Origin of the sequence: Flavobacterium sp., assembly GCF_965657075.1 — a bacterium.
In the GTDB taxonomy this organism is placed as follows: domain Bacteria; phylum Bacteroidota; class Bacteroidia; order Flavobacteriales; family Flavobacteriaceae; genus Flavobacterium.
Map to the genome: position 1 here is coordinate 1 of NZ_CBFHMV010000011.1, position 57,671 is coordinate 57,671.

General features: G+C 31.8%; 52 protein-coding genes, 4 tRNA genes and 1 pseudogene (1 of these 57 running past the window's edge). 13 read left to right on the forward strand and 44 right to left on the reverse strand.

Annotated elements, in window-relative coordinates; genetic code table 11:
• The 3 genes from ACTF56_RS07945 to hisS all read right to left on the reverse strand — a co-directional run.
• The coding region (locus ACTF56_RS07945) for a transposase (RefSeq protein WP_438966428.1) at positions 1 to 272 on the reverse strand (272 nt) is incomplete at its 3' end.
• A 29-nt stretch (positions 273 to 301) separates the two neighbouring features.
• On the reverse strand, positions 302 to 1,279 hold the full coding sequence (locus ACTF56_RS07950) for a M14 family zinc carboxypeptidase (protein ID WP_438966366.1): 978 nt from the start codon (positions 1,277 to 1,279) through the stop codon (positions 302 to 304).
• 571 nt (positions 1,280 to 1,850) lie between these two features.
• Complete coding sequence (gene hisS, locus ACTF56_RS07955; RefSeq protein WP_438966367.1) at positions 1,851 to 3,221, reverse strand: histidine--tRNA ligase; 1,371 nt, start codon at positions 3,219 to 3,221, stop codon at positions 1,851 to 1,853.
• Between the two features lie 183 nt (positions 3,222 to 3,404).
• Here hisS and ACTF56_RS07960 point away from each other — a divergent pair, with 183 nt between their 5' ends.
• Positions 3,405 to 4,646, forward strand: a complete 1,242-nt coding sequence (locus ACTF56_RS07960; protein WP_438966368.1) for an ABC transporter permease — start codon at positions 3,405 to 3,407, stop codon at positions 4,644 to 4,646.
• Positions 4,647 to 4,736: 90 nt separating this feature from the next.
• Here ACTF56_RS07960 and ACTF56_RS07965 read toward each other — a convergent pair whose 3' ends face one another.
• The 3 genes from ACTF56_RS07965 to ACTF56_RS07975 form a co-directional block, all read right to left on the reverse strand.
• Positions 4,737 to 5,093, reverse strand: a complete 357-nt coding sequence (locus ACTF56_RS07965; RefSeq protein WP_438966369.1) for a four helix bundle protein — start codon at positions 5,091 to 5,093, stop codon at positions 4,737 to 4,739.
• 118 nt (positions 5,094 to 5,211) lie between these two features.
• Complete coding sequence (prmC, locus tag ACTF56_RS07970) at positions 5,212 to 6,066, reverse strand: peptide chain release factor N(5)-glutamine methyltransferase (protein WP_438966429.1); 855 nt, start codon at positions 6,064 to 6,066, stop codon at positions 5,212 to 5,214.
• A 32-nt stretch (positions 6,067 to 6,098) separates the two neighbouring features.
• Positions 6,099 to 6,575: a GNAT family N-acetyltransferase gene (locus ACTF56_RS07975; RefSeq protein WP_438966370.1), complete on the reverse strand. Its 477-nt coding sequence runs from the start codon at positions 6,573 to 6,575 to the stop codon at positions 6,099 to 6,101.
• Between the two features lie 38 nt (positions 6,576 to 6,613).
• Here ACTF56_RS07975 and ribD point away from each other — a divergent pair, with 38 nt between their 5' ends.
• From ribD to ACTF56_RS07995, 4 genes are read left to right on the forward strand one after another with little or no spacing between them, the layout of a single operon-like run.
• The gene (ribD, locus tag ACTF56_RS07980; RefSeq protein ID WP_438966371.1) at positions 6,614 to 7,657 is read left to right on the forward strand and encodes a bifunctional diaminohydroxyphosphoribosylaminopyrimidine deaminase/5-amino-6-(5-phosphoribosylamino)uracil reductase RibD; all 1,044 of its coding nucleotides are present in this window, start codon (positions 6,614 to 6,616) and stop codon (positions 7,655 to 7,657) included.
• Positions 7,650 to 8,258, forward strand: a complete 609-nt coding sequence (locus tag ACTF56_RS07985) for an HAD-IA family hydrolase (RefSeq protein WP_438966372.1) — start codon at positions 7,650 to 7,652, stop codon at positions 8,256 to 8,258. The genes ribD and ACTF56_RS07985 overlap by 8 nt, the downstream gene beginning before the upstream one ends.
• On the forward strand, positions 8,255 to 9,112 hold the full coding sequence (locus ACTF56_RS07990; protein ID WP_438966373.1) for an EamA family transporter: 858 nt from the start codon (positions 8,255 to 8,257) through the stop codon (positions 9,110 to 9,112). The genes ACTF56_RS07985 and ACTF56_RS07990 overlap by 4 nt, the downstream gene beginning before the upstream one ends.
• A gap of 2 nt (positions 9,113 to 9,114) precedes the next feature.
• Positions 9,115 to 9,738 (forward strand): IMPACT family protein, encoded by a 624-nt coding sequence (locus ACTF56_RS07995; RefSeq protein WP_438966374.1) that lies wholly within the window; start codon positions 9,115 to 9,117, stop codon positions 9,736 to 9,738.
• Here the strand turns inward: ACTF56_RS07995 and ACTF56_RS08000 are convergent.
• Complete coding sequence (locus ACTF56_RS08000) at positions 9,733 to 10,134, reverse strand: acyl-CoA thioesterase (protein ID WP_438966375.1); 402 nt, start codon at positions 10,132 to 10,134, stop codon at positions 9,733 to 9,735. The genes ACTF56_RS07995 and ACTF56_RS08000 overlap by 6 nt on opposite strands.
• Before the next feature lie 186 nt (positions 10,135 to 10,320).
• Here ACTF56_RS08000 and dnaA point away from each other — a divergent pair, with 186 nt between their 5' ends.
• The 3 genes from dnaA to ACTF56_RS08015 all read left to right on the forward strand — a co-directional run bounded on the left by dnaA (position 10,321) and on the right by ACTF56_RS08015 (position 13,178).
• Entirely contained in the window at positions 10,321 to 11,748 is a 1,428-nt protein-coding gene (gene dnaA / locus ACTF56_RS08005; RefSeq protein WP_438966376.1) for a chromosomal replication initiator protein DnaA, read from the forward strand.
• Entirely contained in the window at positions 11,749 to 12,201 is a 453-nt protein-coding gene (locus ACTF56_RS08010) for a low molecular weight protein-tyrosine-phosphatase (RefSeq protein ID WP_438966377.1), read from the forward strand.
• Positions 12,202 to 12,437: 236 nt separating this feature from the next.
• Positions 12,438 to 13,178: an SAM-dependent methyltransferase gene (locus ACTF56_RS08015; RefSeq protein ID WP_438966378.1), complete on the forward strand. Its 741-nt coding sequence runs from the start codon at positions 12,438 to 12,440 to the stop codon at positions 13,176 to 13,178.
• Here the strand turns inward: ACTF56_RS08015 and ACTF56_RS08020 are convergent.
• From ACTF56_RS08020 to ACTF56_RS08035, 4 genes are all read right to left on the reverse strand, one after another.
• Positions 13,175 to 13,822, reverse strand: a complete 648-nt coding sequence (locus ACTF56_RS08020) for a peptidoglycan-binding protein LysM (RefSeq protein WP_438966379.1) — start codon at positions 13,820 to 13,822, stop codon at positions 13,175 to 13,177. The genes ACTF56_RS08015 and ACTF56_RS08020 overlap by 4 nt on opposite strands.
• A gap of 97 nt (positions 13,823 to 13,919) precedes the next feature.
• Complete coding sequence (locus tag ACTF56_RS08025; protein ID WP_438966380.1) at positions 13,920 to 14,819, reverse strand: DUF2279 domain-containing protein; 900 nt, start codon at positions 14,817 to 14,819, stop codon at positions 13,920 to 13,922.
• Between the two features lie 93 nt (positions 14,820 to 14,912).
• Positions 14,913 to 15,956 (reverse strand): endolytic transglycosylase MltG, encoded by a 1,044-nt coding sequence (gene mltG / locus ACTF56_RS08030; protein ID WP_438966381.1) that lies wholly within the window; start codon positions 15,954 to 15,956, stop codon positions 14,913 to 14,915.
• Positions 15,957 to 15,966: 10 nt separating this feature from the next.
• Complete coding sequence (locus tag ACTF56_RS08035) at positions 15,967 to 16,494, reverse strand: GNAT family N-acetyltransferase (RefSeq protein ID WP_438966382.1); 528 nt, start codon at positions 16,492 to 16,494, stop codon at positions 15,967 to 15,969.
• Between the two features lie 420 nt (positions 16,495 to 16,914).
• Between ACTF56_RS08035 and ACTF56_RS08040 the strand changes: the two genes are divergently transcribed.
• On the forward strand, positions 16,915 to 17,124 hold the full coding sequence (locus ACTF56_RS08040) for a hypothetical protein (RefSeq protein ID WP_438966383.1): 210 nt from the start codon (positions 16,915 to 16,917) through the stop codon (positions 17,122 to 17,124).
• A gap of 428 nt (positions 17,125 to 17,552) precedes the next feature.
• Here ACTF56_RS08040 and dapF read toward each other — a convergent pair whose 3' ends face one another.
• On the reverse strand, positions 17,553 to 18,341 hold the full coding sequence (gene dapF / locus ACTF56_RS08045; protein WP_438966384.1) for a diaminopimelate epimerase: 789 nt from the start codon (positions 18,339 to 18,341) through the stop codon (positions 17,553 to 17,555).
• 152 nt (positions 18,342 to 18,493) lie between these two features.
• On the opposite strand from dapF, the gene ACTF56_RS08050 reads away from it, so the two are divergent.
• On the forward strand, positions 18,494 to 19,879 hold the full coding sequence (locus tag ACTF56_RS08050; RefSeq protein WP_438966385.1) for a Do family serine endopeptidase: 1,386 nt from the start codon (positions 18,494 to 18,496) through the stop codon (positions 19,877 to 19,879).
• A gap of 75 nt (positions 19,880 to 19,954) precedes the next feature.
• Here ACTF56_RS08050 and ACTF56_RS08055 read toward each other — a convergent pair whose 3' ends face one another.
• On the reverse strand, positions 19,955 to 20,593 hold the full coding sequence (locus ACTF56_RS08055; protein WP_438966386.1) for an acyloxyacyl hydrolase: 639 nt from the start codon (positions 20,591 to 20,593) through the stop codon (positions 19,955 to 19,957).
• Between the two features lie 146 nt (positions 20,594 to 20,739).
• Between ACTF56_RS08055 and ACTF56_RS08060 the strand changes: the two genes are divergently transcribed.
• Complete coding sequence (locus ACTF56_RS08060) at positions 20,740 to 22,188, forward strand: glyceraldehyde-3-phosphate dehydrogenase (RefSeq protein ID WP_438966387.1); 1,449 nt, start codon at positions 20,740 to 20,742, stop codon at positions 22,186 to 22,188.
• A 58-nt stretch (positions 22,189 to 22,246) separates the two neighbouring features.
• Here ACTF56_RS08060 and ACTF56_RS08065 read toward each other — a convergent pair whose 3' ends face one another.
• From ACTF56_RS08065 to ACTF56_RS08100, 8 genes and pseudogenes are all read right to left on the reverse strand, one after another.
• A complete protein-coding gene (locus ACTF56_RS08065; RefSeq protein WP_438966388.1) occupies positions 22,247 to 23,128 on the reverse strand; it encodes a hypothetical protein in 882 nt (293 codons plus the stop codon).
• Positions 23,129 to 23,193: 65 nt separating this feature from the next.
• A complete protein-coding gene (locus ACTF56_RS08070; protein WP_438966389.1) occupies positions 23,194 to 23,874 on the reverse strand; it encodes a Crp/Fnr family transcriptional regulator in 681 nt (226 codons plus the stop codon).
• A 97-nt stretch (positions 23,875 to 23,971) separates the two neighbouring features.
• Entirely contained in the window at positions 23,972 to 26,236 is a 2,265-nt protein-coding gene (locus ACTF56_RS08075; RefSeq protein WP_438966390.1) for an aconitate hydratase, read from the reverse strand.
• 251 nt (positions 26,237 to 26,487) lie between these two features.
• Positions 26,488 to 27,605: pseudogene (locus tag ACTF56_RS08080) on the reverse strand (acyltransferase family protein).
• 37 nt (positions 27,606 to 27,642) lie between these two features.
• The gene (locus tag ACTF56_RS08085) at positions 27,643 to 28,596 is read right to left on the reverse strand and encodes an AAA family ATPase (protein ID WP_438966391.1); all 954 of its coding nucleotides are present in this window, start codon (positions 28,594 to 28,596) and stop codon (positions 27,643 to 27,645) included.
• Between the two features lie 31 nt (positions 28,597 to 28,627).
• Positions 28,628 to 29,989: a peptidylprolyl isomerase gene (locus ACTF56_RS08090; RefSeq protein ID WP_438966392.1), complete on the reverse strand. Its 1,362-nt coding sequence runs from the start codon at positions 29,987 to 29,989 to the stop codon at positions 28,628 to 28,630.
• A complete protein-coding gene (locus ACTF56_RS08095) occupies positions 29,973 to 30,818 on the reverse strand; it encodes a hypothetical protein (protein ID WP_438966393.1) in 846 nt (281 codons plus the stop codon). Before ACTF56_RS08095 ends, ACTF56_RS08090 begins: the two co-directional genes overlap by 17 nt.
• Positions 30,819 to 32,786 carry a peptidylprolyl isomerase gene (locus tag ACTF56_RS08100; protein WP_438966394.1) on the reverse strand — a complete coding sequence of 656 codons (1,968 nt, stop codon included), beginning with the start codon at positions 32,784 to 32,786 and terminating at the stop codon, positions 30,819 to 30,821. It abuts the gene before it with no gap.
• Positions 32,787 to 33,012: 226 nt separating this feature from the next.
• On the opposite strand from ACTF56_RS08100, the gene ACTF56_RS08105 reads away from it, so the two are divergent.
• Positions 33,013 to 34,602 carry a peptide chain release factor 3 gene (locus ACTF56_RS08105; RefSeq protein ID WP_438966395.1) on the forward strand — a complete coding sequence of 530 codons (1,590 nt, stop codon included), beginning with the start codon at positions 33,013 to 33,015 and terminating at the stop codon, positions 34,600 to 34,602.
• A gap of 68 nt (positions 34,603 to 34,670) precedes the next feature.
• Positions 34,671 to 34,862 (forward strand): hypothetical protein, encoded by a 192-nt coding sequence (locus tag ACTF56_RS08110; RefSeq protein WP_438966396.1) that lies wholly within the window; start codon positions 34,671 to 34,673, stop codon positions 34,860 to 34,862.
• 83 nt (positions 34,863 to 34,945) lie between these two features.
• Here ACTF56_RS08110 and ACTF56_RS08115 read toward each other — a convergent pair whose 3' ends face one another.
• The 23 genes from ACTF56_RS08115 to ACTF56_RS08225 all read right to left on the reverse strand — a co-directional run.
• Entirely contained in the window at positions 34,946 to 36,226 is a 1,281-nt protein-coding gene (locus ACTF56_RS08115) for a T9SS sorting signal type C domain-containing protein (RefSeq protein WP_438966397.1), read from the reverse strand.
• An 80-nt stretch (positions 36,227 to 36,306) separates the two neighbouring features.
• Complete coding sequence (locus tag ACTF56_RS08120; protein WP_438966398.1) at positions 36,307 to 39,435, reverse strand: beta strand repeat-containing protein; 3,129 nt, start codon at positions 39,433 to 39,435, stop codon at positions 36,307 to 36,309.
• A gap of 256 nt (positions 39,436 to 39,691) precedes the next feature.
• Entirely contained in the window at positions 39,692 to 40,003 is a 312-nt protein-coding gene (locus tag ACTF56_RS08125) for a DUF3467 domain-containing protein (protein ID WP_338376191.1), read from the reverse strand.
• Between the two features lie 135 nt (positions 40,004 to 40,138).
• Positions 40,139 to 44,449, reverse strand: coding sequence for a DNA-directed RNA polymerase subunit beta' (gene rpoC / locus ACTF56_RS08130; RefSeq protein WP_438966399.1), 4,311 nt, complete (start codon positions 44,447 to 44,449; stop codon positions 40,139 to 40,141).
• A gap of 91 nt (positions 44,450 to 44,540) precedes the next feature.
• Positions 44,541 to 48,353 carry a DNA-directed RNA polymerase subunit beta gene (gene rpoB, locus ACTF56_RS08135; protein ID WP_438966400.1) on the reverse strand — a complete coding sequence of 1,271 codons (3,813 nt, stop codon included), beginning with the start codon at positions 48,351 to 48,353 and terminating at the stop codon, positions 44,541 to 44,543.
• 122 nt (positions 48,354 to 48,475) lie between these two features.
• Positions 48,476 to 48,844, reverse strand: coding sequence for a 50S ribosomal protein L7/L12 (gene rplL / locus ACTF56_RS08140; protein WP_438966401.1), 369 nt, complete (start codon positions 48,842 to 48,844; stop codon positions 48,476 to 48,478).
• Positions 48,845 to 48,895: 51 nt separating this feature from the next.
• Complete coding sequence (gene rplJ, locus ACTF56_RS08145) at positions 48,896 to 49,396, reverse strand: 50S ribosomal protein L10 (protein ID WP_438966402.1); 501 nt, start codon at positions 49,394 to 49,396, stop codon at positions 48,896 to 48,898.
• Between the two features lie 22 nt (positions 49,397 to 49,418).
• On the reverse strand, positions 49,419 to 50,108 hold the full coding sequence (gene rplA, locus ACTF56_RS08150; protein WP_438966403.1) for a 50S ribosomal protein L1: 690 nt from the start codon (positions 50,106 to 50,108) through the stop codon (positions 49,419 to 49,421).
• 18 nt (positions 50,109 to 50,126) lie between these two features.
• Entirely contained in the window at positions 50,127 to 50,564 is a 438-nt protein-coding gene (gene rplK, locus ACTF56_RS08155; protein WP_438966430.1) for a 50S ribosomal protein L11, read from the reverse strand.
• Between the two features lie 69 nt (positions 50,565 to 50,633).
• Positions 50,634 to 51,185, reverse strand: coding sequence for a transcription termination/antitermination protein NusG (gene nusG, locus ACTF56_RS08160; protein WP_438966404.1), 552 nt, complete (start codon positions 51,183 to 51,185; stop codon positions 50,634 to 50,636).
• Between the two features lie 9 nt (positions 51,186 to 51,194).
• Entirely contained in the window at positions 51,195 to 51,392 is a 198-nt protein-coding gene (gene secE, locus ACTF56_RS08165; RefSeq protein WP_438966405.1) for a preprotein translocase subunit SecE, read from the reverse strand.
• Between the two features lie 21 nt (positions 51,393 to 51,413).
• Positions 51,414 to 51,484, reverse strand: a tRNA-Trp gene (locus ACTF56_RS08170).
• A gap of 57 nt (positions 51,485 to 51,541) precedes the next feature.
• A complete protein-coding gene (gene tuf / locus ACTF56_RS08175; protein ID WP_438966406.1) occupies positions 51,542 to 52,729 on the reverse strand; it encodes an elongation factor Tu in 1,188 nt (395 codons plus the stop codon).
• A 59-nt stretch (positions 52,730 to 52,788) separates the two neighbouring features.
• Positions 52,789 to 52,860, reverse strand: a tRNA-Thr gene (locus tag ACTF56_RS08180).
• A gap of 68 nt (positions 52,861 to 52,928) precedes the next feature.
• Positions 52,929 to 53,009: transfer RNA gene (locus ACTF56_RS08185), tRNA-Tyr, on the reverse strand.
• 64 nt (positions 53,010 to 53,073) lie between these two features.
• A tRNA-Thr gene (locus ACTF56_RS08190) sits at positions 53,074 to 53,147 on the reverse strand.
• Positions 53,148 to 53,239: 92 nt separating this feature from the next.
• A complete protein-coding gene (hpf, locus tag ACTF56_RS08195) occupies positions 53,240 to 53,542 on the reverse strand; it encodes a ribosome hibernation-promoting factor, HPF/YfiA family (protein WP_438966407.1) in 303 nt (100 codons plus the stop codon).
• 24 nt (positions 53,543 to 53,566) lie between these two features.
• Positions 53,567 to 54,463 carry a tyrosine-type recombinase/integrase gene (locus ACTF56_RS08200; protein WP_438966408.1) on the reverse strand — a complete coding sequence of 299 codons (897 nt, stop codon included), beginning with the start codon at positions 54,461 to 54,463 and terminating at the stop codon, positions 53,567 to 53,569.
• A 68-nt stretch (positions 54,464 to 54,531) separates the two neighbouring features.
• Positions 54,532 to 54,726: a 30S ribosomal protein S21 gene (rpsU, locus tag ACTF56_RS08205; RefSeq protein WP_438966409.1), complete on the reverse strand. Its 195-nt coding sequence runs from the start codon at positions 54,724 to 54,726 to the stop codon at positions 54,532 to 54,534.
• A 199-nt stretch (positions 54,727 to 54,925) separates the two neighbouring features.
• Complete coding sequence (locus tag ACTF56_RS08210) at positions 54,926 to 56,095, reverse strand: acyl-CoA dehydrogenase family protein (RefSeq protein WP_438966410.1); 1,170 nt, start codon at positions 56,093 to 56,095, stop codon at positions 54,926 to 54,928.
• Between the two features lie 26 nt (positions 56,096 to 56,121).
• Complete coding sequence (locus ACTF56_RS08215; RefSeq protein ID WP_438966411.1) at positions 56,122 to 57,030, reverse strand: ComEA family DNA-binding protein; 909 nt, start codon at positions 57,028 to 57,030, stop codon at positions 56,122 to 56,124.
• Between the two features lie 11 nt (positions 57,031 to 57,041).
• Positions 57,042 to 57,203, reverse strand: a complete 162-nt coding sequence (locus ACTF56_RS08220) for a hypothetical protein (RefSeq protein ID WP_438966412.1) — start codon at positions 57,201 to 57,203, stop codon at positions 57,042 to 57,044.
• Positions 57,204 to 57,205: 2 nt separating this feature from the next.
• Positions 57,206 to 57,671 carry the end of a sodium-dependent transporter gene (locus tag ACTF56_RS08225; protein WP_438966413.1) on the reverse strand. 1,349 nt of this gene lie beyond the right edge of the window, so only the last 466 of its 1,815 coding nucleotides appear in the window; the start codon falls outside the window, past its right edge — the gene reads right to left on this strand; it ends in the stop codon at positions 57,206 to 57,208.

The window sequence follows — 57,671 nt, forward strand, 5'->3', positions numbered from 1 at the left end:
ATATCACGTTCTAGCTCTGCATCTTTCAACTTTTTCTCTAATTCGTGAATCTTTTCTTGCTCTGGTGTTAGCTTAAGATTTCCTTTTCCAGGAAAACTGCCGTCTCCAAATTCTTCATATTCTTTTCGCCATTTGTAAAGTAAGGTCACTTTTATTCCAAGTTCTCTAGCCAGTTCTGAAATATTAGCTCTTTCATTACTTAATTGGACTGCTTTAGTCTTAAAAGCTGGATCATAAATTTTCTCTCGCGTTTCATATGTTAAAAATAAAATTTTATTCTTAACTTTAACTGGAAGCTAAATTAGTATATCCAATCAATTCCTTCAAATGTATTAGCAGTACTTGAAGCTCCTGACGAAGTATTACAAACACCTAATCTTCTATTCTTTCTTTGCATTCCACCTCCATTTGGTGCAATTCTTTCATTCCATTCTAAGCCGTCAGGATTAAGTACAGGTATAAAATATAATTCACTATTATCGACAAGATTCTTGATAAATGGATCGTTTTCGTAATTTTCTAACAAATACCACATGTAATAAACCAAGTTCATCATACTAGCTACTTCTCTAGAATGAATCATTCCGTTGTACATAGTTTGTGGTTCTGCCTCATTAACATCAGGATTATCAGAAATCTTAACAAAATACACAGGAAGTCCTTGATGCGTTAATTGATTAGTTGGTGAAATATTTGCTTTTACTGAAATTAAATGAGGATACATTTGACGCATCTTATCTAATTCAGCATTTAACTGTGAATTTGTTAAACAACCTCCAAATGTACTTGGAATATTAAAATTTTGTGGCGTTTTAAAATCTATTTCTTGAGAGTCATTATGTTGGCCAATATTATTAACAACAATATTTCTAACCGATGACGAACGCAACATAGTGTTTTTTGACTTGTCCACTGCTAATTCACTTTGAACTCTTGCCATATCTTTCTGAGCTCTTTCTGAATAGTATTGAGTAAGATTTTCTACTACAACCGTGTAATTAATACCATTTGCCGTTAAGGAAGACAAATCATTTTCTGATAATTCCAATATAACTGAATCCATGTTATAGGTTGCACCACATTGCATATCCACGCCAGAATTAATTAATCTCTCAAAATAATTAGGTATGCTTTTAGAGATTTTTACTCGTTTGTAAATTGGAGGCTCAATAGCTTCCTCTAGGAGTGTAGGAGATACTTTTGTGAAAGGAATGTTTTGTCCAAAAGTCAAACCAATAACAAATAAGCACAGAAGTGCTATAAAGTAGGATTTTTTCATTTTAAGTATTTTAATTAATTTGGGTATCCAAAAGTAGAGAGAATTGTTAATAAGTAGGTAAGGGAAAACTGTAAAATCGACGAAAGTCGAATTACGTCGCTAAAGTGATTTTTTAAAAAGAAATACCAAAAGTTATTAACAATTAAGGCTATTATTAAGTAATTTAAAAGTAAAAGTTAAATTCTAAATTTATTTCCAAGGGTCTTACCTATATAATAAGCCAAAAAGATACCCAAAACCACAACAGTTATATTAGTGAAAATATAAAAGGTGTAAAAAAATGTATTCTCCTTAGTGAAGAAACAAAGTAAACTTGTTAAACAAATTTCATAATTATTGTTTTCAAACTGTGATAATAAAAAACTCAAAACAAATAACCCAAGAAGCACCACTACTAAGTAAATACTATTTTTAACCATAGGTTTTTTTCCAGTGGGTTTAAAAACATTACGTTCCTCTTTGGTTCGTTTATTGTTTTGCAACGACCAAACAACTTTTTTTGCTTCTTTGTCAATATCCATATTCAAATCAATTACAGGTCCTAAAATCAAATACAAAGATTAGCTTTTAATTATTTTAAGAGAGTAACTAATGTTGCAAGGTCTACTTTTTGTTGTTCACCAGTAGCTAAATTTTTCAGAGTAAATTCTTGGTGAGACATTTCTTCTTCACCCACTAAAATAGCAAAAGGAATTCCTCTTTTATCAGCATGTTGAAACTGTTTTCCAATTTTTGTATTGTCTGGATAAAGCTCTACTTTTAGGTTTTCAGCTCTTAATTTAGCAATCGCTTTCATACTATACAAAGCTTCTTTATCACCAAAATTAATGAACATGGCTTTTGAAGTTGCAGTAACCGTTTCAGGAAATAAGTTTAATTCTTCAATTACCAAAGCAATTCTATCTAAACCGAATGATATTCCAACACCACTCATGTTTTTTAAACCAAAAATTCCCGTTAAGTCATCATATCTTCCACCGCCTCCAATAGAACCCATAGCGACTTCTTTTGGTGCAGCGACTTCAAAAATGGCTCCTGTGTAGTAATTTAAACCTCTAGCTAAAGTTACATCTAAATCTAATGAAGCTGTTTGTAACCCTAATTCTTGAATTGTTTCACAAATGAATTGCAACTCCTCTACTCCTTTTTTTCCTTCATCCGATGTCGAAAGTAAGTTGGAAAGTTTTTCTATTTTTTCATTTATAGTTCCAGTGAAATTGAATAAAGGTTGGATTTTTTCGATAGCTTCTTCAGAAATTCCTTTTTCAAGCATTTCTTTTTTTACACCAACTTCTCCAATTTTATCTAACTTGTCTAAAGCTACTGTAAAATCAATTAATTTATCTGAAGCACCAATTACCTCAGCAATTCCCGATAAAATTTTACGGTTATTAATTTTGATTGTGGTTCCTTTTAATCCCAATTGACTAAAAACTGAATCGTATAATTGCACTAACTCTACTTCTTGCCATAACGAAGTCGAACCCACAACATCTGCATCACATTGGTAAAACTCTCTAAAACGTCCTTTTTGAGGTCTATCTGCTCTCCAAACGGGTTGGATTTGATATCTTTTGAAAGGAAACTCAATTTCGTTTTGGTGTTGTACTACGTATCTTGCAAAAGGTACAGTTAAGTCGTAACGAAGCGCTTTTTCTGAGATCTTTCCTGTTAATTGTTTGTAGTTTATAGTTTGTAATTCCTCAGCTGGAACTTTATACAAATAATCACCCGAATTCAAAATCTTAAAAATAAGTCGATCACCTTCTTCCCCATATTTTCCCATTAAGGTATCAGAATTTTCAAAAGAAGGAGTTTCAATAGGTTGAAATCCAAATTTTTCAAAATTAGATTTAATGATTGAAAATATGTAGTTTCTCTTAGCTACTTCAGCTGGAGAAAAATCTCTAGTTCCTTTTGGTATGCTTGGTTTTTTAGACATTTTTGTTTGATTTTCGGATATTCAGATTTTGGATTTTCAGGCAAAAGAAAAAACAAATTCTTTTTAAAATGCAAATATCGAATATAATACTCATTCACAAAAATTATAATGCTAATTACTAATCACTTTTTACTAATTACTTTTTTTTTGTAACAATTTTGAAACTCTATAGTCTAATATATCATGGTCGGATTATTTAAAGAAAACACAAAAATAGCACTTGATTCCATAAGAAGTCAAGCCTTAAGAACATCTTTAACAGTACTAATTATTGCTATAGGAATATGGGCTTTAGTTGGTGTATTAACTTTGGTAACTGCTTTAGAGAATACCATTTTAAGCAATTTTGCTTCTATGGGTTCTAATGCATTTTCCATATCACAATATGACTTTTCGTCTGAAATCAATCAAAATGATGTGGAACAAAAAGTAAATCCAATCATCAGTTATCCGCAAGCTAAAGCATTTGTGGAAGATTATAAATATCCATTTACCACAACTTCTTTGTCTTTTACTGCAGCTTCTGGTATTGAAGTAAAACATGACATTGACAAAACTGATCCAGAAATTAGCGTTTTAGGTGTAGACGAAAACTTTTGCACCAATAAAGGTTTAGAAGTGGTTAAAGGAAGGAATTTTAACAGCTTTGATATTGATAACAATAATTATGTTTGTGTTTTAGGTTCTGATTTTGAAAAAGGGCTTTTTGCCAATAGAAATCCGATTGATAAAGTCATTTCCATAAGAGGTGCCAAATTTAAAGTCATTGGAGTTTTAAAAGAAAAAGGTTCTACTTTTGGAAACAGTCAAGATTTGCGCGTTTTAATTCCCAATCAAGTGGCTCGTTCATTATTTTCTGCACCTAATATAAATTATGATTTAGATGTAAAAGTAAATAATGAACAATTATTAGATGCTGCTGTTGATGATGCAATTTTAACTTTAAGACAAATTAGAAAACTAAGTCCAGTTGAAAAAAACAATTTTGGTATTGAAAGAAGCGACGATTTAAGAAGAACTTTGTTAGATCAAGTAGATTTTTTAAGTATAATTGGATGGGTTATTGGATTATTGACCGTTTTTGGTTCTACAATAGCATTAACTAATATTATGCTGGTTTCTGTGAGTGAAAGAACCAGAGAAATTGGTATTAGAAAATCGTTAGGCGCTAGAAAAAGTACTATTGGGTGGCAATTTTTAACAGAAACTTTCGTAATCAGTCAATTAGGTGGATTATTAGGTTTAATATTAGGAATTTCAACCGGTTATTTAATAGCAGCCGTTTTAAATTTCAAATTTAGTACGCCTTGGTTGGCTATAATTGCAACTTTATTGACAACCATAATAGTTACCATTGTTTCCGGATTGATTCCAGCATTAAAAGCAGCAAAATTAGATCCTGTTGAGGCTTTGCGATATGAGTAATGAGGTACGAAATACAAAGTACGAAATACAAAGTACGAAATACGAAGCACTAAGTTCAAGGTACAAAATATTCAGTTTTATTTTAGGAGTTTACTTTTTTGAGTTTTGATTATTTCTTGTTGTTTTTATTGAAGCTACTATAATGGCTAAAATTTCATTTCCTTCTTTTAGTAGTGATTCAATTTCTGTTGTTAATTCTTGATTTTTATTGATTTCTAAAATTATTTCAAGAAAAAAATTACTTTCATCGGCTTCTTCCTCAACAATTTTTAATTTATTAATAAAATCGGCTGTTGATTTTGCACGCTGAGAAGCTCTATAATTTGCTCCTACTGAACTGGAACTTCTTATAAGCTGATTAACATAAGTATTAAATTCTCTTGAATGAGGTAACTTGGAACATAAAATAGCACAATCAATTGTAAACTTTTTTGTTCTTACTTTCATATCAATTCTCATATTTTTATTTTTAAGTAAATTATAGTAAATATAAATATCATACTTAATAATTCAAATACATTTCTTACTTCGTATTTGGTACTTCGTACTTCTTACCTCGTACCTCTTAGCTCGTACATTGTATCATTCTATCATTTCCATAAACATCTTTGATTAATTCAATGTTTTGAAAACCTAAACTTTCAAGCAGATCAACCGTTTCTTTTCCTAAGTATTGATTGATTTCAAAATACAGTTTTCCATTTTCAGAAAGATTTTTTTGAGCCAATTGAGCAATTTTTCTGTAGAAAATCAAAGGATCATTATCTTCTACAAACAAAGCCAAATGAGGTTCGTATTCTAATACATTTTTCTTGATTTCCTCTTTTTCTAAATTGCGAACATAAGGTGGATTGGAAACTATTATGTCAAATTGTTGTTTTAAATCTTCTGTTTCTAAAATACTTTGATGCAAAAATTCAACTTCAACTTTATTTATTTCAGCATTCATTTTAGCAGTTTCTAAAGCTTTTTCAGAAACATCTAAAGCAAAAATTTTTGCTTCTGGTAAATTCTTAACCAAACTTATAGCAATACAACCTGAACCTGTTCCTACGTCTAGAATTTTTAACTTTTTACTTTTAACTTTTGCCTTTTGCCTATTAATTATTAAGTCAACTAATTCTTCGGTTTCTGGTCTCGGAATTAAAGTATTTTCATTAACTAAAAAACGTAAACCATAAAATTCGGTTTCTCCTAAAATGTATTGAATTGGTTTTTCTTGTTTTAATTGTGCTATGATAGCATTCCATTTTTCAACTTCAATTGCGTTGATTGAAAAATTAGGTTCCAAAGCTAAATCGATTCGCTTTTTTTGGTGTAGAAATTCGGTTATGATATAAAAGAAACTTTCTATTTCTTGTAAATCAAAAATGGATTCTAATTCATTAATAATATGTAACTTATATTCTTTTAAAATCATCATTAACTATGCTTCTTACAACTATTTTTCCATTACAACTTCTTTGTCATCCAAACTTCACAACTGTTGTGACCAGTATTTCCCATTGGACCATCAATATTTTCAAAACCTAATCTTTTATAGAGTTTTTGAGCCGTTGTCATGAAAGATAAAGTTTCAATATAACACAATTCAAAATCTTGAGTCTTGGCAAATTCCAAACATTTTTCTATGATTTTTTCAGCAAAACCTGTTCCTCTTATTTCAGGAGCGAAATACATTTTTTGCAACTCACAAACAGCAGGCTCACCATTTTCTAAAGGTGCTATCCCGCAACCACCAACTACTTTTCCATCATTTTCAACGACATAATAAACCGAACGTGGCATTTGATAAACTTCATATAAAGTATCTAAAATTGGGTCAGCATAAGCAGTTCCAACTTTTGGAGCATCTAATTCGTGAAAAATAGCACGTATTACATTTGCTATTTGAGTATTATCTTCTTTTTTAATTTTTCTAATCAGCATAAAAATATTTTCTAAAACAAAAGTACTATTTTTGTGAGATGAACAAGCATGAAAAATACATAAATCGTTGCATTGAACTAGCCAAAAATGGTTTAGGAACTACTTATCCAAATCCATTGGTAGGAAGTGTTATTGTGTATAACGATAAAGTTATTGGCGAAGGTTGGCACAAAAAAGCAGGTGAATCTCATGCTGAAGTTAATGCGATAAATTCTGTTGAAGACAAATCCTTACTTTCCAAAGCTACTATTTATGTCAGCTTAGAGCCTTGCAGTCACTTTGGAAAAACGCCACCTTGTGCCGATTTAATAATTGCTCATAAAATTCCGTATGTCGTAATTGGAACTCTTGATCCTTTTGCGAAAGTGGCTGGAAATGGCATCAAAAAACTCATGGAAGCTGATGCAAATGTAACTGTTGGAATTTTAGAAGAGGAATGTCATGAACTGAACAAACGTTTTTTTACATTTCACAATAAAAAAAGACCATATATTATTTTGAAATGGGCAGAAACTGCTGATGGATTCATTGCTCCTTTAACCAAAGACGAACAAAAACCAGTATGGATTACTAACAAATACTCTAGGCAATTAGTACACAAATGGAGAACCGAAGAACAAGCCATTTTCGTTGGAACGCAAACTGTTTTAGACGATAATCCAAGTTTAAATGCTCGTGATTTCTCAGGAAATAATCCAATTCGAATTGTTTGGGATAAATCTGGAAAAATTGATACTCAATTTCATGTAAAAGATAACAGCATTAAAACTCTAATTTTAACTGAAAATAATAGATTTCAATCTACTGAAAACTGTATATATGAACTTTGTCAATTTGATGAAAATTTAATTGAAAACACTTTAAATATTTTAGTAAAACATCAAATTCAGTCTGTAATTATTGAAGGTGGAAGTAAAACCATACAAAGTTTTATTGATGAAAATTTATGGGATGAAGCCCTAATTTTTACTGGAAAAAATATTTTTGAAAACGGAACAAAAGCTCCTAAAATTAAAGGCAAAATAGTTGAATCAAAAACTAATTTGGATGATAAACTTGTAACCTTGAAAAATTATGATTGATACTATTATCTTTGATTTTGGTGACATCTTCATCAATTTAGATAAACCAAAAGTTGAAGAAGAATTAAGGAAAATTGGTTTAACCGAATGGAATGATGCATTAAAAGAATTAAATCACAAGTATGAAATTGGACATATTGTTGAAAATGAATTTTTAACAGGATTCCAAAAACAAATTCCAACTGTTGAAGTTGAGATAATTAAGAAAGCTTGGAATAGTATTTTAGCAGATTTTCCCGAATATAGATTAGAATTTTTAGAAACATTAACTACAAAATATAGATTGTTCCTATTGAGCAACACCGATTATACTCATATTGAAGAAGTCAAACGCAAAGTAGGTTTAGATTTTCATAATCATTTCATTGCTTGTTTTGAAAAAGTGTATTATTCTTTTGAAATGGGAATGAGAAAACCAGATGAGTCTATATATAAACACGTAATTGAAAAACACCAATTGAATCCCAAAAGAACTTTGTTTGTAGACGACAAAAAAGAAAATACAGAGGCTGCTAAAAAAACAGGTCTTTTAGTTTGGAATTTACAAGTCGGAAAAGAAGATGTGATTGAATTAGAAAAATTTATCCAAAACAACCTATGACAAATCTGATACTTGCCATCTTTTTTTCAAGTGTGCTTTATATTGTTTTTAAGTATTTTACTAGATTTAAAATCAACACTTTTCAAGCCATTGTCTTTAATTATTGTACTGCATTTACTGTTGGAATACTAATTTCAGAAGAAACGCTGGACTTCAATTCAATTTTAGATAAATCATGGATTTTAGGCAGTTTCTTGTTAGGTGGATTATTTATTTTAGTATTCAATATTTTAGGAAAAACTTCTCAAGAAAATGGCGTTTCTGTAGCTTCAGTTTCTAGCAAAATGTCGATGATTATCCCTATATTATTTGGTATATTCTTTTTTAAAGAAACCGTAACTTTTCAAAAAGTTATTGGAATTTGTTTAGCATTAATTGCTGTTTATTTCACTTCAAAAAAAGAAACTGGAACCATTGAAATTAAGAATTTCATATTACCCATTCTTTTGTTTTTCGGCGCTGGAATTATTGATACAAGCATGAATTACATGCAACATACCCATTTAAAAGAAAGTGAAGTTGCATTGTTTTCAGCCACTACATTTTTATCTGCGTTTCTATTTGGAGTTATCATTTCAATTCTCAAATTCATAAAAGGAAATCTTAAATGGGAAGGAAAAAATATCTTAGGAGGTATATGCTTAGGTATTCCAAACTATTTTTCACTGTATTTTTTAATTAAAGCGCTTCAAAATAAAAATTTAGAAAGTGCTACCATTTTTACCCTAATAAATATAGGTGTAATCTTGCTTTCAACTTTTTTTGGCATCCTATTATTCAAAGAAAAATTAATTAAACAAAATTATATTGGTATTGCCTTGGCTGTAATTGCTGTAATTTTAGTGACATTATAAAAATGAGCAAAGAATTAAAAGACATCTTTAAAACCATTTTACAACCTTCCGAGGAAACTTTATTCAAAGAAAAGAACAGCAAATTTTTTGGTTATGCTTATCCCATTTCAAATGAAGAAGAAGTAAAGGAAATTATCGAAACTTTAAAAAAGCAACATCATTCGGCACGACATTGGTGTTACGCTTATCAAACAGGTACAGAAAATATTTCTTACAGAGCGAATGATGATGGTGAACCTAATAACAGTGCTGGAATGCCTATTTATGGACAAATTCAATCGTTTGAATTGACCAATGTCTTAGTAGTGGTTGTTCGTTATTTTGGAGGAGTTAAATTAGGCGTTGGAGGTTTAATTAGTGCATATAAAACTACAGCTCAAATGGCATTAGAAGCATCTGAAATTATTGAAAAAACAATCAACATTCATTTTATGATTGCGTTTGATTATAAAAACATGAATAAAGTGATGCGAATTATCAAAGAAAAAAATCTAGAAATTGCAGCTCAAAAAATGGAAATGAGTTGCGAAATCGAAATAGTAACTCGAAAAAAAAATGCCGAACAAATATTCGACATTTTCAACAACATTTTTGAAATAAAAATCACTCCAAAAGAAGATTTATAGGTCTTTTATTTTGTCTAACACGTAAGAGGTTGGAATTGTGGGTCTTAAGGTTTTCATATCAACAAAAACCAGCATAGAATAGCCAGTTGTTAACAATTCTCTTTTGTCATTGTAAATTTCATAGTCAAATTCTATCTTCACAGAAGTCTGACTTTTAAAAATGGTTTTGATTGTTAAAAGGTCGTCGTAACGAGCGGGCTTCTTATAATTCATAGTCAAAGAAACTACTGGCAACATAATTCCGTTATCTTCCATCCATTTATAGGAAACCCCCATATTTCTCAGCCATTCCACACGACCCATTTCAAAATATTGTGCATAATTACCATGATAAACTACAGCCATTTGATCGGTTTCTGCATATCGTACTCTAACGCTAATTTCGTGTTCTTTCATAAATTTCATTATATAATTTTCTTACAACAAATATCGCAATACAACTATTTTTTTTAAAAATCAACCCCTGTTTTGTTTTTTTTATTAAATATTTGTTCACATATTTGTTCTCCCAAAAATAAAGATGTATTTTTACATTTATACACCTACAAAAATAAACAAAACAAACTAATTAATAAGAATTTTATGTCTAGAACTGCACAATCAGTATGGGATAACTGCCTAGCTTTTATTAAAGATAATATTCAAGATCAAGCATTCAAAACTTGGTTTGAACCGATAAAGGCAGTTGAACTAACCGATAATGCACTATATATTCAAGTTCCAAGTAAGTTTTTTTACGAGTGGTTGGAAGAGCATTATGTGAAATTGTTGAAGGTTGCTTTAACAAAAGAATTAGGACAATCTGCAAAGTTGTTATACAAAATTAAAATGGAAAACACTTACGGCAACAATACTCCATTCACTGAACAATTACCAAGTGCTCAAAGATCTAGCGTAAAACCACAAGAAGTCGATTATCCTGTTGTTAACAAAAGTGCTGAATTGAGAAATCCTTTCATCATTCCAGGGATTAGAAATCTTAAAATTGAATCGCAATTAAATCCAAATAATAATTTTGACAATTTTCTTGAAGGTGATTCCAACCGATTGGCAAGAAGTGCCGGTATGGCTGTTGCTAACAAACCAGGCGGGACATCATTCAATCCATTATTAATTTTTGGTGGTGTTGGTCTAGGAAAAACACACTTAGCCCATGCCATTGGTATAGAAATTAAAGATAAATATCCTGAAAAAACAGTTTTATACATTTCAGCAGAAATATTCACACAACAATATATTGATTCTGTTAAGAAAAACACACGTAACGATTTTATTCATTTTTATCAATTGATAGATGTGTTAATTATTGATGACGTTCAATTCTTATCAGGAAAATCAGGAACACAAGATGTATTTTTTCACATCTTTAACCATTTACACCAAAATGGAAAACAGGTAATTCTTACTTCTGACAAAGCTCCTATTGACATGCAAGACATTGAACAACGTTTATTGTCTCGTTTCAAATGGGGATTATCTGCTGAATTACATCAACCAGATTACGAAACAAGAATTTCAATATTAAACAACATATTGTACAGAGATGGTGTAGAAATGCCACAAGAAATCATTGAATATGTTGCTAAAAATATAAAATCAAACGTTAGAGAATTAGAAGGTGCTATCATCTCTTTAATAGCACAATCTTCTTTCAACAAACGTGAAATTACTATTGAACTAGCCAAACAAATTGTAGAAAAATTTGTTAAAAACGTCAAACGTGAAATTTCTATTGATTTCATTCAAAAAGTAGTTTCAGATTATTTCCAATTAGATTTAGATACATTACAATCTAAAACCAGAAAACGACATGTAGTACAAGCACGTCAATTAGCTATGTTCTTTGCCAAAAAGTACACTAAAAACTCCTTAGCAAATATTGGCTCTCAAATTGGAGATAGAGATCACGCTACCGTTTTACATGCTTGTAAAACCGTTGATAACTTGGTAACTACAGACAAACAATTCAAAAAGTTTGTAGACGACATCAATAAAAAGCTTACTTTGTAAATGAGTCATAAAGTACTTATGGTTTGCCTGGGAAACATTTGCCGTTCTCCTTTAGCACATGGTATTTTAGAATCAAAAGTCCACCACTCTATTTTTGTAGACAGTGCAGGAACTGCTGGTTATCACATAGGTGAATTACCAGACAAGCGCTCTATTGCTGTAGCCAAAAATCACGGAATAGATATTTCCAAACAGCGATGTCGTCAATTTACGAAGAATGATTTTACTACTTTTGATACCATCTATGTTATGGATCAATCTAATTTTGATAATGTAATCAAATTAGCTCCTAACGAAAAATCAAAACAAAAAGTAAAACTGATTTTAAACGAAATTCATCCCAACAAAAACCTTGAAGTTCCTGATCCCTATTATGGAGGAACAAGCGGTTTTGAAGAAGTTTTTAACATGCTAGACAAAGCTTGTGAGGTTATAGCTGCAAAAATGAAATAGCCTTATCAAAAAATTTATTTTTAAAGGTTTAAATAAATATTAAGTCTTAATATTTTACACATGATGATTTCAAAAGTATATAATACCAATACATCTAACCATTGCACTTTATAGATACTTAATAAATATAACATACATAATTAAAGGTTGTGGTAACTTCCGTAATTAGAAAAATAGAAATATATCAAAAAACAAACTCATATTATTTACTTTTGTAAAAAATCAATTGCATTACCATGAAACCCATTTCACTTTTAGGCAAACTCTATTTAATTCCATGTACTCTTTCAAATCCTGGAGAAACTACTGTAGTTCCAGAAGACGTATTGCCTCAAAGTATAAAAAGAGCTATAGATTTTATAGATTACTATATTGTTGAAAATGAAAAAACAGCCAGAAGATTTATTAAAAGTATTCACCCAGAAAAAAAACAACCCAGTTTAAATTTGGCCACTTTAAATAAACACACACAAGTAGAAGACTATCATGAAATGATTAAACCCTTGTTAAATGGAAACAATATGGGCTTAATGAGTGAGTCAGGTTGTCCTGGCGTTGCTGATCCTGGTGCCGTTATTGTAAAACTGGCTCATGAAAAAGGAATTCAAGTGGTACCTTTGGTTGGTCCCAGTTCTATTTTATTAGCCGTTATGGCTAGCGGAATGAATGGACAAAGTTTTGCCTTCAACGGTTATTTGCCTATTGATAAAAATGAAAAAAAAGCCGCTATAAAAAACTTAGAACGTTTGTCTTTTGAAAAAAATCAAACGCAACTCTTCATAGAAACTCCTTACAGAAACAATAAAATTTTAGAAGATATACTACAAGCCTTACAACCTAATACGCATTTATGTGTTGCTTGTGATATTACATTGCCCACCGAATTTATAAAAACAAAAACGGTAAAAGAATGGCAAAAAAATAAGGTCGATTTACACAACCGACCTTGTATTTTTATTATTCATAAATCCCATTAATTGTACTGACTGGCTTTGGCATTGGCATTGGCTTTAATACTGGAAATATCGTAAGAAGCATAATTGGAAATATAACTTCTCAAAGAAGTGCCAAATCCATCTTTAAAACCTCTTTTACCGTTACTTCTTAGGTATTTTTTTACCGAACCTGCTCCACCAAGATGTGCTGCAGCCAACAAACCCGATTCCGTTATTTCAACGCCATTAATTACACGGCCAGAATATTGTTCAATTTCTTTTCTAAGCTCCCATTTGTTTTTGGCAATTAAGGCTTTAAAGGCTTTGTCTTGTAATTTAGGATTGTTTATAAATTCCTGATAATCAAATATTCCTACAGCTCTTAAGGTACTTTTACCAAATTGGTATTTTCCCATATATCCGTAGGGATTAACTAAGGTAGTAATTCCTCTCGACTCTTTAAAAGCAATGGCTTGTTTGAATCCGATAAATGTTTTTCCAACATAAGGAACTGAAGATTTTTTTGCAATTTCATTAGTTTCGCCTTCCTCAGGAACATGATAATTAATTACTTCATTTTCTTCTAAATGAAATCCTTCTACTCTATCCGGTTCAAAACTACTAAATCCTACAAATGCAAAAGTTAACGATAAGAATGAACCAAAAAATAATATAAATTTCTTCATAAATTGATTTTAACACAAGTATGAAATACTGGTGTAAATTTCGGGTGCAAATATACAAAAAATATTATATATTTGATTTACAGTATGTTAAAATTTGTTAATAGTAGAAAGCATAGGCTCTAAGCTTGGTTTTTGGTCCAAATTCAAGCGTTGGAGCAGGGACTTTTAGGCTATTAAAGACCGAAAAAAATGTCTTTAAAACGTTAGAATTGGTCTTAATTTTGGTCAAATCAACATCTAACGAAAGATAAAACTGTCGGTAAGGGCTTTGAATGATGTTATTTTCCAAAGCAACAGCATTTGTAGCATACACCATACCAGTAGCGCCATAACCTACAGCAAGATTCAACCATTTAGGAACAGACTCCAATTTTGTAAAAGAATGCAGATTAAAAGACAACCAATAATTTTGACCGTTGTAATCTTTAAAAACTTGTTCCAGTGGGGTGGCACCTAAGGTTGAAGGTCGTAAAGCAGGAAATTGGGTTTTATGAAAAGAAAATTTTGGTACTATACGCTGTTCATTCCATAAAAGTTCTTGAGATACGTACAAAGCAGTTCCTGAAACATTGGCTAAAACATCTCCTGAGGAAGCGCCCCATTCTTGGGAAAAACCATCAAAAACCTCAACTACTGATAAAAAGCCTAAACCTAACGTTGCGCCATAAATCAATTGTTCTTTTTGAGAAGCTCCAGACCAACGAAGGGATTCCGCACCAAATCTTCCTATTTGATAGGAGGAGTACACATGTCCCAATTTGTCCATTTGCAACCAATTGTCGTTATCGTTTACAAAATGGAAACTTGATTGTTTGTAATCTTTGTACCAAAGTTGATTTAAACCCACTAAGGCTGTTCCTAAAGCAACTGCTTCTGAAATATACAAAGAGGTTCGCCGGGATGTATTTAAAGTGTCTGACGGCTTAAGAAAACCAATATCATTGGAAGGTTGTGCTAAAGTACTACCACTAATAAATAAAAAACAAAGCAGCTTCAATAGCCCCGATTGGAATGGCATCCTCCCAACTCGTTTGGGAGATAGAATGGAAAGCGGGAATAAGGATGGTAAAAAGGCACCGACCATTCGCTTCTATCTATTGATTCCTAAACCGTTAACCCAATTGGCATATTTTTTAGCATTTACCTGATGGGCAGCGTAGTTGGAAGCAAAGTCGTGATATCCTAACTTTTCAACACTGGCACAAAAATAAATATAATCGTGTTGTTCCGCATTCAGCACGGCATCAATAGCGGAAATATCTGGCATTGCAATTGGTCCTGGAGGCAATCCTAAATTGATGTAAGTATTATACGGAGAAATTGTACCTTGCGTGTCTTTACTGTAAACTCGTTTGATGACTTGATCAAAATCACCGGATTGTTTTTTCATGGCAAAAATCACTGTTGGATCGGCTTGCAAAGGCATGTTTAAAGCCAAACGGTTCAAATAAACCCCAGCAATTGTTGGTCTTTCGCTCACTTTAGCTGTTTCTTTATGAACAATAGAGGCTAAAACAGCAACTTGAACAGGAGTTAAATTTTTATCCAAAGCTTTTGAAGTGCGTTCTACATTCCAAAACTTTTTATAGGCTGTTGCCATTTTCTCGGCAATTTTTTTGGGCGTAGTATTCCAATAAAACTCATAAGTGTTTGGGATAAACATCGCTAAGATGGTTTCTTCATCAAAACCATTTTCTTGTAAGAACTTTGGATCTGTAAAGGCTTTGATTAGTTCTTCCTCATTCGGCTCTACTTGAGTTGCTAATCGTTGTGCCAATTTTTGAAGTGTTTCTTGATTGTTAAACGCTAATTTTACAGGAACATTAAGTCGCAAAGCCCTAACAATATCAAAAGAAGTCATGTCTTTTTTTAGAAGAAACTTACCAGCTTTTACATTGGTGGTGTAGTCTCTTTTTTCGGCAACAAATTGAAATTTATCCATATCTTTCACCAATGGAGCTAAAATTTCTTTGGCTTGTTCGTAGGTACTGTTGGTAGGTACATATACGTAGACTTCTTTCTGATTAAAAGTAGTATTGGCAGTAAAGGCATTGTTATAAATATAGAAAGTAATAATACCTCCAAAAACAACTCCAAGAATTGCTACTATTGAAATGATTTTTTTTAAGTTCAAAATTGAAAAATTAAGTATTAATTAATTGATACAAGGCTTCGTCCTGAAATATTCCGTTGACCTTATTCCACTGTTTTTTTATTCCTATTTTTTGAAAGCCAAATTTAGTAAAAAGAGCGCAACTAATTGCGTTGGCGGTACCAATATTAGCATACAATTGATTTAATTGTAAATGCGTAAAAGCATACTTTATTAAAAGAGACAAAGCTTCTGAACCTAGCCCATTGGATCTGTTTTCAGATTGTTGAATGATTATACCTATTCCAGCTCTAGCATTCTGAGCATCAAAATCAAACAAATCAATCAAACCAATGGTTTTATGGGTTTGATGTTGACAAATGGCCAATCGCAGTTGCTTAGCTTCATAAATATCTTGATGGGCATTTTTCAAATACTGTTTGATCAAAAAACGACTGTAAGGGGTTTGAGTATTGCTTACATTCCAAATGGATTCGTCGTTTTCTAAAGCGTAGATAAACTCTAAATCTTCGGGTTCTAAAGCACGCAAATAAATATGTTCTCCAATTAGTGTTGCCAAAATTTATTGATCGTTTTATTACAATTGTTAGCGCAAAAGTACATTAAAATTTGGATTTATTTTCTGAATTAAACCTAGAAAAAAGCAATCAGACCATTTTAAACACTTACCCTATCAAATTCTTTAACATCGTTTTTAAAAACGAATTGAATGAGTCCTTATTATGAGATAACCAGGATACTATTTTCAATTGCTGTACAGTATTAAATTAATTTTCCTAGGGAAATAAACTAATTTCTCTAGGGAAATAGACTAATTTCTCTAGGGAAATAATATGATTACTGTATAGAAATAGATTTATTTGTCCTGACAAATTAAAAAACAGGTCAGTACAATTTAAAATGGTGTCTAAGCAGAAGAATCTTGCAAACCTACCGGAAGCAAAATATTACCCTTGTTCTGTAAGAAAAGTAAAGTCGGTTGGATTATTTAGCTGAAATCATAGCCAGTCTTTGCACTGTTAGTGTTGCAGATTGTTATGGTTTTTTAATAACCAAGTGTGATGCTATGGGAGAACAATTAGCAGATGGAAAGATTGTAAAATTGGAACGATTGGGTACTTTTGCTTTAACTCTGAAAGGCATTGAAACAAATGAACCTGAAAAATTAAATAAAAACACCATCAAGTAAGCGAAGATTATATATAAACCTTCTAAAAACTTGAAGCGAATATTAAAAACCTAAAATACACCAGAGTAAAATAAACCACTATGGACATGAAGTCCATAAGTTTGGTTGGAAGACTAAAAGCATGCTAGCTTGAAATGTAAAAATAAGTGAAGTTTTGCCACAGATTCACAAATTAAAATGATTTTAAAATCTGTGAATCTGTGGCAAAATATTTTTAGAAGCTAAAGCGAGATGCACTAAAAGTGCATAGTTTTAAACTATAATTGAGACTAATAAACCGATTATATAACAAATAAAGTCACTAGTATTTCAAAAGAATAGAAAAATTATTTGTCTTTTTTATTGTACAAAATAGCAATTGCAACCGAAGCTACAATGATGATTAGTATGGAAAATACCGCAAAAATAAACATCATAATCTGGTAATTTTAAAGATTTATTTCTATTGAACCTTCAAACACAAAAGCAGCTGGCCCAATTAAAAATACATTAGTAAATTTTTCGTTAGCAAAGTCAAACGTTACTTTTAAATGGCCTCCTTCAACTTTTAAATCAATTGCCTTACTGACTGTTTTATTGTTTTGAAACATGGCTATTGCAACCGCTGTTACTCCTGTTCCACAAGAAAGCGTTTCATCCTCAACTCCTCGTTCATAGGTTCTTACTGCAAATTTGTCAGCATCCAATTGTTCCACAAAATTGATGTTACTACCTTCCTTTCCATACAAATCGGAATACCTCAATTTTGAACCATTGGTCTTAACATCATAATTAGCAATGTCTTTAACCAAAGTTACATGATGTGGTGACCCTGTATTTAAAAAGGAAAAACTTTCTTCGACTTTTATATCTTCTACGTCTTTCATTTGCAAAGACACTAAATCAGAGGCGTCAATAGTTGCATAATGATAACCGTCAATAGCTTCAAACGTTGCTTTTTCATGAATGACATTCATTTTTTTTGCAAAAGCTACCAAACATCTTCCACCATTACCACACATGGAACTCTCATTTCCGTCTGAATTATAATAAACCATTTTAAAATCATATTGCTCATGGTTTTCCAACAAAATTAATCCGTCTGCTCCTATGCCAAATTTACGGTCGCACAAGAATTTGATGAGTTTGGTATCATTTTTGGGAAATGTTTGTAAACGATTATCAATCATTACAAAGTCATTTCCTGTACCTTGATATTTATAAAAATGTAAGTTCATTGTAGAAGTATTGACTGCAAAAGTACAAATATTAATAAGATGTTAAACATTGTTAATCGAGCGTTAAAGCATTTTTTTTAAACAAAAGAAATTATAATTTTACTTAACAATTAAGATGTGATTTACATCTCATAATTAAAGAATTTAATATCATGAAAAATTTAGGAAGTTTATTACTAGTATCAGTATTTAGTGGAGCAATCACACTTGGTGCGTATAAGTTGTTTATGGAAGATTCTGCCAATGGACCAATAACAGTAACTGCACCTAATTATGCCAAAAATGTTAGTTATAAAGGAGCAGAAAACATAGATTTTATTAAAGCTGCCGAACAAACTATTCATGCGGTAGTTCACGTAAAAAACACTACTACACAGCGCGTGTATAACGATCCATTTTCTTTTTACTTTGGAGGCGGTAGAAGTCAGGAACAATATCAAATTGGAACCGGTTCTGGGGTAATCATTAGTCAAGACGGATTTATAGTTACCAACAATCACGTGATTCAAAACGCTAGTGATTTGGAAGTCACTTTAAACGACAACAGAACTTTTAAAGCAAAACTTATTGGAACTGATTCTAAAATGGATATTGCCTTACTAAAAATTGATTCCGATGAAAAACTGCCCTTCACTATTTTTGGAGATTCTGACAATTTACAAGTAGGCGAATGGGTTTTAGCCGTTGGTAATCCTTACAACTTAACCTCAACGGTAACGGCAGGAATTGTATCCGCAAAAGCAAGAGACTTGAGCAATCGAGGTATTCAGTCGTTTATTCAAACGGATGCAGCGGTCAATCCAGGGAATTCAGGTGGTGCTTTGGTCAATACAAGAGGAGAACTTATTGGAATTAATACCATGATTTCATCACAAACGGGTTCTTATGTGGGTTATTCATTTGCTGTTCCTTCCAACATTACTAAAAAAATTATTGAAGATTTAATGCAGTTTGGAAATGTACAAAGAGGTTCATTAGGAATTTCTGGTAGAGAATTGACTGGTGCCATCTCTAAAGATTTAGGCATTAATCAAACCCAAGGAATTTACATTGACGGAATTTCTAAAAATTCGGGTGCGGAAAAAGCTGGCATTAAAAAAGGAGATATCATTACTAAATTGGACAATAAAAACATCAACAGTATGTCCGATTTAACAGCTACGATTCAAACCAAAAGACCTAACGAATCGATAAACGTGGGATTAATTAGAGATGGAAAACTAAAAACAGTTCCTGTAAAATTAACCAAAACGGAAAACATAACGTACGAATTTAATGAAATAGAGTTTGAAAATATTTCGGACAACGACAGAGAAAACTACAACTTAGATTACGGAATTAAAATTAAAACCGTAAATAATGAAAAATATTTAGAGTATAAAAACATTTTAGAAGGCAGTATTGTTTTGTCTATTGACCGAATAAAAGCTAACGATATTGAAACCATTTCGGAATATTTAAAAAATAAAAAAACTTCAAAAGCTTTGTATAAATTGATTACTAAAGATGGCGAAGTAACACAGATATACATTAATTAATTTGGTTTGTTTTTTTATGGAAAGGCTCAAAGTAGATTTATTTTGTGCCTTTTTTTTATAAACAATACCCACTAATTATTTCAATTCGTAGTAAGTACCAAATTCAAAACCAACGGCATTATAACCAAAATTAGGATATTGAGTTTCCGCATTGGAAACGTGTCTTATCATTGTTTTAATGTCCAAAGACCAAAGGTTATACTTGTAATTCAAACCCAAAGCAAAAATATCACTAAAAGCAAAGCCTTTTTTTAAGCGCTCACTGTCTGTATCCATATACATTGGACCAATATTGGCTATAGCATAAGCTGATAACTCTTTAGTTAAATTTCTTCTATAAATTACTCCCAAATTTAAAACATACTCATTCATATGCTTTAACGGTAAAAACTTGGCACGTTCATCGTCAATGTTAGAGGAACTTGTAAAATATTCATGCCAAATATTAAAACTTTCGTGTTTAGAACTGTAATAACTAGGTTCTACTAAAATTTCCCAACTGTGTTTTTCTTTTTTTGAAAGATGAAAATGATTGGAAAATTTATAGCTTCTGCTTTCATAACGGTAATCAGGATCTTGCTTTATGTAGGTATTTTGCGATGAAAAACCATATACAAATCCTGTTCGTAACCTTTTAATGGCAGGTTCTTTTTTTTGAGAATAAACACCTAAAAAGCATAAGCAAAACACAAATGATACCATTTTATTTTTCATTGGAGTTGTTTCAAAAGATATTTCATCAAAAATAGAAGAAATAAAACAGTTTAAAAAGTTTAAAAAAAAAATGTTTTTTTATTTTACGAAAACGTTTGAAATATATACTTTTGCACCACAACAACACAAATTTTTATATTTCATTTATGGATCACAACAAATTATACGAAAAAGAATTGTCGTTTCAGGCAGATCGAAGAAAGGCTGGTGTAGAATTTATTAAAATCATCAGCGACCTTTGGTACGATAAATCTATTGAGCTTATTTTATTTAGAAATCAATTGATTGATAGAAATGTGAGCGACATTATTAACTTACACGAATATGCAGTTGCTTTTGTAGGAAAACCAATTAATATTTTTGATTCTGTAGAAATTGCAAGTGCCATTAATAGTTTAGATTTGCCCCCTTCAAGAATTGATATTGGTAAATTAACTTACGAATATCATTTGGAAGATGATAAATATAATGATGCAAAAGCTTTTGTAATTGACAAATTAAAAGGTGCTAAAACCAGTCAAGAAATCAAACCAAAAGATGTAGTTTTATATGGATTTGGTAGAATTGGTAGACTTTTAGCTCGTGAAATGATGGGCAAAATAGGCAAAGGACAACAATTGCGTTTGAGAGCCATTGTAACGCGTGATAAAAGTGAAGCAACCCTTTTAGAAAAAAGAGCATCTTTATTAAGGTACGACTCAGTTCATGGTGATTTTGAAGGTTCTGTTGAGGCAGATGTTGAAAATAATGCTTTAATTATCAACGGTACAACGGTACACATAATTACAGCGAATGGCCCAGAAGAAATTGACTATAATCAGTACGGAATTGATGATGCCTTAATCATTGATAATACAGGAGCATTTACCACAGAGGAAGCCTTAAAAAGACATTTGAGTTCAAAAGGAGCTAGTAAAGTTTTATTAACTGCACCAGGAAAAGGAGTTCCAAATATTGTTTATGGAGTAAATCATGAAGCCTATAATCCTGATGAAGTAGCTATTTTTTCGGCAGCTTCTTGTACAACTAATGCCATAACTCCTATTTTAAAAGCTGTTGAAGATACTTTAGGTGTTGTAAAAGGTCATTTAGAAACCATTCATGCTTACACCAACGATCAAAACTTGGTAGACAATATGCATAAAAAATACCGTCGTGGTAGAGCAGCAGGTTTAAACATGGTGATTACAGAAACTGGTGCTGGTTCTGCTGTTGCAAAAGCATTACCAAGTTTAGCAGGAAAATTAACTTCCAATGCCATTCGTGTTCCTGTTCCTAATGGTTCTTTAGTAGTTTTAAATTTAGAAGTTGGCAAAGAAACATCCGTTGAAGATGTGAACAACATCATGAAAAAATATGCACTAGAAGGAGATTTGGTAGAGCAAATTAAGTATTCTTTAAACAATGAATTGGTATCGTCTGATATTGTTGGTACTTCGGCACCTTCAATTTATGACAGTAATGCTACTATAGTTTCTGGAGACGGAAAAAACATTGTTTTATATATTTGGTATGACAATGAATATGGGTATAGTCATCAAGTAATTCGCTTGGCAAAATACATTGCTAAAGTTAGAAGATATACGTATTATTAATCGATAATTAAAATACCAAAAAAACCGTTCAAAATTAAAATGAACGGTTTTTTTTGCTTTAAAACTTTATTTTATATTCTACGTTTACAACTAATCCTCTAGTCAATCCATCAGGCCTAACTTTTCTTACTATTAAAGGAAAACCAAGGCTAAACTCTAAGGCACTTTTCTGGTTTAATTGATAATTTAAGTAACCGCTTGCGTTTATGGTTAATCCATCTGAACCTTCAATATCTTGTTCATTATTAGCAGCATCCGTAAATTTATCTTTATCCAAGTGGAAAATAGATAAAAAACCTGGAGATAGCGTTAAATTGGGATTTATTTGATATCGTTTGGAAGCTCTAAACATTAAATCACCTGCTCTTTTAAAATTATTAGTAGTTATAAACTTGCTGTTCATTGGTGCAAAATATTGATTTTCATTTTGTGTTAAAGGTTGTTGATAAGCAAATGCAAAACTGTATTTTTTGTAATTTTTGGATACTCCCAAAAGCAAATCAAAAGTTCCTAAACTTGGTTGAAAATCCATTGGTAAAGGGTTTCCATTTTCTTTAAGATTCCCATTAGTTAACGGGATTTTTATTCCGACCGTACCTTTTATAGAAGTAGTAATTTTAAAATTGGACACGAAATAAATATCGGACAATGCTGAAGATGAAATTCTGTTAGCTGATTGATTGAAAAAATTCAATTTAACATCTACATCAACCCCTTTAGAAAGTCTTTTTTTGAACTCCAAATAGGAACCAAAAACAATGACATCGTTATCTGCAAATCCAATATTAGAAGCTATTTTAAATTCATTTTTAAACACAATAGAGTCTGTAGTATTGGCCTGAAAATTATCTAAAGTACAAATTCCTGCATCACTACAACCTTGGGCATTGACTTGAATGTAACCAAAAACAAAAATCAACATTACAAAAAACTTTTTCATAGCTCAATAAATTAATAAGGATTTGAATAAATTCAAAAATACAAAACACCCTAAAAAATAAAGTGTTAGTTAACTAACTTATTGTTATTTTTAAGAATAATTTCTTTGCGATTGAAGTCTAAATAATGTTCCTCTTTGAGTTCATTCAATAAGATATTTAAAGTAGGTCTCGAAGTTCCAATTAAAGTAGCCATTTCTTTTTGTGTATAAGGTTGTCTGATGATCATATCGCCAGTAATGACATTTTTATAACCAAAATCTTCGCTTAATTCTTTTATAAATTCTTTCAGCCTGGTTTTGGTATCTTTAAACAATAACAATTGCAGTCTTCGTTCTAATTTTTTGAATCGAAACCCTATAAATTTATATATTTTAACACTAAATTCTTTATTTTCACGAAGTAATTCCATCATCATTTCAGAAGTGATTGGACAAATTGAGGTTTCGCCATCAATTACTTGAGCAAATTCATTTCTTTTTTCTTCTCCTAAAATGGCTTTTTCTCCAAAAATTTCACCTTTTGATAAAATAGCCGTTATTATTTCATCGCCATCGTCTGTTACATAACCTATTTTTACTTTTCCAGAAGTAATCAAAAAAATCTTATCAGCATTGTCCTCTTCAAAATAAACAAAATCATTTTTTTTATAATGATAAAACTCGTGAGCATTTTTATAGTTCTTAAATTGATGCGGACAAAGAATGGTGAATAGATTTAAATCATCAAGAAACCAAATAGAATTCATAGCAAAATATCTTTAAACCAAAGTTAGTAAAAATAAGTTCATAAAAAAACTCCCTAACTTTAATCAAGAAAGGGAGTTTTTGTTAAGAAAAAAAATATTATGCTTTACCAGCAGCAATTAAATTAAGTGCTGAACCTGCTTTAAACCATTCAATTTGTCCTTGGTTGTATGTGTGGTTTGCTAAAATTGTTTCTTTAGTACCATCTGCATGAACCAATTCGATTGTAAGCGGTTTGTTTGGAGCAAACTCTGTTAAATCTAAGAAATTGATTGTATCGTCTTCTTGAATTTTATCGTAATCTGCTTCATTGGCAAAAGTTAAACCTAACATTCCTTGTTTTTTAAGGTTTGTTTCATGAATACGAGCAAATGACTTAACCAAAACAGCTTTAACACCTAAAAATCTTGGTTCCATAGCAGCATGTTCTCTAGAAGAACCTTCGCCATAATTATGATCTCCAACTACTATTGAAGGAACTCCAGCAGCTTTATATGCTCTTGCAGTTGCAGGAACAGTATCAAAACTACCTGTTAATTGATTTTTAACTTTATTAGTAGCTTGACCAAATGCATTTACTGCACCGATTAACATATTATTAGAAATATTATCTAAATGTCCGCGGAAACGCAACCAAGGTCCAGCCATAGAAATATGGTCGGTGGTACATTTTCCGAAAGCTTTGATTAATAATTTTGCATCTGTAATGTTTTTACCATCCCAAGCTTCAAAAGGAGCTAACAATTGTAATCTGTCAGATGTAGGAGAAACAACTACTTGTACTCCACTTCCATCTTCAGCTGGCGCTTGAAAACCTGCATCTTCTACATCAAACCCTTTTTTAGGTAATTCATCACCAAAAGGAGTTTGTAGCATTACTTCTTCTCCTTTATCATTGATTAACGCATCTGTTAGAGGATTAAAATCCAATCTACCAGAAATTGCTAATGCAGCAACCATTTCTGGTGAAGTTACAAAAGCATGTGTATTTGGATTTCCATCGGCACGTTTTGAAAAGTTTCTGTTAAACGAATGAACGATAGTATTTTTTTCTTGTTTATCTGCGCCTTCTCTATCCCATTGACCTATACATGGACCACAAGCATTAGTAAATACTTTTGTACCCATTTTTTCGAAATCTGCAATGATTCCGTCTCTTTCGATGGTATATCTAATTTGTTCCGAACCTGGATTGATTCCGAATTCTGCTTTTGGAGTAATTCCGTGTTCTACAGCTTGTCTAACAATTGATGCCGCTCTAGACATATCTTCGTAAGAAGAGTTGGTACAAGAACCAATTAGTCCCCACTCTACTTTTACAGGCCAGTCGTTAGCTTTCGCTTCTTCTTTCATTTTAGAAACTGGAGTTCCTCTATCTGGTGTAAATGGTCCGTTGATGTGTGGTTCTAATTCAGATAAATTAATTTCAATCAATTGGTCAAAATACTGTTCTGGATTAGCATAAACTTCATCATCAGCTGTTAAGTGACTCGCTACTACATCCGCAGCATCCACAACATCTTGTCTTCCAGTAGCTGCTAAATATCTTCGCATTGAATCATCGTATCCAAAAGTTGAAGTTGTTGCTCCAATTTCTGCACCCATGTTACAAATAGTTCCTTTACCTGTACAAGACATAGAAGTTGCACCTTCACCAAAATATTCTACAATTGCACCGGTTCCTCCTTTTACAGTAAGAATATCGGCTACTTTTAAAATTACATCTTTAGGAGCTGTCCAACCTGAAAGTTTTCCTGTTAATTTAACTCCAATAAGTTTTGGAAATTTTAATTCCCAACTCATCCCAGACATTACATCTACTGCATCAGCACCACCAACACCAATAGCTAACATTCCTAATCCACCAGCATTAACTGTATGTGAATCTGTTCCAATCATCATTCCACCTGGAAACGCATAATTTTCTAAAACTATTTGATGAATAATTCCTGAACCAGGTTTCCAAAAACCGATTCCATATTTATCAGAAACTGAAGAAAGAAAGTCAAAAACTTCTTTAGATTGATCATTTGCTAAAGCTAAATCAGATTTTGCTCCGTTTTTGGCTAAAATTAAGTGATCACAGTGTACTGTTGTAGGAACTGCAACCGTTTTTTTGTTAGCGTGCATGAATTGCAATAAAGCCATTTGTGCCGTAGCATCTTGACAAGCTACTCTATCAGGAGCAAAGTCTACATAGTCTTTCCCGCGAGTAAATGCTGTTGTTGGATTCCCGTCCCAAAGGTGAGAATATAAAATCTTTTCAGATAAGGTAAGTGGACGACCAACAATATCACGAGCTTTATCCACACGTTCAGCCATCGTAGCGTACACTTTTTTAATCATTTCTATATCAAATGCCATAGTTATGTAATTAATTGTTTGATTTTAAGTGCCACAAATTTACTAAATTGAATTGAAATTAAAAAATTTTTAATAAATCATTAATTTAACCTAATTATGTTTTGTAAAGTTTGAATTTTGATGCACATATTTTAATAAATTGATATTTTTTAACATTAAAATCAATTATTCTTATTTTGGAATTAAAAAAATAACAATACCATAAAATTAATCTGCAAATTTTGAGATTTTAACAAAAAGATGCTTTTAAACTAGCTATTATCTCTGAGTTCGGTGATGGGTTTTTCAAAAAATCTGTAGAGAAAATAAGAAGAAAATAGTACAATCAACCAATACAAAAGCGTATAAACCAACAAGTTTAAACCTAATAATTGTTCAGAAGGAAAGTAAGATTTCATAAAATGTAGAATTATAGTGTAGTGCAACAAGTAAATACTGTAAGAAATAACACTAATCAAGGTAATGCATTTTAGGAAAAAAAAATTTTTAAATTGTACTTCAATTAAAAAAGGAAGTAACATACAAATTGCTATTAAATTGAATGATAAATACAAAACATTAAAGAAAAAAGGTTGTTTTTCAATTGAAAACCCGAGCATAAAAACACCTACTTGAAGCAGTAAAATACTCAAAATACCTACTAAAAAAAGACTTTTTTTGTACCGCTTCAAGTATCCTTTTTCAAATAAATAAAAAGTAAGAAATCCGTAAAAAATAGCATCTAGCCTGTATATTGTTACTTTTCTTAATTTTTCGTTCCACTCGTATAAATTCTCAAAATGGACTTGATTGTTGTAAATAATTCTTATCACTACAAAAAGGATAATCATAAAGAATGATAGGATAAAAAATAAATGCGACTTATTGACTTTTGGCATTATTTTAATCATTACTAACAAGAAAAAAGGTGCTGTAATGTATGAAAACTGTTCCACAGCTAAACTCCAAGAAATTCTGAAGAAGTCTGGTGAAGTGGAAGTGAAATTTTGCAAATAAAAGAAATATAAAAAAATATTTTCTGGAACTTCATTGTAAAAAACCACCACATGACGGCATTAATTATCAGAATAAGATAATAATTGGGTAGCGTTCTAAACCATCTTCTTTTTAAAAAAACAAAAACATCATTAAGAGCAAAATTTTCTTTATGAATGAGTTTGTAAATTATTCGTCCAATAAGAAAACCGCTAATTACAAAAAAAATTTCCACACCAATTGTACCGCTAAATTGCATCAACCAACTTACTATTGGTGGATAATTGGTACTGATCCATAATGAATGTGCAAAAACTACTAATGAAATGGCAATTGTTCTGGCTAAATCTAAGCCAGGATATCTTTTTTGAAGATTAATAGAGAGACCAAACATAAGGATGCGTATTTACATAAAACAAAAAAAGCTATTCTTAAAACAGCTTTTCTATAATCATTTCTTCAGTAATTCCTTCTGCATCTGCTTTGTAGTTTTTAACAATTCGATGTCTTAAAATTCCGGTAGCTACTGCTTGAACATCTTCTATATCTGGAGAGTATTTTCCATTAAAGGCTGCGTTAGCTTTGGCTGCTAAAATTAAATTTTGAGAAGCTCTTGGTCCGGCTCCCCAATCGATATACGTTTTTACAAAATCATTTGACAATTCGTTACCTGGACGCGTTTTATTGACTAAAGTTACGGCATATTCAATCACATTGTCAGGAACAGGAATTTTCCTAATTACATTTTGAAAATCAATAATTTCTTGTGCAGTAAACAAAGAATTGACTTGAGGTTTATGATCAGAAGTAGTTGCTTTTACAACATCAACTTCTTCTTTAAAACTTGGATAATCTAGTTTGATAGCAAACATAAAACGGTCTAATTGAGCTTCTGGTAAAGGATAGGTACCTTCTTGTTCAATTGGGTTTTGAGTCGCCAAAACAAAATAAGGCAAATCTAGTTTATAATGATGACCCGCTACAGTAACAGCTCTTTCCTGCATAGCTTCCAGTAAAGCTGCTTGCGTTTTTGGAGGAGTTCTGTTGATCTCATCTGCCAAAATAATATTTGAAAAAATAGGCCCTTTAATGAATTTAAACTGACGGTTTTCATCTAAAATTTCACTTCCTAAAATATCTGAAGGCATTAAATCTGGTGTAAACTGAATTCGTTTAAAATTTAGACCTAAAGCTTGAGAAATAGTATTAACCATTAGGGTTTTTGCCAAACCTGGAACTCCAACTAAAAGGGCATGACCACCAGAAAAAACACTTAAAATAATTTGATTAACTACTTCATCTTGACCGATGATTACTTTGGCAATTTCTTTTTTTAGAGCTTCCTTTTTTTGAACAAGTTGTTGTAATGCTGCAACGTCTGACATATGCTGTTATTTTTATATAAAATATTTTATATTATTTTTTTAACCAATCAATCACAAAATCGCAATCACGATATTCGCCATTTATTTTAACAAAAGTCTTTTCTAGCTTTTCGTTAGTCCAATCTTCAATGGTTTTGATTTGTTTATCTTTTAGTGCAACTTCTTTAATTTTTAAAAAATCTTTTGCAAAATCAGCCACATGTTCTTCTCTTTTTTCATTTACACTGATGATTTTATAAAACTGTCCTTCCCCTTGTTCTTCATCTAAAATAACTCTTGAGATTTCACCTTCTTTAAGAGATGAAACGATGTTATATAGAGAAGGATCCATCTTGGTTAATTCAAAACTAGGTTCAAAAGTTTTAGGATTCATTAAAATTCCACCACTATTTCTGGTTTCTTTTTGATCAGAGAATTGTTTAGCTGCTTCAGAAAACGTAAGTTCTTTGCTTTCAATTTTAGCTTTAATATCTTCGATTTTCTTTTTGGCTTCCGCTAAAGCTTCTGGAGATACTTTTGGAGACATTAAAATGTGTCTAAGTTCTACTTCTTGACCTAATATTTTTTCTAAATAAATAATGTGATAGCCATACACTGTTTCAAAAGGTTCTGATATTTCTCCTTCTTCCAAACTAAAAGCAACATCTTTAAATTCTTTTACGAAACCAGTTTTTCGGTTGATTTTATAATAACCACCATTTGGAGATGAAGCCTTATCTTCTGTATATAAAACAGCTCTTGTTTTAAAACTCATTCCGTTTTCTAAAACATCTTTTTTAATTTGTTTTAGTTTGTCAATTACTTTTTGTTTTTCTTCTTCAGAAGCTCTTGGTTTAATAACCAGTTGTGCAATTTCTACTTCGGTTCCAATCATTGGTCTTTCCTCTTTTGGAATTTGGTTGAAATACGTTCTTACTTCGTCAGGCGTTATTTCAACATCACCCACGATTTTATCTTGCATCGCTTTGGTCAACTTGTTGTTTCTTACAATTTCAAAAAAGAAATCTCTAAAATCATCTTCACTTTTTTTATTGTAAGCCTTAACCACTTTGTCCATAGTTCCAAATTGATCTAACATAACCCCAATTTGTTCGTTCATGAAACCTCTAATTTCATCTTCCGAAACGGGAATACTATCTTGAATGGCGTGATGCGCAAACATTTTGTCTTCTAACAATTTTCCTAATAATTCACATCTGGTAATATCAGTACTTGAGGTACTACGTTTGTATTCAATAAATAACAAATCTATGTCAGAATCAAGAACCACAAAATCACCCACAACTGCGGCAACTCCATCTACTTTTTGCTTTTTAGGTTGCGCTTGAATACTAAAAGTGGTAATTAGTAAAAGTAACAAGGCACTTTTTAATTTATTATTTATAAATCTCATATTTTTTATCTTTGATTGCATCTTGGGTTATTTCCGTTTGATATTTATTAATTAATTCTTTTTTTCTGTTATTTATGATCACTTTTTCTAAAGTTGGCTTTATGTATTGAAAAGGTGCTGTTTGATTTTTGGCAATAAAATTATTGGTTTTTATTAGATACACATCCAAGGAGTCGGCATATCTAATCGTTTTTCCGGGAACGATATATTGAGTACTATTTTCTGAATTTAAAAATGGTAATTTTTCGTACACTTGATTCATATCTATCCAAATGGAATCATTAAACGCATAACTTTTAAATTCAACAGCATTCGATTTCAAACTCGCTTTACTTTCTTTTGAACCATTTAAAAACTTGGATGCTAATGCTTCTAGTTTTGAGTTGTTCTTGTTGATTTGAATAAAACTCATTTTTACTAAAGGCTCATTAGTTCTAAATTGTTCTTTACTTTTTTCGTAATACTGCGTTAAATATTCATTAGTAACAGTAGTGTCTAACGATTTATAAACCAGTTCTTCAATGTACGCTTTTGTGTATAAATCCTTTTTATATTGATCTACTAGATCGTTAAGTTCTTTAAGTTTTTCTGCAGAAAGATTTACTTGTGCTGCATTAAACAACAATTTTCTTGAAGCCCAACGATCAATAAAGTCTTTTACAATGATAACGCTATCGCTTTTTGAAGTACCAGGCGGCACTAAATTAACAATATCTTCTTTGTAAAGTTTTTCACTGTTAACGCTTGCAATAGCTATATTATCGACTTTACTTTTCTTTGCACAAGAAAAAAAAGAGGCTAGAATTAATATGTAAATCAGTTTATTCAATTATTTTTTTAATTGTTTTTTTATAGCATCTAAAACTTCATTATTTACTTTTATAGTAACTTCTTTTTTAAGTTCATTAACCCAGTTGGCTTCTAGAGCTTGTTGATAATCATTAATTACTTTTCCTTTTGCTTCTGATAACTCTTTAGCTTGAGCCGGAAGCACTTTAGAAGTATTTGCAAAGAAATAATATTCTCCAACCTGAACTACGTCTGAAATTCCTTTTTCAAAAGCAATTCCTTTTGGAATAATCTTGTCTCCTTGTTCATAAGTTCCGGATTGCACCATTATTTTTACATTTTCTTTGGTGTTTAATTTTTCTTTAATGAAATCAACGGATTTTTTATTTTTAGCATATTTAAGTGCTTTAAGCAAATCATCTTTACTTGTTGAAGAGTATATATCTGTCACCATTCGTTCTTTCCATTGGTAGTTTTTTTGGTTCTCTAAATAAAACTGTTGTTGACCAATTGTATCTGTTTTTGAACGTTCCCAAATTTCTCTTTCCATTAAATCGAACAACAGCAAACCTTCTCTGTATTCATTCATTACAAATTTGAATTCTTCAAATTCAGATTCTAAATTTTGATCGTAATAGTTTGCTAATTCACGTTCTACAAATTTTTGATATAAATTATCAACTAATGTACCAATAGGTTTAATACTGTGACTTACTTTTTGCTGATCTAAAACGAAATTTATAAAGGTAACTCCCGAAATTTTTGCTTTGTTATCAATGGTCAATAAATCTCGATTGTAACCTTCCATTTGTTCTTTTGAAACCGTCCAAGTTTGTTTGTAATATTCATCAGGTATGTATGATTTTAATCTGTCGTAAAATACTTTATCAGTTTTTACTGGATATTTTGCTTTTAATTTTTCGTTTAATGTAGAAGTAATCACTCTAGATCTATCATCTCTTTTGATTTTGTTTTCAATTTCAAACTTTGATTCTTCAAAGGTTTTAACTGGATGCTTTTCAATTAATTTAACAATATGCCATCCGTATTGAGATTTAAAGGGTTCAGAAACATCTCCTGGATTTTTTAAACCAAAAGCCGTTTCTTCAAATTCTTCTGAGCTTAATTGTCCGGTTCCAAAACGTTGTAAAACCCCACCTTTACTTGAAGAAGATTTGTCGTCTGAATACTGTTGTGCTAAAGCTTCAAAAGTCTCTCCTTGTTTGTATTTCTGATATATATCATCAATGGTTTTTTTAGCTACATCTTCGTCTTCACCCGGTTTATTTACAATCATGATATGAGAAGCCGTAACTTCACCTTGACTTGTTCTAATATCATTTACTTTAATTATGTGATACCCAAAACTGGTTCTAAAAGGTTCAGAAACTTTTCCTTTAGGCGTTTTATAAGCCTGATTTTCAAAATCATAAACCATTCTAAATACAGAAAAATAACCTAAATTACCTTTATTATCTTTTGCTGATGGGTCTTCAGAAAAATCGACCGCAGCATCTTCAAAAGATTTTCCCCCATCAATATTTGCCTTAATTCTCTTTATTTTGTTGAAAGCGATTAGTGTATCTTCTGGAGAAGCATTGGCATCAACCATAATTAAAATGTGTGACGCTTTAATTTCAACCAAACCTCTTTCGTAAGCTTCTTCAATTAAATTTTGTGTAACTTTGGAATCGTTGGTATAATTTTTAGCTAATTGCGTTCTGTAAGATTTTAATTCATTTTGATATTTTACACTATTGTTTAAACCAATTTTGTAAGCTTTGTTTACTTTAAGTTTGTATCCTAAAAATAAATCAAAGTAAACATCCAAATCTTTTTGAGAATTATCTTTTACTAAATCTAAATTTTTGTTATAAACTCTAATAAATTCATCCGTGTAAAATGGTGTTTCATCTATAGTAAATAAAACTTGATTTTCAGTATTTTGGGCTTTTACATACCCAAGTTGAAGAAATAACAATAATCCTAATACAATTTTATGTTTCATTTTTAATCTAAAATTATTTAATCCAGTTATAATCAACAAAAATAATAATTCAAACCTATTAATCAAGAATTACTTTGTCTATTAACATAAAATTATACACAAAATAAAATATAAAAGAAAAAAATCCATGATTAATCCATTTTGAAACTTGTAAAAACAAAATTAGCTGTTTATTTTAATGCGTTTGATGCATTAATTTAATAAATTTGTACCTTAAAATTTAGGAATGAGTTTAGAAAAAGAAATAGTAAAACGAAGAACATTTGGTATCATTTCGCACCCAGATGCTGGAAAAACAACATTAACAGAAAAATTATTATTGTTTGGAGGTGCCATTCAGGAAGCAGGTGCAGTTAAAAACAATAAAATAAAAAAAGGAGCTACTTCTGACTTTATGGAAATTGAACGTCAAAGAGGAATCTCAGTAGCTACTTCCGTTTTAGCTTTTATATATAAAGACAAGAAAATCAATATATTAGACACTCCAGGACACAAAGATTTTGCAGAAGACACTTTTAGAACTTTAACAGCTGTTGACAGTGTAATTGTAGTGATTGATGTTGCCAAAGGAGTTGAGGAACAAACCGAAAAATTAGTGGAGGTTTGTAGAATGCGAAAAATTCCGATCATTGTTTTTATTAATAAATTAGACCGAGAAGGTAAAGACGCTTTTGATTTGCTAGATGAAGTAGAACAAAAATTAAAACTAACAGTAACACCTTTGAGTTTTCCAATAGGAATGGGCTATGATTTTAAAGGAATTTATAATATTTGGGAAAAGAATGTCAATCTTTTTTCGGGAGATAGTAGAAAAAACATTGAAGACACTATTGCAATTTCTGACCTGAACAGTACTGAATTAGACCAAATAATTGGTCCAAAACCAGCACAAAATCTAAGAGAAGAATTAGAATTAATCAGTGAAGTATATCCCGAATTTGACAATCAAGCTTATTTAGAAGGTAATTTACAACCCGTGTTTTTTGGCTCTGCGCTTAACAATTTTGGGGTTCGTGAATTATTAGATTGCTTTATTGAAATAGCACCTTCACCAAGACCTAAAGAATCTGACACAAGATTAATTCAACCTAACGAAACTAAAATGAGTGGCTTTGTGTTTAAAATTCATGCCAACATGGACCCTAAACACAGAGATAGATTAGCTTTTATAAAAATTGTATCAGGAACTTTTGAAAGAAACAAACCCTATCTTCATGTAAGACAAGGAAAAAATTTAAAATTCTCTAGTCCAAATGCTTTTTTTGCTGAGAAAAAAGAGATTGTTGATATTTCGTATGCTGGTGACATTGTAGGATTACACGACACTGGAAATTTCAAAATTGGGGACACGCTAACCGAAGGCGAAACGATGAATTTTAAAGGAATTCCAAATTTTTCACCAGAACATTTTAGATACATAAACAATGCCGATCCATTAAAATCTAAACAACTGGAAAAAGGAGTGGATCAATTAATGGATGAAGGGGTAGCTCAATTATTTACCTTAGATATGAATGGCAGAAAAATAATTGGTACTGTTGGTGCTTTACAATATGAAGTGATTCAATACCGTTTAGAACATGAATATGGGGCTAAGTGTACTTATGAAAATTTTCCTGCTTACAAAGCTTGTTGGGTAAAACCTGAAGATCCAAAAAACAATGAGTTTATGGAGTTCAAAAGGATTAAACAAAAATTTTTAGCCAAGGATAAATATGGTCAGATGGTTTTTTTAGCAGATTCTGAATTTTCTATACAAATGACCCAACAAAAATACCCAAGTGTTAAGCTGTTTTTTACTTCGGAATTAAAGTAAAAATAACATTAAAAACATTGCCTAATTAATAAAAATTATTAAATTAGCAACAATAAACAAAAGATATTATGAAACCTAATTGTAAAAAATTATTACCATTTTACTTGTTTTTAATAAGCATTTCATCATTTGCTAACCCAGAAGACCCACCAGCAGATCCAGAAGCTTCCATTAATAATAATATTTTAATTTTAGCTGTTGTTGGATTAATTTTTGCCGCTTTTGCTGTAAAGAACAAATTAAATAAAGTTACTAATTAACACCTTTATTTATCAGTATAAAAAAACGGAATATGAAATCATATTCGGTTTTTTTGTTAGAAGAGAATAATTTGTAGAATGAATTATTTGACAACTTTCTTACTCAAAACAGCACCATCGGTTGCTATTACTTGAACAATTAAGACTTGCTGATCCGCTTTTAAATTTGAAATATTCACAGAAGTTGCATTGATATTTGTTTGAGTTGTTAGTAATCTTCCTCTTACATCAAAAACATTCACTTGTTTTATTAAAGTAGTTCCAGCATTTATAGTTATTCCATTTTCTGAAGCAGACACAATTACATTATCTTTAGTAAAAATTGGATTTTCATTGGATAAAGCAGTTGTTGAATAAACTACCGTAAATCTTGAAGCAAAATCTCCAGCTTCGGATGTAAATGTATATTCAGAATTTTTAATATCGTGAATCACATTCAAAAGGTTATCTCTTAAATAAACTTCTTGCGTACCTGCAAACAAGCCGTCTTTATTAGCCAAATTGATGGTATATTGACCCGCTGTTTCTGCAAAGAATCCTAAAGCAACTTCATCTGAAGCTGTAAAAGGCAAAGCTCTTCCTTGAATAACTAATTTATTTGTTCCAACTGGAGTATAAATAGAACTTTTATTGTTGGCAAACATTTTAGTATCTCCTGCATCGTAATCATTACTCATACCTGTTACATATGCAACTGCGATTTGATTGTGATTAAATCCTGGACTTGTTAATCCAAACCATAATCTGTGTTTTTCAGTAGTTGAAGCACTTCTCATAAAAGCACCTCCTGAAGTAACTCTTTGTCCGTTATTGAATGTTAAAGTAGCATCTGCTGATAAATTCACAAAGAACCCTTGACCTACGGCCACAATTCCATCTGGAGTTGTACTTCCATTTTGTGCTGATGCTCCTGTTTGAGAAGCACTGTTGTAACTAGCATAATTATTTGTTCCCGAATAACTTCCACTTACTGCAGGATTTGAATTGGTCCAAAAGTAATAATCTGCTTCCACAGAAGTACCATTATCGGTTTCAAATAGGTCTAAATCGATTGGTGATGGATATGGATTTCCGACTAAGTTAAAACCTGCTAAACCAGAATATGTATTGGTTCCATTATTTGGAACTCCTGTAAATTGTCCTAAATACGGAGCCGCCACAGAAGTTGACCAAGTGTTTGGTGCTCTTACTAAAAGCCCTTTTGCAAAAGTAAAATCGGTTGTTGATGGACTTGACAAAGAAACATAAGCGTTGGTTGTTGGATTATACTCATAAAAACGACTAACAACAGTTGCTGGAGAAAATCCTAAAACATTTTGACCTGAAACTGGAGCAGACCAACCTGTATAATCTAACAGAACCATGTTTTGACTGTTTCTTTTAACAGTAATGTTTCCTGTATTAGCTAGATCATTAATCTGAATTAAGCTGGCATCATTTTCGATTACAAAATCTGCACCAGTAAATTATTTACCACTGCATTTTCAACTGTAACTGTTGTCCCTTCATTTACAGTAAAAGAACCTAAATTAAGAGTAACCGTTTTAGCATTAAAAGCTCCATTTGTTAAAGTTGAATAAACTCCTTCAATGATTGCATCCATGGTAGAATCTGGACCAACTGTATTTGTCCATGATGTTCCATCCCAAGTAACCGAACTATAACCAGTAGTTACATCAATTACATTGCTATTATCTGAAGTTGTTTGACCAACAGCTCTAACTCTATAATAATATGTTGTGCCTTGTGTTAAGCCTGATACATTGTATGAAGTAACATTACCAATATTTAAATTATTAATAACATAATTTGCAGAAATCCCTCCAGAAAAAGTATGAGAGCCTAAATTAGTCGTATCACCAGTACCACTATATGTAAAAGAAGAAACTATCCATTGAGAATCAGTAGAATTTAAACCTGAAGAAACAGACCAATCTGTTGTTGGTGAAAAAACGGAAGGTTTTCTAATCAATATTTTATCAACTGTAGCATTACTTATCCCTGCAACACTCCAACCTGAACCAGGACCAGAGCCATCTTCTCCAACAGAATCAATTAAATTATAAACAACTCCACTACCTCCATTCCAAGCAAGACCTACCGCATCATCTCCATTAAAACTTAATAAGCCTGTATACAAATCTGCACCTATTACATCTGATGAATTATTTGCTATAACATAAGTTGAATTATTGCCTAATGTACCTGACAAGGAAATAGTACTCTCTGGCCAACTACCACCATTACTAATTAACCAAATTTCATAATTTACTAAATCGATTGTTGTTCCTGTACCATTAAAAATTTCAATATATTTTTTGCTTCCACTGCTACCTTCACCATATTCAGAAATTAATAAGTTAGTTGATACGGTATTTGATAACTCATACACATCTAGTTCATAACTATTAGCATCAGTAACAGCGTCCCAATTTGCTGTAAATGAAGAAGGAGTAATATCAGAAGCGGCAGTTGCGTTAGGATTTCCTAAAGCATTAACCGTTAGAACACCACTATTTCCAGAACTCCAAATACCAGTTGTTCCTCCATAAACATAAGTAGAACTTCCTGATTTTAGAAAACGTGAAGCATAATAATATGTTCCTGGAGCTAAATTAGATCCAATTGTAGCTTGATACTCATCATTATTGTTTGATTGAACATTAAATGTAGCAGATGTCCAAGTCCAAGTTGCATCTGGAGTTGAGTCTGTGCTTGAATATCCTATTTCTGCAGTAATTCCAGCACCTTGACCAGCTGCTTCAGTAACTCCTGGTTCATATACTTGCGCATAAACTGTTACTGCATTTCCTTCTGTAATAGTTGCAGTTGTTGGAAATTGAACATTGGCAAAATCAACAACATCTGCATTTACATTTAAAGTTACATTATCATTATTCCAATTTCCATTAGAACCACCATACACATAAGGACCAGTTCCTATTTGAAAACGAACTGCGTAATAATATGTACCAATTGGTAACCCAGTTAAAGTTGCTTGATATTCATCATCATTTCCAAATTCAGCATTAAAAGTAGCAGGAATCCATGTAAAAACAGGATTTGATGGATCAACATCTGTTGAACTATAACCAATCCAAGCAAATAAATTAGATTGTTCTCCGCTTAATGTAGTTAAACCTGGTTCATATGCTCTTGCATAAACAGTTAGATTTGCACCTTCAAGAATAGATTGTGTTGTGTTTGGAAATTGAACAACTGCATAATCAACTAATTGTGCTGCCAAAGTAGTTTCACTAGCTGATGTTCCAAAAACAGTTTCAACATTTGCACCATTTCTAGCTTTTGCTTGAAAAGTATAAAGAGCAGAAGTTGACAAACCCGTAATCGTAGTGGTTGCCCAAGTAGCAGCCGTTTGCCAAACCTCTGATGCACCTAATGTACCATTTGCCTGAACATATTGACCTCCTGTTTCTTGAATAGCATATTCTGTAATTGCTGGATTACTATTTTCTGTAGTAGCATTTAAAGTAACATCAAGAGTAGTTTGTAGAGGGTTACTCAACGTTAAAACACCTGGTGTAGCAGCTAAGGTATAAAATGTCATTTCTGAACCATTGGTTGGTGTACCACTAACCGTACCCACTGCTCTATAATGATATTGTGTATTTAAATCCAAAGAACTAATTGATGCAGAAATACTTGTTACTGTTGAACCAGTCACTGTTGAAGGTGAAGCTGAAACTGAACTACCATAAGAAGTAGTTGTACCGTATTCAAATGTAGCATCAACAGTTAAATCATTTGCATTTATTGTTCCGCTTAATATAGCCGAATCAACTCCAATTGAAGTAGTAGCATTAGTTGTAACTAATGGAGATAAAGGAACAGCTGTTCCTACTATTCTAACATCATCAATAATCCATGATTCATTTACAGAGTTTACTTGAGCTGAAATTCTAATTCTTAGATTTGAGACAGTTGGAAGATTATTAATTGTAACAGTAGTTATCGCTAAACTACTTGATCCTGAAAGAACATTACTAGTTGTAGTAAAAGTACTAAGAGAGTTATTGGCAAGGTAATTCCTAGAACCAGAACCAGTAGCTCCAAAATACCATCTTAAATTACCCGCTTCGGAAACTACTTCAGCTTGTTGATACCAGTTAGTTCCTCCATCAGGACTAATTTCAATTAAAACTTGATCTGTTGTATTATCTATACCATTTCCAGTAGAGCCAATTGACATTCCGGCAACTCTAAAACTTGCTGAAATATTAGTATAGTTTATTGTATTAACATTTGAAAAGGTAAATATTCTTCCTGCTGTAGCACTACCACTATTTGGACCTTGAATCCTATATCCTCTTGAACCCTCAGAAAACAAATTAGCATTCTGAGGTGACGCATTTGAACCAGAATTTCCAGTAGAAAAATTAGTAGAACTACCTGGTGACCCTATATCACTAGTAGTAAAAGCCATAACTGGAGCTGAAGGAGTTGATTCAAAATCTTGCCTAGCAATGACAACTTGAGAAAATGAAAAGTGTCCAATTAGCAAAGCATAAACAAAAATAAACTTAAAAAAAGTTTTAGAGTATTGTAATTTCATATAAAAATATTTTATGTTTTCAACAAAAAGCTATAATTCACTGAAAATGAATTAACTTTTGAGGATGCAATATTACAATTTAAAATGAGAAAACAAAATGTTAAACAACTAAATTTACATGCTAAACGTTACAATCCCAGTAAAATAACATCAAAAATGATTTCATAACACTAAGGTAGATTTAATTTAAAATATACTTAACAAAAAAAAGACTCGTCAATTTCTTGAGGAGTCTTTTATAAAATATTTTTCAATATTATGCTTGTCCTGTTGGGCCAAAATTTAGAGGTATTTGTGGTGCATCACCTTCTTTTATTTCTCCGTGAACAGCTTCAAATCTGTGGATATTTTCACCTAATGCTTTTAATAATCTTTTGGCATGTTGTGGTGTTAAAACAATTCTTGATTTCACCTTTGCTTTTGGAACTCCAGGCATCATTGTTACGAAATCTACTACAAATTCTGTATTCGAATGATTGATTATTGCCAAGTTAGAATAAATTCCTTCTGCGATTTTTTCATCTAATTCTATATTGATTTGGTTTTGTTGTGGATTGTTATCGTTCATAATTTATTGTTATTTGTTTATAGTTTGTGGATGTCGGTTGTTGTTGATTGGTTGTTTATTTATAATAAAAAAAGCCATGAGTAAATCGTATTTGGATTTGTTCTCATGGCTTGTATTTAAAAGAATAGTTACTTATTAATAATTATAATTTTCTTTAGAAGATACTAATTCATTGTATTCTTCATTAGAACCTACAATAACATTATCATAATCTCTCATACCTGTACCTGCTGGAATTCTGTGTCCAACAATTACATTTTCTTTAAGACCTTCTAAAGTATCAATTTTACCAGCTACTGCTGCCTCGTTTAACACTTTTGTAGTTTCTTGGAAAGAAGCTGCTGAGATGAATGATTTTGTTTGTAATGAAGCTCTAGTTATACCTTGTAATACAGGAGTTGCTGTTGCAGTAACAATATCTCTAGCATCCACTAAATTTTTATCGTTACGTTTTAACAATGAATTCTCGTCTCTTAACTGTCTAGCCGAAATAATTTGACCTGCTTTTAAGTTTTCAGAATCCCCTGCATCTTCTACAAATTTCATTCCGTATAATTTATCATTTTCATAGATAAAATCACTTGTATGAACTAATTGATCTTCTAAGAATAAAGTATCTCCTGGATCTTGAATTCTTACTTTACGCATCATTTGACGAATAACAACTTCAAAGTGTTTGTCATTAATTTTTACACCTTGTAATCTATATACTTCTTGAATTTCGTTAACTAAGTATTGTTGAACCGCTGAAGGACCTTGAATTCTTAAAATATCGTCTGGAGTAATTGCTCCGTCAGATAAAGAAGTTCCAGCTTTAACAAAGTCATTTTCTTGAACTAAGATTTGATTAGAAAGTTTAACTAAATATTTCTTTACTTCACCAAATTTAGATTCGATAGCGATTTCTCTGTTACCTCTTTTAATTTTTCCAAAAGTTACTACCCCATCAATTTCAGAGACTACAGCTGGATTAGAAGGATTACGAGCTTCTAACAACTCAGTAATTCTTGGTAAACCTCCTGTAATATCACTTGATTTTGAAGAACGACGAGGAATTTTTACAAGAATTTTTCCTGCTTTAATTTTTTCACCGTCGTCTACCATAAGGTGAGCTCCTACTGGTAAGTTGTATGAACGAATTAACTCACCATCTTTACCATAAATTAATAAAGTAGGAATTAATTTTTTGCTTCTAGAATCGGTAATTACTTTTTCTTGGAAACCAGTTTGTTCATCAATTTCAACCATGAATGAGTGTCCTTGTTCAATATCTTCATAAGCTACTTTACCAGTAAACTCAGAGATGATTACACCATTATATGGATCCCATTTACATATTGTTGTTCCTTTTTCAACTACTTGAGTATCTTTTACAAAAATAGTAGAACCGTAAGGAATATTGTGTGTATTTAATACTATACCAGTTTTAGGTTCAATTAATTTTAATTCTGATGAACGAGAAACTACAATATCAACTGCATTTCCTTCAGCATCTTCACCTTTAACTGTTTTTAAGTCATCAATTTCTAAACGACCTGCAAATTTACTTATAATGCTAGACTCTTCAGACAAACCTCCAGCAACTCCACCAACGTGGAATGTACGAAGTGTTAACTGTGTTCCAGGTTCTCCAATTGATTGTGCTGCAATAACACCAACGGCTTCACCTTTTTGAGTCATTTTACCTGTAGCTAAATTTCTTCCGTAACATTTTGCACAGATTCCTTTTTTAGCTTCACAAGTTAATGGTGAACGAACTTCCACTTTTTCAATTGGAGATTCATCTATAATTTTAACTAAATTAGCTGTAATTTCTTGTCCTGCTTCAACAATTACTTCAAGAGTTAAAGGATTAATTACATCTTGTAAAGCTACACGACCTAAAATTCTTTCCCCTAATGATTCAACAATTTCTTCATTTTTCTTTAATGGAGCAACTTCAATTCCTCTTAAAGTTCCACAATCAACTGAATTAACAATAACATCTTGAGAAACATCATGTAATCTTCTTGTTAAGTAACCCGCATCGGCTGTTTTAAGAGCTGTATCCGCTAATCCTTTACGAGCACCGTGAGTAGAAATGAAATATTCTAAAATAGATAAACCTTCTTTAAAGTTAGAAAGAATTGGATTTTCAATAATTTCACCACCACCAGCAGTTGATTTTTTTGGTTTTGCCATCAAACCACGCATACCTGTTAACTGACGAATTTGTTCTTTAGAACCCCTTGCACCAGAGTCAAGCATCATGAATACCGAGTTAAAACCTTGTTGATCTTCTCTAATATTTTTCATTGCTAATTCAGTTAACAATGCATTTTTATTAGTCCAAACATCAATTACTTGGTTGTATCTTTCGTTATTTGTGATAAGACCCATGTTGTAACTTGCCGTAATTCCCTCCACTTCTTCACGAGCATCAGCAATCAAAGCACCTTTCTTTTCTGGAATAATAATATCACCTAAAGAGAATGATAAACCTCCTCTAAATGCAAATTTATACCCCATATTTTTAATGTTATCTAAGAATGCAGCTGTTGTTGGAACATCAGTAGCATTTAAAATATCACCAATAATATCTCTTAAAGATTTTTTAGTTAAAACCTCATTAATATAACCTGCTGCTTCAGGAACTACTTCATTAAATAATACTCTACCAGCAGTAGTTTGGATTATTTTATAAACTAATTCACCATTTTCATTAAAATCTTTTGCTCTAATTTTAATTCTAGCATTTAATTCTAATTTTTCTTCATTTAAAGCAATATTTACTTCTTCTGCTGAATAGAATGTTAAATCTTGACCTATAATTTTATGTTCAGGTGTAGAAATACGTTCTTTAGTCATATAATATAAACCAAGTACCATGTCCTGAGAAGGAACAGTAATTGGAGCGCCATTTGCAGGATTCAAGATATTATGCGAAGCCAACATTAATAATTGACATTCTAAAATAGCTTCAGGTCCTAATGGTAAGTGAACCGCCATTTGATCTCCATCAAAATCGGCATTGAAGGCCGTACACACTAATGGGTGTAATTGAATTGCTTTTCCTTCAATTAATTTTGGTTGGAATGCTTGAATACCCAATCTGTGTAATGTAGGAGCACGGTTAAGCATAACTGGATGTCCTTTAATTACATTTTCTAAAATATCCCAAACAACTGGTTCTTTTTTATCTATAATTTTCTTAGCAGATTTTACCGTTTTTACGATACCTCTTTCAATCAATTTACGGATAACGAAAGGTTTGTATAATTCGGCAGCCATATCTTTTGGCAATCCACATTCAAATAATTTTAATTCTGGTCCAACAACAATTACCGAACGAGCAGAATAATCCACACGTTTACCTAGTAAGTTTTGACGGAAACGACCTTGCTTACCTTTTAAGGAATCCGATAATGATTTTAAAGGTCTGTTTGATTCAGTTTTAACTGCTGAAGCTTTACGCGTGTTATCAAATAATGAATCTACTGATTCTTGTAACATACGTTTTTCGTTTCTTAAGATCACTTCTGGAGCTTTAATTTCCATAAGTCTTTTTAAACGATTGTTACGGATGATTACTCTTCTGTACAAATCATTTAAATCTGAAGTTGCGAAACGACCACCATCAAGAGGCACAAGAGGTCTTAATTCTGGTGGAATAACAGGAATAGCTTTAAGAATCATCCATTGAGGAAGATTTTCTCTGTTGTTGTTAGATTCTCTAAAAGATTCTACAACTTGAAGACGTTTTAAAGCTTCTGTTTTACGTTGTTTAGATGTTTCATTGTTAGCTGCATGTCTTAATTGGTAAGACAATGTTTCTAAATCAGTTCTTGCTAATAAATCCATGATACATTCAGCACCCATTTTGGCGATAAATTTGTTAGGATCATTATCATCTAAGTATTGGTTTTCCATTGGAAGTGTATCTAAAATATTTAAATACTCTTCTTCTGTTAAAAAGTCTAATCTTTTTAATTCTTCACCATCAACATTTTTGGCAATACCTGTTTGAATTACTACATATCTTTCGTAGTAAATAATCATATCTAATTTCTTAGAAGGCAAACCTAAAATATATCCAATTTTATTTGGTAACGAACGGAAATACCAAATGTGAGCGATTGGCACAACAAGATTGATGTGTCCTACTCTATCTCTACGTACTTTCTTTTCAGTTACTTCAACACCACAACGGTCACATACGATACCTTTGTAACGAATTCTTTTATATTTTCCACAAGCACATTCATAATCCTTAACAGGTCCAAATATTCTTTCACAGAATAACCCGTCTCTTTCAGGTTTATGAGTACGATAGTTGATAGTTTCTGGTTTTAAAACTTCACCTCTAGATTCTGCCAAAATGGATTCTGGAGAAGCTAAACCTATCGTGATTTTATTAAATCTCTTAGCTGGAGCATTTTTATTATCTCTATTTCTATTGTTCATCATAGTCATACTATTGATTTATTTGAAATTGTATTTTTAGTATATCGTATTCAGTAAACTAATTAAAGCTTACTGAATACGGATAACTTTTTATTTATTCTTCTAATCTGATATCTAAACCAAGACCTTTCAATTCATGCATTAATACATTGAATGATTCTGGCAATCCTGGCTCTGGCATCACTTCACCTTTTACGATAGCTTCGTAAGTTTTAGCTCTACCGATAACATCATCAGATTTAACTGTCAAAATTTCACGTAATGTACTCGAAGCACCATATGCTTCAAGAGCCCAAACCTCCATTTCTCCAAAACGTTGCCCTCCAAATTGAGCTTTACCTCCAAGTGGTTGTTGCGTAATAAGAGAGTATGGTCCGATTGAACGAGCGTGCATTTTATCATCAACCATATGTCCAAGTTTCAACATATAGATAACTCCAACTGTTGCTGCTTGGTGGAAACGTTCTCCAGTTCCTCCATCATACAAATACGTATGACCGAATTGTGGAATTCCTGCTTCATCTGTAAGCTCATTGATTTGATCTAGAGTTGCTCCATCAAAAATTGGTGTTGCAAATTTTCTATTTAATTTTTGACCAGCCCATCCAAGAACTGTTTCATAAATTTGACCAATATTCATACGAGAAGGTACTCCAAGAGGATTTAATACAATATCCACTGGTGTTCCATCCTCCAGGAAAGGCATATCTTCATGACGAACGATACGAGCAACAATACCTTTGTTACCGTGACGACCTGCCATTTTATCCCCAACTTTTAGTTTACGTTTTTTAGCAATATAAACTTTAGCTAATTTTAAAATTCCAGCTGGTAATTCATCTCCAACAGTAATTGTAAATTTCTCTCTTCTCAACCAACCTTGTAAATCGTTTAATTTAATTTTATAATTATGAATTAAATCGTTTACTAAAGTATTTGTGTGGTCATCTGTAGTCCATTGACCTTTTGTTAAGTGAGCAAAATCATCAACAGCAACCAACATTTTTTGAGTGAATTTTTTACCTTTTGGTAATACTTCTTCCCCTAAATCGTTCATTACACCTTGAGATGTTTTTCCGTTTACAATTGTAAATAATTTTTCAATAAGCTTGTCTTTCAACTCATTTGATTTAACATCAAATTCTGTTTCTAACTTATCAATATCTTCTTTATCTTTCGTACGTTTTCTTTTGTCCTTAACAGCTTTGGCAAATAATTTTTTATCTAAAACTACACCGTGTAATGATGGTGAAGCTTTTAATGAAGCATCTTTAACATCACCTGCTTTATCACCAAAGATAGCACGTAATAATTTTTCTTCAGGTGTTGGATCTGATTCTCCTTTTGGAGTAATTTTTCCGATAAGAATATCGCCAGGTTTTACTTCGGCACCAATTCTGATCATACCATTTTCATCTAGATCCTTAGTTGTTTCTTCACTTACATTAGGAATATCATTAGTTAATTCTTCATTACCTAATTTTGTATCTCTAACTTCTAAAGTGTAATCATCAATATGAATCGATGTGAATATATCATCTCGAACCACTTTTTCAGAAATCACAATCGCATCCTCGAAGTTATACCCTTTCCATGGCATGAAGGCAACTTTAAGGTTTCTACCTAAAGCTAATTCCCCATTTTGAGTTGCATAACCTTCACAAAGAACTTGACCTTTTTTAACTTTATCTCCTTTTCTTACAATAGGTTTAAGGTTAATAGAAGTACTTTGATTTGTTTTTCTGAACTTAATTAATTTATATGTTTTTTCATCCGATTCAAAACTAACTAGTCTTTCATCTTCAGTTCTATCGTATTTAATTGTAATCATGTTTGCGTCAACATAAACTACAACTCCATTCCCTTCAGCGTTGATAAGTACACGTGAATCCGAAGCTACTTGTCTTTCTAAACCTGTTCCAACAATTGGAGCTTCAGGTCTTAATAAAGGTACCGCTTGACGCATCATGTTTGATCCCATCAATGCACGGTTGGCATCATCATGTTCCAAGAAAGGAATTAATGAAGCAGAGATTGAAGCGATTTGATTTGGGGCAACGTCTGTATAATGAACAGCAGTTGGCTCTACAACAGGAAAATCTCCTTCTTCACGAGCAATAACTCTTTCTGGAAGAATTTTACCATTAGCATCAATTTCAATATTGGCTTGAGAAATCATTTTCCCTTCTTCCTCTTCTGCACTTAAGTAGACTGGTTCATCAGTTAAATTGATTACTCCATTATCCACTTTACGATAAGGAGTTTCTATGAATCCCATTCCATTTACTTTAGCGTAAACTCCTAATGATGAAATAAGACCAATGTTTGGACCTTCAGGAGTTTCAATAGGACATAAACGACCGTAATGGGTATAGTGAACGTCACGAACCTCGAATCCTGCTCTTTCTCTAGATAAACCTCCAGGTCCTAATGCAGATAAACGACGTTTGTGCGTAATCTCAGCCAATGGATTGGTTTGATCCATGAATTGAGACAACTGATTTGTTCCAAAGAAAGAGTTAATTACAGAAGATAAAGTTTTAGCATTGATCAAATCAATAGGTGTAAACACTTCATTATCTCTAACATTCATTCGCTCTCTAATTGTTCTAGCCATACGAGCTAAACCAACTCCAAACTGCTGAGATAATTGTTCACCAACAGTTCTAACACGACGGTTAGATAAGTGATCAATATCATCAATCTCAGCTTTAGAGTTGATTAATTCAATCAAATATTTAACAATAGTGATGATATCTTCTTTTGTTAAAACTTGTTTATCAGTTGCGATATCTAAGCCTAACTTTTTGTTCATTCTGTAACGACCAACTTCACCTAAGTTATAACGTTGGTCAGAAAAGAATAATTTATCTATAATACCACGTGCAGTTTCCTCATCAGGCGGTTCAGCATTACGTAATTGTCTGTATATATGTTCAACTGCTTCTTTTTCAGAATTGGTTGGATCTTTTTGAAGCGTATTATGAATAATTGCATAATCAGCTTGATTATTATCATCTTTATGTAATAAAATTGTTTTTACATCAGCAGTGATAATTTCCTCTACATTATCCTTATCTAATATTGTATCACGATCTAAAATAATTTCATTACGTTCGATAGAAACTACTTCTCCAGTATCTTCATCTACGAAATCCTCATGCCATGTATTTAATACACGAGCAGCTAATTTTCTACCGATATATTTTTTTAAGCCTGTTTTTGAAACTTTAATTTCTTCAGCAAGGTCAAAAATTTCTAAAATATCCTTATCTCTTTCAAAACCGATAGCTCTAAAAAGAGTTGTTACAGGTAACTTTTTCTTTCTATCAATATATGCATACATTACATTATTGATATCTGTAGCAAATTCAATCCAAGAACCTTTGAAAGGGATTACTCTGGCTGAATATAATTTTGTTCCATTTGCGTGGAAAGATTGTCCGAAGAATACTCCAGGAGATCTGTGTAATTGAGAAACTACAACTCTTTCTGCACCATTGATAACAAAAGTACCACTTGGTGTCATATATGGTATTGTTCCTAAATATACATCTTGAACAATAGTTTCAAAATCTTCATGTTCAGGGTCAGTACAATATAATTTAAGTCTAGCTTTTAAAGGAACACTATAAGTTAACCCTCTATCAATACATTCTTCAATAGAGTATCTTGGAGGATCAACAAAGTAATCTAGGAATTCTAGTACAAAATTATTTCTTGTGTCTGTAATTGGAAAATTTTCCATGAAGGTGTTATACAATCCTTCGTTGCCTCTTTCGTCAGATTTAGTTTCAAGTTGAAAAAAATCTTGGAATGACTTTACTTGAATATCTAGAAAATCTGGATAGTCAGGTATGTTTTTTGTAGAAGCAAAATTTAATCTTTCAGTCTGATTAGCAATCATCTATGGATAAATTTATTAAGAAAAAAATTAATATCGTATAGGGATAGTCACTATACGCAAAATGGTTTAGACCTTTGAGAGACTATCTCAAGGTCTAAACCTATGTTTAAAATATGTTAAACTTATACTAGTTCAACAGTAGCACCAGCTTCTTCTAAAGATTTTTTAAGACCTTCAGCTTCATCTTTAGCAACACCTTCTTTGATGTTTGATGGAGCACCATCAACTAAATCTTTAGCTTCTTTAAGACCTAAACCTGTTAATTCTTTAACCGCTTTTACAACAGCTAATTTAGAAGCACCAGCTTCTTTAAGAACTACAGTAAATTCTGTTTTTTCTTCAGCTGCTTCACCAGCACCACCAGCAGCTACAACTACTGCAGCAGCAGCAGGCTCGATTCCGTACTCATCTTTTAATATTGTTGCTAATTCGTTAACTTCTTTAACTGTTAAGTTAACTAATTGTTCTGCGAAATTTTTTAAATCTGCCATTTTTCTATCTTTTAATGATTTTTTATAATTGTTTATTGTGCGCTAATTTGATTACTCTGCAACTTCTGTTTCAGAATCAGGTCTGTTTTGAAGAGCTGCAATAACTCTTTGTGCAGGTGATTGTAACAATCCGATAATTTCTCCAATAACTTCTTCTCTAGATTTGATAGACGCTAGGCCTTCTAAGTTTTCGTCACCGATATAAATATCTTCTGCAATGTAAGCTCCTTTTAAAAGAGGTTTTTTACCTTTTTTACGGAATTCTTTAATAATTTTTGCTGGAGCATTTGCAACATCAGCAATCATAATTGAAGTATTACCTTTTAAAACTGTTGGTAATTCTCCAAAATTAATATCAGAAGACTCCATTGCTTTTGCAAGTAAAGTGTTCTTAACTACCTCTAATTTAATACCTGCTTTATAACAAGCTCTTCTTAAATTTGTAGTATTTTCTGCATCAAGTCCAGAAATGTCAGCTAAATAAATAACATTAACACCTGCCAACTGTGCAGTTAAATTTTCAATTTCGATTGATTTTTCTTCTCTAGTCATCTTAAAAAATTTTAACTACCAATTATACAGCTTTAGGATCTAATGCTATAGCAGGACTCATTGTACTAGAAATGTGAATAGACTTCACATAAGTACCTTTCGCTGCAGTTGGTTTTAATTTGATTAATGTTTGAATTATTTCATGTGCATTGTCATAGATTTTATTAGCATCAAAAGACACTTTACCTATTCCAGCATGAACTATACCTGTTTTATCAACTTTGAAGTCGATTTTACCAGCTTTTACTTCTTCAACAGCTTTAGCTACATCCATAGTAACTGTACCTGTTTTAGGGTTAGGCATTAAACCTCTTGGTCCTAAAATACGACCTAATGGACCTAATTTACCCATAACAGCTGGCATAGTGATGATAACATCAATATCAGTCCAACCGTCTTTTATTTTTTGAAGGTAATCATCTAAACCAACGTGGTCAGCACCAGCTGCTTTAGCTTCTGCTTCTTTATCTGGAGTTACAAGAGCTAAAACTCTTACATCTTTTCCAGTACCATGAGGTAAAGTAACAACACCTCTAACCATTTGATTTGCTTTACGAGGGTCAACACCTAACTTTACAGCGATGTCTACAGACTCGTCAAATTTTGCAGAAGCTATTTCTTTAATTAATGCAGAAGCATCTTTTAATGAGTATAATTTATTCTTCTCAATTTTTGCAGCTGCTTCTTTTTGCTTTTTTGTCAATTTTGCCATTGTCTAATTCTTTTTTAATTAAAAAGGAGCTGTTCCTGATACTGTTATACCCATAGATCTAGCTGTTCCTGCAATCATAGACATTGCAGACTCGATTGTAAATGCATTTAAATCTTGCATTTTATCTTCAGCGATAGATTTAATTTGATCCCAAGTAACACTTGCTACTTTTTTACGGTTAGGTTCACCTGAACCAGACTTTAGTTTAGCTGCTTCTAATAATTGAACAGCAGCTGGTGGCGTTTTAATAACAAAGTCAAAAGACTTATCTTTGTACACGGTAATTTGTACCGGACATATTTTGCCGGGTTTATCTTGAGTTCTAGCATTAAATTGCTTACAAAACTCCATGATATTAACCCCAGCAGCCCCCAAAGCAGGTCCAACCGGTGGCGATGGATTCGCTGCACCTCCCTTAACTTGTAGTTTAACTACTTTACTAATTTCTTTTGCCATTTTTCTTAAAAAATTTAGCACATCTAACAATTGGAAGCTTGTGGATGTGATTATATATATGTAACGATATTATACTTTTTCAACTTGCATAAAACTCAATTCTAAAGGTGTTCTTCTTCCGAAGATTTTAACCATTACCTCAAGTTTACGCTTTTCTTCATTAATTTTTTCTATGGTACCATTAAAACCATTGAAAGGACCGTCAATAACTTTTACAGTTTCATTTAATTCGTATGGAATATTTACTGTATCAGCATTAACTGTTAATTCATCTACTTTACCTAACATTCTATTCACTTCTGACTGTCTCAACGGAACTGGATCCCCGCCTTTGGTTTCACCTAAAAAACCAATTACATTAGTAACCGATTTAATAATGTGAGGTATTTCGCCAGTTAAATTAGCTTCAATCATAATATATCCAGGAAAGTAAACTCTTTCTTTACTAATCTTTTTACCATCTCTGACCTGAACAACTTTTTCAGTTGGCACTAAAACTTGAGAAACATAATCAGCCATTCCTAATCTACTGATTTCAGTCTCAATATAGTTTTTTACTTTATTTTCTTGACCACTTACAGCTCTAACCACATACCACTTCTTCATGTTATTATCTGACATAAGAATAAATTATGATTTTAATAAAGTGTAAATATTCTTAACAATAACTTCAAAAGCACTATCAACACCAAATGTCAAAAGAGCAAATAAAATAGAAAAAATAGCTACTACAATAGTAAGCTTTTGTAATTCTGCCCAATTTGTCCAAGTAACATTTGATTTTAATTCTTCAAATGATTCAGTAATATAATTAACAACTTTTGTCATTGTGTTTGTTTTATTTTATTGCACGGGCGGAGAGATTCGAACTCCCATCAACGGTTTTGGAGACCGCTATTCTGCCCTTGAACTACGCCCGTTTATGAAAGCCAGTTAACAGAATTAACTGGCTTTAATTATTGATTAACTAATATTAATTAGTCTAAAATTTCAGTTACCTGACCTGCACCTACAGTTCTACCACCTTCACGAACAGCAAAACGTAAACCTACAGACAATGCAATAGCACTTAATAATTGTACTTCAATAGTTAAGTTATCACCTGGCATAACCATTTCAACACCAGCTGGTAAAGTAATAGTACCAGTTACGTCAGTTGTACGTACATAAAACTGAGGACGGTAATTATTATGGAATGGAGTATGACGTCCACCTTCTTCTTTTTTCAAGATATAAACCTCTGCTTTGAAATGAGCATGTGGTTTAACAGATCCTGGCTTAACAATAACCATTCCTCTTTTGATATCTTCTTTTGCAATACCTCTTAATAAGATACCTGCATTATCACCAGCTTCACCTCTATCTAAGATTTGGCGGAACATTTCGATACCAGTAATAGTAGATGTTAATTTATCTGCACCCATACCAATGATTTCTACTGGATCTCCTGTATTAGCAATACCAGTTTCGATACGTCCTGTAGCTACAGTTCCACGACCAGTAATAGTAAATACATCTTCAACAGGCATTAAGAAAGGCTTGTCTACATCACGTGGAGGTAATTCAATCCAGTTATCAACTGCTTCCATTAATTCTAAAATAGTAGCTACCCATTTTGGATCACCATTTAATCCACCTAAAGCAGAACCTTGAACTACAGGTCCATTATCACCATCATACTGATAGAAAGATAATAAATCTCTAATTTCCATTTCTACTAATTCTAACAATTCTGGATCATCAACCATATCCACTTTATTCATGAATACAACCATTCTAGGCACACCAACTTGACGACCTAAAAGGATGTGCTCTCTTGTTTGTGGCATAGGACCATCTGTAGCAGCAACTACTAAGATAGCTCCGTCCATTTGCGCAGCACCAGTAACCATGTTTTTTACGTAATCCGCGTGACCTGGACAGTCAACGTGAGCGTAATGACGGTTAGCTGTAGCATATTCTACGTGTGAAGTATTAATTGTAATACCTCTTTCTTTTTCTTCTGGTGCGTTATCAATTTGATCAAACGATTTTGCTTCAGAATATCCAGCATCTGCTAATACTTTAGTAATTGCAGCTGTTAATGTAGTTTTACCGTGATCTACGTGTCCAATTGTACCAATGTTTAAGTGTGGTTTGGAACGATCAAAATTTCCTTTTGCCATGATTTAATAATTTAATCTTAGTTATTTATTTATAGTGTTCAAATTTATACAATTTATTGAGCCAATGTCGGGAATTGAACCCGAGACCTCTTCCTTACCAAGGAAGCACTCTACCCCTGAGCTACACCGGCTGATGTAAATCAGAAGTTAGAATTTAGAATCTAGAAAAATCTAAACTCAAAAAACTAAATTCTTTTTGTGGGGAGAGCAGGATTCGAACCTGCGAAGTTTTCACAGCAGATTTACAGTCTGCCCTCGTTGGCCGCTTGAGTATCTCCCCAACTTTAATTATTTCAAATAAACCTTAAATGATTCTTCCAAATCAAATAACACTCTAAAAACAGAGCCAGTGGAGGGACTCGAACCCACGACCTGCTGATTACAAATCAGCTGCTCTAGCCAGCTGAGCTACACCGGCTTATTAAATATAAAAAGTCCGCTATTTCTAACGGACTGCAAATGTATGGAATTATTTGTTTAATCAAAATAATTTTTACTATTTTTTTATTATTAAATATGCGCTCGCAATTTTTCTTTTCTTTTTACTAAAACTCTCTCTAGTGAACTGGCACATAAATCAACCGCTTCTTCGAATGATTTACAGGTTTTTTTCACCATCAAATCGTCACCAGGAACACTAATTTTTATCTCAACCGTTTTGTTTTCCTTATCACTTGTATTTTCTACCTTTAAAAAAACATCAGACATTACTATTTTATCATAATATTTTTCCAACTTATCTAATCTTTCTTGTAAAAAGTCGACTAATTTTTTATCGACATTAAAATTTACTGCCTGAACATTTACTTTCATAAATAATTTATTTGAGGTTTGACATTATTCCTTGTTTCTTGGATGTGAGTTTTGATACACTTTCTTGAGCTCTGCCAAACTACTGTGCGTATAAATTTGTGTAGATGAAAGACTTGCATGACCTAAAAGTTCTTTAACCGAATTTAAATCTGCACCATTATTAAGAAGATGTGTAGCAAAAGTATGTCTAAGAACATGAGGACTTTTTTTTATCTTTTCAGATACAGTACTAAAGTAAGAATTTATCATTCGATAGACAAACGTTTCAGATAGTTTTTTTCCGTTTTTTGACAAAATTAACACTTCTGGATTTTGTATTGTTTTTAGATTTACTCTCAATTCTAAATAACGTTCTAATAAATCCAAAGTACAAGCTAAGATTGGAATTATTCGTTCTTTGTTGCGTTTTCCTAAAACCTTTAGTGTTTTGTTGTACTTATCTATATTATTAGTTTGTAAACTAATTAATTCGGCACGTCGTATTCCTGTTGTGTAAAAAAGTTCGATGATTAATTTATTTCTGACCGATTCATAATCCTCTATATCCAAATAATTGTTTGCTATTTGATTTAATTCTTTTTCGGAAAACGGAATTTGAAGTTTTTTTGGAGTTTTTAGTGATTTATGTTTTGCTAAGGGATTGAATTCGATTTGCTTTATTTTTAAAAGAAACTTATAAAACGATTTTAACGAAGATGCTTTTCTGTTGATGGATTTATTAGCGATTTTTTTTTCGACTAAATAAACTATCCAACTTCTTACTTGCGTGTAGGTCACTTCATTTAAAGATATGTTTTGATGGTGTACTTCTAGATACTTTTGAAAAGCGATTACATCATCTAAATAGGCACGCAAAGTTAAAGGAGAATAATTTTTCTCTTTTTGAAGATAATCTTGGTAAGCTTGAAGATTTGTAGGCATAAAAAAACCGTTAATATACAAAGTTACACTTTAATATATTAACGATAGTATTTTGTAATTTAAAAAAATTAATTTTCTAAATTATCTTTCATGTTTTGAATATAAGCCGCTTTTTGAATTTTAGCTCTGTGAGTCACAGAAGGCTTAATAAATTGTTGGCGTGCTCTTAATTGACGAACAGTTCCTGTTTTGTCAAATTTTCTTTTATATCGTTTTAATGCTCTATCGATATTTTCTCCGTCTTTAATTGGTATAATTAACATAATATAGACACCTCCTCTCGTTAAGGGTGCAAACTTATGAAATAATTTTGAATTATGAATTACAAATTGATAATTTCTTTTTTAAATAAATTTGAACTGAAAACTAAAGTCCTAGCCCAGATAGGAACGGCATCCTTTTTATTTTTGAATAAAAAATAAAAAGATACAGTGGATAGCTGGATTAAGCTTCTAAGAAAAATTATTCAACAGCAGGCTTATAATCCTTGTTATCGATAATCATTTTGGATAAAATTTCTTTTAGAATTTCAGAAGTTCCTCCACCAATTGGCCCTAAACGACTATCACGTAGCATTCTAGCCAAAGGATATTCTTCCATATAACCATAACCGCCTAACATTTGAAGACAGCTATAGATTGTTTCATCGGCTACTTTTGTAGATTTTAGTTTTGCCATTGTAGCTTCTTTAACCACATATTCGCCTTTATCTAAACGTGCAACTGCTGCATAATTGAATATTTTACAATGTTCTACATCGGTAGCTTGTTCCACAAGTTTGTGACGCAAAGCTTGAAATTTATTGATGGTTTTTCCAAAAGCTTCACGTTGCGACATGTAATCAATGGTATAATCGATAGCGAATTCGGATCTAGCATGTGCATTGATTGCCATAATCAAACGTTCTAAGGCAAAATGTTGCATGATATATGGGAAACCCTTTCCTTCTTCACCCATTAAATTATCTAATTGAATTTCTACATTATCGAAAGCGATTTCGGCCGTATCTGAAGCCCTCCAGCCCAATTTATCTAATTTTGTTGCTGAAATACCTTTTACATTAGTATCTACTAAAAAAATACTTATTCCTTTATTGCCAAGTTCTGGATTAGTTTTTGCTGCGACCACATAATAATCTGCATAGACACCGTTGGTAATAAAAGTTTTGGAACCGTTTAAAATATATTTGTCTCCTTTTTTTACAGCAGTTGTTCTCATTCCTGCAACATCACTACCACCAAAAGGTTCGGTAATACATAACGCTCCAATTTTTTTTCCTAGAATACTTGGTGCTAAATAATCTTGTTTGATACGTTCGTCACCTTCAGCATTTAGATGCGTCATAGCTAAATAAGTATGAGCCCACATTGCAGCTGCAAAACCACCTGAATTTACTTTTTGAAGTTCTTCTAAAAAGATTACGGTGTAGAATAAATCCAGATTCATTCCGCCATAAGCTTCAGGATAATTGATTCCGAAAAAACCCATTTCTCCAAATTTTTCCCAAATAAATCTTTCGATTGTACCTGTTTTTTCCCATTTATCAATGTGAGGCACTACTTCTTTTTGTAAAAAATCTCGTAAACTTTCTCTAAATAATTGATGTTCTTCTGTGAAGTATAATAAACTCATATATTTTGTATTTCTAGTGTATTTTTTTAGAATTCCAAATATAAGGCTATTATTTTTATTTTTTCGTTAGGCATTCCCTTAATTTTTGTTAAATCCTCAATATTTTTTATATCATCATTCATGCTTCTATATGCTACAATTTCTCTGGCAAGAGTGTAATTAAAATACGGGAATTTAGACAATTCTTTCATCGAAAGATTATTTATTGCAATTTTATTGATGCTTTGGTTTGGGTTTACAAAAAACCTTTTTTGAAGTTGTTGGTATACTTCTGGAGAAACACCCCAAACAAATTGGAGTTGTTCCATAGAAGCAAATGCACCAAATTTGGATCTCTCTTGAAGAATAATATCAGAAATTTTATCTCCAATTCCATACACTTCCATAAGTTCCTCTTTGGATGACAAGTTGATGTCTTTTTGAACTATTTGTTTTTTTTCGTAGGGGTTTTGACTTTGAAATTTATTAGATGCTGTATTATTGTAATCCGTAAAAGGTTTTTTGATTTGTTTATTGGTTACCCAATCTGGAAATTTGAATTTACTTTTGATTTTATTTAACAACTCGTCGGAGACTTTTGTAATCTGTTGAAATTCTTTTGCAGAATTGACATATTTATCGGTTGCTCTGAACTTATGGAGTCTATCGATTTCTTGAGTTGACATTCCTAACAAATATCCTTTATAATCAGAAATAAAGTTTGGATTGAAAGGCTTTATGTCGTATTTAGCTGTATTGGCTGCAATTTTTAAGCTGTCAATTTGTCCTTGGTTGGAAAGCCATGCTATTTCTTCTTTTGATTGAATAGTCTTTTTATTTAAGCTAAAATCAAAATTATACCAAAAAACTTGGAATGTAATTATCAAAAAAAACAACAAAAAAATCCCACTTCGTTGTTCTGTTGAAAACATGAAGTAGGATTTTATTTTTTTCATTCTTCCTAAAATTAGTCTTTAGGATTTTGTCTAACTAATTCGTCATCATTTTCAGAAAACGAATCCGGTTCTTGTTTTGGTTTTATTGTTAACACTTTATAGAAAAAGTAAGCTGCAAAACAGATTACAATACCTTGTGCAAATACCATTGTTATTATCGCTGTTGTGTTCATAATTATTCTCTCCCTTCTTTTACACGTTTTTTATAAGCTAAATATACTACAATTGAAATAAACAAAAATAGTGACAACAACAACATTCTTCCTAAAAATTTATGAAAAGTATCATTTGTAAATTCACCAGTTGCAATTTTATCATTTGATGCGATTTCGTCTCCCACTTTAACTATTGTAGTTTGATTTTTTGAAGCATCAAATTTGTATTCTTTAACATCTTGAAAGTTTACAATTTTTACTTTTTCAGTCTCTTTATCAAAAACCTTTTTCTCATTTTCAAAAGAGATTTTGATATAATCGGATTTTACTTCTTCAACTTTACCTTTTTTAGTTCCTGTTGCGTCAAAATTTTCAGCATAATAAGAGTCTGTAAACCATTCTTTATTATTGGTGTCAGCATCATTAACTTTATCAATCCAATCTGGAACACTTGTTACTAATACAGTTCCTAACAGCAATGGAGTA

Bases quoted from the DNA above. Each gene is read 5' to 3' on its own strand.
- ACTF56_RS07950 (WP_438966366.1), bottom strand. From the start codon at position 1,279: ATGAAAAAATCCTACTTTATAGCACTTCTGTGCTTATTTGTTATTGGT.
- hisS (WP_438966367.1), bottom strand. From the start codon at position 3,221: ATGTCTAAAAAACCAAGCATACCAAAAGGAACTAGAGATTTTTCTCCA.
- ACTF56_RS07960 (WP_438966368.1), top strand. From the start codon at position 3,405: ATGGTCGGATTATTTAAAGAAAACACAAAAATAGCACTTGATTCCATA.
- ACTF56_RS07965 (WP_438966369.1), bottom strand. From the start codon at position 5,093: ATGAAAGTAAGAACAAAAAAGTTTACAATTGATTGTGCTATTTTATGT.
- prmC (WP_438966429.1), bottom strand. From the start codon at position 6,066: ATGATTTTAAAAGAATATAAGTTACATATTATTAATGAATTAGAATCC.
- ACTF56_RS07975 (WP_438966370.1), bottom strand. From the start codon at position 6,575: ATGCTGATTAGAAAAATTAAAAAAGAAGATAATACTCAAATAGCAAAT.
- ribD (WP_438966371.1), top strand. From the start codon at position 6,614: ATGAACAAGCATGAAAAATACATAAATCGTTGCATTGAACTAGCCAAA.
- ACTF56_RS07985 (WP_438966372.1), top strand. From the start codon at position 7,650: ATGATTGATACTATTATCTTTGATTTTGGTGACATCTTCATCAATTTA.
- ACTF56_RS07990 (WP_438966373.1), top strand. From the start codon at position 8,255: ATGACAAATCTGATACTTGCCATCTTTTTTTCAAGTGTGCTTTATATT.
- ACTF56_RS07995 (WP_438966374.1), top strand. From the start codon at position 9,115: ATGAGCAAAGAATTAAAAGACATCTTTAAAACCATTTTACAACCTTCC.
- ACTF56_RS08000 (WP_438966375.1), bottom strand. From the start codon at position 10,134: ATGAAAGAACACGAAATTAGCGTTAGAGTACGATATGCAGAAACCGAT.
- dnaA (WP_438966376.1), top strand. From the start codon at position 10,321: ATGTCTAGAACTGCACAATCAGTATGGGATAACTGCCTAGCTTTTATT.
- ACTF56_RS08010 (WP_438966377.1), top strand. From the start codon at position 11,749: ATGAGTCATAAAGTACTTATGGTTTGCCTGGGAAACATTTGCCGTTCT.
- ACTF56_RS08015 (WP_438966378.1), top strand. From the start codon at position 12,438: ATGAAACCCATTTCACTTTTAGGCAAACTCTATTTAATTCCATGTACT.
- ACTF56_RS08020 (WP_438966379.1), bottom strand. From the start codon at position 13,822: ATGAAGAAATTTATATTATTTTTTGGTTCATTCTTATCGTTAACTTTT.
- dapF (WP_438966384.1), bottom strand. From the start codon at position 18,341: ATGAACTTACATTTTTATAAATATCAAGGTACAGGAAATGACTTTGTA.
- ACTF56_RS08050 (WP_438966385.1), top strand. From the start codon at position 18,494: ATGAAAAATTTAGGAAGTTTATTACTAGTATCAGTATTTAGTGGAGCA.
- ACTF56_RS08055 (WP_438966386.1), bottom strand. From the start codon at position 20,593: ATGAAAAATAAAATGGTATCATTTGTGTTTTGCTTATGCTTTTTAGGT.
- ACTF56_RS08060 (WP_438966387.1), top strand. From the start codon at position 20,740: ATGGATCACAACAAATTATACGAAAAAGAATTGTCGTTTCAGGCAGAT.
- ACTF56_RS08065 (WP_438966388.1), bottom strand. From the start codon at position 23,128: ATGAAAAAGTTTTTTGTAATGTTGATTTTTGTTTTTGGTTACATTCAA.
- ACTF56_RS08070 (WP_438966389.1), bottom strand. From the start codon at position 23,874: ATGAATTCTATTTGGTTTCTTGATGATTTAAATCTATTCACCATTCTT.
- ACTF56_RS08075 (WP_438966390.1), bottom strand. From the start codon at position 26,236: ATGGCATTTGATATAGAAATGATTAAAAAAGTGTACGCTACGATGGCT.
- ACTF56_RS08085 (WP_438966391.1), bottom strand. From the start codon at position 28,596: ATGTCAGACGTTGCAGCATTACAACAACTTGTTCAAAAAAAGGAAGCT.
- ACTF56_RS08090 (WP_438966392.1), bottom strand. From the start codon at position 29,989: ATGAGATTTATAAATAATAAATTAAAAAGTGCCTTGTTACTTTTACTA.
- ACTF56_RS08100 (WP_438966394.1), bottom strand. From the start codon at position 32,786: ATGAAACATAAAATTGTATTAGGATTATTGTTATTTCTTCAACTTGGG.
- ACTF56_RS08105 (WP_438966395.1), top strand. From the start codon at position 33,013: ATGAGTTTAGAAAAAGAAATAGTAAAACGAAGAACATTTGGTATCATT.
- ACTF56_RS08110 (WP_438966396.1), top strand. From the start codon at position 34,671: ATGAAACCTAATTGTAAAAAATTATTACCATTTTACTTGTTTTTAATA.
- ACTF56_RS08115 (WP_438966397.1), bottom strand. From the start codon at position 36,226: ATGGTTCTGTTAGATTATACAGGTTGGTCTGCTCCAGTTTCAGGTCAA.
- ACTF56_RS08120 (WP_438966398.1), bottom strand. From the start codon at position 39,435: ATGAAATTACAATACTCTAAAACTTTTTTTAAGTTTATTTTTGTTTAT.
- ACTF56_RS08125 (WP_338376191.1), bottom strand. From the start codon at position 40,003: ATGAACGATAACAATCCACAACAAAACCAAATCAATATAGAATTAGAT.
- rpoC (WP_438966399.1), bottom strand. From the start codon at position 44,449: ATGATGAACAATAGAAATAGAGATAATAAAAATGCTCCAGCTAAGAGA.
- rpoB (WP_438966400.1), bottom strand. From the start codon at position 48,353: ATGATTGCTAATCAGACTGAAAGATTAAATTTTGCTTCTACAAAAAAC.
- rplL (WP_438966401.1), bottom strand. From the start codon at position 48,844: ATGGCAGATTTAAAAAATTTCGCAGAACAATTAGTTAACTTAACAGTT.
- rplJ (WP_438966402.1), bottom strand. From the start codon at position 49,396: ATGACTAGAGAAGAAAAATCAATCGAAATTGAAAATTTAACTGCACAG.
- rplA (WP_438966403.1), bottom strand. From the start codon at position 50,108: ATGGCAAAATTGACAAAAAAGCAAAAAGAAGCAGCTGCAAAAATTGAG.
- rplK (WP_438966430.1), bottom strand. From the start codon at position 50,564: ATGGCAAAAGAAATTAGTAAAGTAGTTAAACTACAAGTTAAGGGAGGT.
- nusG (WP_438966404.1), bottom strand. From the start codon at position 51,185: ATGTCAGATAATAACATGAAGAAGTGGTATGTGGTTAGAGCTGTAAGT.
- secE (WP_438966405.1), bottom strand. From the start codon at position 51,392: ATGACAAAAGTTGTTAATTATATTACTGAATCATTTGAAGAATTAAAA.
- tuf (WP_438966406.1), bottom strand. From the start codon at position 52,729: ATGGCAAAAGGAAATTTTGATCGTTCCAAACCACACTTAAACATTGGT.
- hpf (WP_438966407.1), bottom strand. From the start codon at position 53,542: ATGAAAGTAAATGTTCAGGCAGTAAATTTTAATGTCGATAAAAAATTA.
- ACTF56_RS08200 (WP_438966408.1), bottom strand. From the start codon at position 54,463: ATGCCTACAAATCTTCAAGCTTACCAAGATTATCTTCAAAAAGAGAAA.
- rpsU (WP_438966409.1), bottom strand. From the start codon at position 54,726: ATGTTAATTATACCAATTAAAGACGGAGAAAATATCGATAGAGCATTA.
- ACTF56_RS08210 (WP_438966410.1), bottom strand. From the start codon at position 56,095: ATGAGTTTATTATACTTCACAGAAGAACATCAATTATTTAGAGAAAGT.
- ACTF56_RS08215 (WP_438966411.1), bottom strand. From the start codon at position 57,030: ATGAAAAAAATAAAATCCTACTTCATGTTTTCAACAGAACAACGAAGT.
- ACTF56_RS08220 (WP_438966412.1), bottom strand. From the start codon at position 57,203: ATGAACACAACAGCGATAATAACAATGGTATTTGCACAAGGTATTGTA.